Source organism: Variovorax sp. 278MFTsu5.1, assembly GCF_048305045.1.
GTDB classification, from domain to species: Bacteria; Pseudomonadota; Gammaproteobacteria; order Burkholderiales; family Burkholderiaceae_C; genus Variovorax; species Variovorax guangxiensis.
Genome location: NZ_CP157622.1, coordinates 845,074 through 902,744, shown reverse-complemented (window position 1 = coordinate 902,744; position 57,671 = coordinate 845,074). Strand labels below are relative to the sequence as shown.

The 57,671-nt window shown below is 68.6% G+C and carries 30 protein-coding genes and 1 tRNA gene (2 of these 31 only partly in view); 10 read left to right on the top strand and 21 right to left on the bottom strand.

What is annotated here, in order from left to right; genetic code table 11:
- Positions 1 to 78, bottom strand: the 5' end (the start) of a protein-coding gene (locus ABL844_RS03870) for an AEC family transporter (protein ID WP_369659749.1). 957 nt of this gene lie to the left of the window's left edge; 78 of the gene's 1,035 nt are visible here — the first part of the coding sequence; it begins with the start codon at positions 76 to 78; the stop codon falls past the left edge of the window.
- A gap of 155 nt (positions 79 to 233) precedes the next feature.
- Between ABL844_RS03870 and ABL844_RS03865 the strand changes: the two genes are divergently transcribed.
- Genes ABL844_RS03865 through nadE form a run of 4 tightly spaced genes read left to right on the top strand, consistent with a single transcriptional unit; the run spans position 234 to position 4,889 of the window.
- Complete coding sequence (locus ABL844_RS03865; RefSeq protein ID WP_126021612.1) at positions 234 to 2,342, top strand: ATP-dependent helicase; 2,109 nt, start codon at positions 234 to 236, stop codon at positions 2,340 to 2,342.
- A 14-nt stretch (positions 2,343 to 2,356) separates the two neighbouring features.
- Positions 2,357 to 2,842, top strand: a complete 486-nt coding sequence (locus ABL844_RS03860) for a hypothetical protein (protein ID WP_418124202.1) — start codon at positions 2,357 to 2,359, stop codon at positions 2,840 to 2,842.
- On the top strand, positions 2,839 to 4,026 hold the full coding sequence (locus ABL844_RS03855) for a phospholipase A (protein WP_126021613.1): 1,188 nt from the start codon (positions 2,839 to 2,841) through the stop codon (positions 4,024 to 4,026). The genes ABL844_RS03860 and ABL844_RS03855 overlap by 4 nt, the downstream gene beginning before the upstream one ends.
- Before the next feature lie 23 nt (positions 4,027 to 4,049).
- The gene (nadE, locus tag ABL844_RS03850; RefSeq protein WP_126021614.1) at positions 4,050 to 4,889 is read left to right on the top strand and encodes an ammonia-dependent NAD(+) synthetase; all 840 of its coding nucleotides are present in this window, start codon (positions 4,050 to 4,052) and stop codon (positions 4,887 to 4,889) included.
- Positions 4,890 to 4,916: 27 nt separating this feature from the next.
- Here nadE and ABL844_RS03845 read toward each other — a convergent pair whose 3' ends face one another.
- The 8 genes from ABL844_RS03845 to ABL844_RS03810 all read right to left on the bottom strand — a co-directional run bounded on the left by ABL844_RS03845 (position 4,917) and on the right by ABL844_RS03810 (position 36,999).
- Entirely contained in the window at positions 4,917 to 6,185 is a 1,269-nt protein-coding gene (locus tag ABL844_RS03845) for a tetratricopeptide repeat protein (protein WP_418130525.1), read from the bottom strand.
- Positions 6,186 to 6,211: 26 nt separating this feature from the next.
- On the bottom strand, positions 6,212 to 7,609 hold the full coding sequence (locus ABL844_RS03840; protein ID WP_418130524.1) for an HlyD family efflux transporter periplasmic adaptor subunit: 1,398 nt from the start codon (positions 7,607 to 7,609) through the stop codon (positions 6,212 to 6,214).
- Positions 7,590 to 9,713 (bottom strand): type I secretion system permease/ATPase, encoded by a 2,124-nt coding sequence (locus tag ABL844_RS03835; protein ID WP_418130523.1) that lies wholly within the window; start codon positions 9,711 to 9,713, stop codon positions 7,590 to 7,592. The genes ABL844_RS03840 and ABL844_RS03835 overlap by 20 nt, the downstream gene beginning before the upstream one ends.
- The gene (locus ABL844_RS03830) at positions 9,710 to 11,161 is read right to left on the bottom strand and encodes a TolC family outer membrane protein (RefSeq protein WP_418130522.1); all 1,452 of its coding nucleotides are present in this window, start codon (positions 11,159 to 11,161) and stop codon (positions 9,710 to 9,712) included. The genes ABL844_RS03835 and ABL844_RS03830 overlap by 4 nt, the downstream gene beginning before the upstream one ends.
- Positions 11,158 to 12,693, bottom strand: a complete 1,536-nt coding sequence (locus ABL844_RS03825; RefSeq protein WP_418130521.1) for a tryptophan 7-halogenase — start codon at positions 12,691 to 12,693, stop codon at positions 11,158 to 11,160. Before ABL844_RS03825 ends, ABL844_RS03830 begins: the two co-directional genes overlap by 4 nt.
- 77 nt (positions 12,694 to 12,770) lie before the next feature.
- Positions 12,771 to 33,791 (bottom strand): Ig-like domain-containing protein, encoded by a 21,021-nt coding sequence (locus tag ABL844_RS03820; protein ID WP_418130520.1) that lies wholly within the window; start codon positions 33,789 to 33,791, stop codon positions 12,771 to 12,773.
- 156 nt (positions 33,792 to 33,947) lie between these two features.
- Complete coding sequence (locus tag ABL844_RS03815; protein WP_184634374.1) at positions 33,948 to 34,673, bottom strand: winged helix-turn-helix domain-containing protein; 726 nt, start codon at positions 34,671 to 34,673, stop codon at positions 33,948 to 33,950.
- A 376-nt stretch (positions 34,674 to 35,049) separates the two neighbouring features.
- Positions 35,050 to 36,999 (bottom strand): ATP-binding protein, encoded by a 1,950-nt coding sequence (locus tag ABL844_RS03810; RefSeq protein WP_418130519.1) that lies wholly within the window; start codon positions 36,997 to 36,999, stop codon positions 35,050 to 35,052.
- Between the two features lie 71 nt (positions 37,000 to 37,070).
- On the opposite strand from ABL844_RS03810, the gene ABL844_RS03805 reads away from it, so the two are divergent.
- Positions 37,071 to 37,811 (top strand): response regulator transcription factor, encoded by a 741-nt coding sequence (locus ABL844_RS03805; RefSeq protein ID WP_260319163.1) that lies wholly within the window; start codon positions 37,071 to 37,073, stop codon positions 37,809 to 37,811.
- A gap of 38 nt (positions 37,812 to 37,849) precedes the next feature.
- Here ABL844_RS03805 and ABL844_RS03800 read toward each other — a convergent pair whose 3' ends face one another.
- The 3 genes from ABL844_RS03800 to ABL844_RS03790 form a co-directional block, all read right to left on the bottom strand.
- Positions 37,850 to 39,211: a sigma-54-dependent transcriptional regulator gene (locus ABL844_RS03800; protein ID WP_418130518.1), complete on the bottom strand. Its 1,362-nt coding sequence runs from the start codon at positions 39,209 to 39,211 to the stop codon at positions 37,850 to 37,852.
- A 7-nt stretch (positions 39,212 to 39,218) separates the two neighbouring features.
- Positions 39,219 to 41,081 carry a sensor histidine kinase gene (locus tag ABL844_RS03795; RefSeq protein ID WP_418130517.1) on the bottom strand — a complete coding sequence of 621 codons (1,863 nt, stop codon included), beginning with the start codon at positions 41,079 to 41,081 and terminating at the stop codon, positions 39,219 to 39,221.
- Positions 41,082 to 41,167: 86 nt separating this feature from the next.
- Positions 41,168 to 42,520, bottom strand: a complete 1,353-nt coding sequence (locus tag ABL844_RS03790; RefSeq protein ID WP_126021728.1) for a dicarboxylate/amino acid:cation symporter — start codon at positions 42,518 to 42,520, stop codon at positions 41,168 to 41,170.
- 261 nt (positions 42,521 to 42,781) lie between these two features.
- Between ABL844_RS03790 and ABL844_RS03785 the strand changes: the two genes are divergently transcribed.
- From ABL844_RS03785 to ABL844_RS03775, 3 genes are read left to right on the top strand one after another with little or no spacing between them, the layout of a single operon-like run.
- The gene (locus tag ABL844_RS03785; RefSeq protein ID WP_418130516.1) at positions 42,782 to 44,200 is read left to right on the top strand and encodes an MFS transporter; all 1,419 of its coding nucleotides are present in this window, start codon (positions 42,782 to 42,784) and stop codon (positions 44,198 to 44,200) included.
- Positions 44,201 to 44,239: 39 nt separating this feature from the next.
- A complete protein-coding gene (locus tag ABL844_RS03780; RefSeq protein ID WP_418130515.1) occupies positions 44,240 to 44,938 on the top strand; it encodes an aspartate/glutamate racemase family protein in 699 nt (232 codons plus the stop codon).
- A 34-nt stretch (positions 44,939 to 44,972) separates the two neighbouring features.
- Positions 44,973 to 45,374, top strand: coding sequence for a PaaI family thioesterase (locus tag ABL844_RS03775; protein WP_126021625.1), 402 nt, complete (start codon positions 44,973 to 44,975; stop codon positions 45,372 to 45,374).
- A gap of 39 nt (positions 45,375 to 45,413) precedes the next feature.
- On the opposite strand, the gene ABL844_RS03770 is transcribed toward ABL844_RS03775, so the two are convergent.
- Positions 45,414 to 45,770: a hypothetical protein gene (locus tag ABL844_RS03770; protein ID WP_418130514.1), complete on the bottom strand. Its 357-nt coding sequence runs from the start codon at positions 45,768 to 45,770 to the stop codon at positions 45,414 to 45,416.
- 398 nt (positions 45,771 to 46,168) lie between these two features.
- On the opposite strand from ABL844_RS03770, the gene ABL844_RS03765 reads away from it, so the two are divergent.
- Both ABL844_RS03765 and ABL844_RS03760 read left to right on the top strand, forming a co-directional pair.
- Complete coding sequence (locus tag ABL844_RS03765) at positions 46,169 to 46,522, top strand: hypothetical protein (protein WP_418130513.1); 354 nt, start codon at positions 46,169 to 46,171, stop codon at positions 46,520 to 46,522.
- 95 nt (positions 46,523 to 46,617) lie between these two features.
- The gene (locus tag ABL844_RS03760; protein WP_184634362.1) at positions 46,618 to 46,998 is read left to right on the top strand and encodes a hypothetical protein; all 381 of its coding nucleotides are present in this window, start codon (positions 46,618 to 46,620) and stop codon (positions 46,996 to 46,998) included.
- Between the two features lie 104 nt (positions 46,999 to 47,102).
- On the opposite strand, the gene ABL844_RS03755 is transcribed toward ABL844_RS03760, so the two are convergent.
- The 8 genes from ABL844_RS03755 to rpoB all read right to left on the bottom strand — a co-directional run.
- A tRNA-Phe gene (locus ABL844_RS03755) sits at positions 47,103 to 47,178 on the bottom strand.
- Positions 47,179 to 47,199: 21 nt separating this feature from the next.
- Positions 47,200 to 47,901, bottom strand: a complete 702-nt coding sequence (locus ABL844_RS03750; protein WP_126021684.1) for a response regulator — start codon at positions 47,899 to 47,901, stop codon at positions 47,200 to 47,202.
- A 90-nt stretch (positions 47,902 to 47,991) separates the two neighbouring features.
- Positions 47,992 to 50,325, bottom strand: coding sequence for an ATP-binding protein (locus tag ABL844_RS03745; RefSeq protein ID WP_418130512.1), 2,334 nt, complete (start codon positions 50,323 to 50,325; stop codon positions 47,992 to 47,994).
- Complete coding sequence (locus tag ABL844_RS03740; protein WP_418130511.1) at positions 50,322 to 50,888, bottom strand: DUF4390 domain-containing protein; 567 nt, start codon at positions 50,886 to 50,888, stop codon at positions 50,322 to 50,324. Before ABL844_RS03740 ends, ABL844_RS03745 begins: the two co-directional genes overlap by 4 nt.
- Positions 50,889 to 50,946: 58 nt before the next feature.
- Complete coding sequence (gene rsmB / locus ABL844_RS03735; protein WP_418130510.1) at positions 50,947 to 52,329, bottom strand: 16S rRNA (cytosine(967)-C(5))-methyltransferase RsmB; 1,383 nt, start codon at positions 52,327 to 52,329, stop codon at positions 50,947 to 50,949.
- Between the two features lie 110 nt (positions 52,330 to 52,439).
- Positions 52,440 to 53,048, bottom strand: coding sequence for a lema family protein (locus ABL844_RS03730; RefSeq protein ID WP_184642749.1), 609 nt, complete (start codon positions 53,046 to 53,048; stop codon positions 52,440 to 52,442).
- Between the two features lie 112 nt (positions 53,049 to 53,160).
- Complete coding sequence (gene rpoC, locus ABL844_RS03725) at positions 53,161 to 57,396, bottom strand: DNA-directed RNA polymerase subunit beta' (RefSeq protein ID WP_184642748.1); 4,236 nt, start codon at positions 57,394 to 57,396, stop codon at positions 53,161 to 53,163.
- A gap of 21 nt (positions 57,397 to 57,417) precedes the next feature.
- Positions 57,418 to 57,671, bottom strand: partial view of a DNA-directed RNA polymerase subunit beta gene (rpoB, locus tag ABL844_RS03720; protein ID WP_126021689.1) — the end only. Its footprint extends 3,871 nt past the window's final position; only the last 254 of its 4,125 coding nucleotides appear in the window; its start codon lies beyond the right edge, outside the window; the stop codon is at positions 57,418 to 57,420.

The following is a 57,671-nucleotide window of genomic DNA, read 5'->3' as shown; positions in this document are numbered from 1 at the left end:
GATGCGGGCGCGCGCAGCGCCGTAGCCGGCCGCGATCAGCGCGAAGAAAGGGAAAGTAACAAGGAATACAGGCAGCACGCCCCATTGTCGTTGCCACCGCCGGTTGGCCGGATCGGCGCCGCCGGCCTACAACCCCGGTGGGGCCGGCCCCGTATCATTGGCCGCTTTGCGCCAGCCGTTCCCCACGGCGTTTTTCTCGGCTCTCCCGGTTCCCTCGGTTCTCTTTTTCTCCCATGTCTCACGGACTCAATCCCGCGCAGCTCGAAGCGGTCAACTACATGAGCGGTCCCTGCCTGGTGCTCGCGGGCGCGGGCTCGGGCAAGACGCGGGTCATCACCCACAAGATCGGCCGGCTGATCCAGTCGGGCATCGAGCCGCAGCGCATCGCGGCCATCACCTTCACCAACAAGGCCGCGGCCGAAATGCGCGAGCGCGCGAAAGACCTCATCGGCAAGGACGCGCGCAAGGTGGTGGTGTGCACCTTCCACGCACTGGGCGTGCGCATGATGCGCGAGGACGGCGGCGTGCTGGGCCTGAAGAACGCGTTCAGCATCCTCGACGCCGACGACGTGACGAAGATCCTGAAGGACGCCGGCGGCACCACCGACGCGGCCACCGCCCGCATCTGGCAGTGGACCATCAGCAAGTGGAAGAACATGGGCCTGACCTCGGCGCAGGCCGAGGCGCAGGCCGCCGACGACAACGAGCGCATCACCGCGAAGATCATGGCCCGCTACGAGGAGCGCCTGCTGGCCTACCAGAGCGTGGACTTCGACGACCTCATCGGCATGCCGCTGAAGCTGCTCTACGAATTCCCGGAAGTGCGCGCCAAGTGGCAGGCGATGATGGGCCACATCCTGGTCGACGAATACCAGGACACCAACGCCACGCAGTACGACGTGCTCAGGGCCCTGGCCGGCGAGCGCGGCCACTTCACCGCGGTGGGCGACGACGACCAGTCCATCTACGGCTGGCGCGGCGCCACGCTGGACAACCTGCGCAAGCTGCCGGTCGACTACCCGGCGCTCAAGGTCATCAAGCTGGAGCAGAACTACCGCTCCACCAGCGCCATCCTGCGCGCGGCCAACAACGTGATCGGGCCCAACCCCAAGCTCTTTCCGAAGACGCTGTTCTCCGAGCTCGGCGAAGGCGAGCCGGTGCGCATCGTCGACGCCGACAGCGAGGTGCACGAGGCCGAGCGCGCAGTGGCGCGCATCGTGAGCATCCGCGCGGGCGAGGCCACCACGCAGGGCAAGCAGTACAAGGAGTACCGCGACTTCGCCATCCTCTACCGCGCAAACCACCAGGCGCGCGTGTTCGAGCAGGCGCTGCGCAAGGCGCAGATCCCGTACAAGGTCTCCGGCGGCCAGAGCTTCTTCGACCGTGCCGAGATCAAGGACCTGTGCGGCTGGTTCCGCCTGTGGGTCAACAACGACGACGACCCTGCGTTCCTGCGCGCCATCACCACGCCCAAGCGCGGCATCGGCCACACCACGCTCGCCAGCCTCGGCACCTTCGCGAGCCAGTACAAGCTGAGCCTGTTCGAGGCGCTCTTCAGCCCCTCGCTGCCCAGCGTGATGCCCAAGCGCACGCTGGAGGGCATCCATGAGTTCGGCCGCTACATCAACGACCTCGAATACCGCGCGCGCCGCACCATGGGCGCGGAAGACTCGCGCACCTTCATGCTCGACTGGCTCAAGGAGATCGACTACGAGAAGCACCTGTACGACGGCGAGGACAGCGAAGCCGCCGCGGCCTCGCGCTGGACCAACGTGCTGGAGTTCGTCGACTGGATGTCGCAGCGCGCCGGCGGCACGCTCGACGACGCCTCGGGCGCCGACAGCGGCGGCATCGAGAGCGAGCGCAAGAGCCTGCTCGAGGTGGCGCAGACCATCTCGCTGCTGTCCACCATCAGCGAGCGCGAGCAAGACCAGGACGTGGTCACGCTCTCCACGCTGCACGCCTCCAAGGGCCTCGAATGGCCGCACGTGATGCTCATCGGCGTGAGCGAGGGCCTGCTGCCCTTCAAGCTCGACGACGACAACGGCCGCCAGCAGCAGGTGAGCGAGGACACGCTGCAGCGCCTGCAGGAAGAGCGCCGCCTGATGTACGTGGGCATCACCCGCGCGCAGCGCAGCCTGGCCGTGAGCTGGACCAAGAAGCGCAAGCAGGGCCGCGAGATGGTGCCCTGCGTGCCCAGCCGCTTCATTGCCGAGATGGGCCTGGACAAGACCACCACCAAGGAAGACCCGCGCGAGAAGCTCAAGGCGCTGCGCGCCGAGTTCGCGCGCAAGGCGCAGGACAGCGCAGCCAAGGCCGCCGCCGCCGCGGCGGGGTCATGACGACGATGAAGACGATGACGACGAAGAAGACCACCGCAACCGCCGCGCTGCTGGCCGGCGCGCTCATCGCGCTGGCCGGCTGCGCCTCGATGCGCGGCGGCAGCGCCGACTGCCCCGCGGACGCTCGCGACCTGCCGCTGGAATCGCTCTACGGCAAATGGGAAGCGCGCTTCGACAACCTGCCCGCCGTGGCCGTCGTGCAGCTGGGCAAGCACCCCGACTACGACGGCGTGCGCGGCACCATCACGCGCAACGGCGCCAACCCGGCGAAGGCCACGGTCGCGCAGCTCGCGGGCGACGTGGACGACGAAGGCGCGCTTTCCATCGACGAGTCGCAGGACGGCCGCGCCATCAGCGGCGTGTGGTCGGGCAAGCTGCAGACCGGATCGTGCGGTCGCGAATTCAGGGGCACGTGGCGCAATGCGGCCGACGAGAGCACGCACCCGTTCGTGCTCAGCAAGACGGCGCCGCCGGCGTCACAGGAAGGAAAGAAGCAATGACGAAGACGACCACCATCTCGCCGCGATCTCGCTTCAGGTTCAACACGCTCGCGGCCGTGGCCGCATGCCTCGGCGGCGCGGCGGGCATGGCCCATGCGCAGGCGGTGGACAAGCCCGCGAGCCCGCTGGCGGATTCGCAGCTCACCTGGCAACAGTGCGCCGCGCTGGGCGCCAACAACGAGGCGCGACTGGCCTGCTTCGACCGATGGGCGCAGCAGCAGACGCTGCCCGCCGCGGCGGTGCCGGCCGCCCCGCCGGTGCTCGCGAGCACGCAGCCGCCGGTCGATGGAACGGTTCCCGCCACGCGCGTGGTCTCGGTGGCCACCACCGAGGGCTGCCGCGACCGCCAGTACTCGGCGCTCTCGCGCTTCTGGGAACTGGAGAACGCCACCGACTGCGGCACCTTCGGCTTCCGCGGCTATCGCCCGCTCAACGTGTCGGCATCGGCCGCCACCAGGAAGCCCGACACGCCCACCTCGCCTTCGGCCGGCCACACCGCCGACCCAGTGGCCTATCAGGCCAACGAGATGCGCATCGGCCTGTCGGTGCGCACCAAGCTCGCGCAGGGCATGCTCACGCAGAACGACCCGGTGAAAAAAGACTCGCTGTGGTTCGCCTACAGCCAGCAGTCGACCTGGCAACTCTTCAACGGCTCCATCTCGCGCCCCTTCCGCACCACCGACCACGAGCCCGAGCTGATGTACGTCTACCCGACCGACTTCAAGCTGCCGGGCGGCTGGCGCTGGCGCTATTCGGGGCTGGGCATCGTGCACCAGTCGAACGGCCAGAGCCTGCCGCTGTCGCGCAGCTGGAACCGCGTGTACCTGATGGGCGGCGCCGAGCTGGACGACCGCTTCACCATCACCGGCCGCATCTGGAAGCGCATCTCCGAGAGCGCCGCGAAGGACGACAACCCCGACATCGCCGACTACTACGGCCGCGCCGAAATCACCGGCCGCTGGAACCTCAACCGCGACAACCAGCTCGCCGTGACCGTGCGCAACAACCTGCGCGACAGCGGCCGAGGCTCGATCCGCCTCGAGTGGCTCAAGGCCATCGGCGATCCGACCAAGAGCAACCTGCGCTTCCACACGCAGCTGTTCTCGGGCTACGGCGACACGCTGGTGGACTACAACCGCAAGCGCACCGTGCTGAGCATCGGCCTCAGCCTTGTGGACTTCTGATCCCCTTCACACGAGCAAACCCCATGAGTGCAGATCTGTCTCCCGTCGACGACACGCAGCGCGAAATCATCGCGGCGCTGCATGTCGCGCCCGTCTTCGACGCAGCCCGCGAACTGGAGCGGCGCGTCGACTTTCTCGCGGACTACCTGAAGCAGACCGGCCTGAAGACGCTGGTGCTGGGCATCAGCGGCGGCGTCGATTCGCTGACCGCCGGCTGCCTCGCGCAGCGCGCGGTCGAGAAGCTGCGCGCCACCGGCTACGACGCGAGCTTCATCGCGATGCGGCTGCCCTACGGCGTGCAGAAGGACGAGGCCGAGGCGCAGGCCTCGCTCGTGGTGATGAAGCCCGACCGCACGGTCACGGTAGACATCCGCCCCGCCGCCGATGCCATGCTCGCGGCGCTGAAGGCAGGCGACCTGAAGTTCCGCGACGCGGCGCACGAAGACTTCGTGCTGGGCAACATCAAGGCGCGCCAGCGCATGATCGCGCAGTTCGCGGTGGCGGGCGCGCACGACGGCATCGTCATCGGCACCGACCATGCGGCCGAGGCGCTGATGGGCTTCTTCACCAAGTTCGGCGACGGCGCGGCCGACATCACGCCGCTGACCGGCCTCAACAAGCGCCGCGTGCGCGCCGTGGCCCAGCTGCTGGGCGCGCCCGACGCGCTGGTCTACAAGGTGCCCACGGCCGACCTCGAATCGCTGGTGCCTGGCAAGCCCGACGAGGACGCCTTCGGCGTGACCTACGAGCAGATCGACGACTTCCTCGAAGGCAAGCCGGTGTCGGCCGAGGCGCGGCGCATCATCCTCGCCACGCATCGCAAGAGCGCGCACAAGCGCGCGCTGCCGGTCGAGCCTTTCTGACCGCGGCGCCCTCCTCGCCGCGCCGCATCAGCGCGTGACAACCTTCCAGCGCCCGGCCGAGATCTCGGCGGCGTAGGGTGCCGGAATGCTGGCCTCGTAGCCGTTGCCGCGCACGACGGCGTCGTAGCTGCAGACGGCCTGGCCCGCGGAGTCGTACAGGGTCCAGCGCACCTGCGTGCCGTCGGGTGCATCGTGCAGCACATGCATCGAGGGCGCGCCGATATTGGCGCCCACGTGGGCGTAGCGCGCGTCCACCGTCATCGGCACGTGGGGCGGAAAAGGCTGGCTGCCCGGCAGGTCGAACCACTCGTCGTGCATGAGCAGGCTGCGCTGGGCGACCTTCCACACCCGGTGGCGCAGGAAATGCTGGTCTGCATAACGCGACGAAAAAGGCCGGCTGCGCAGGTACGCGCGCATGTCGCCCGCCATGTCCCAGAGCACGCCCGCGCACGCGCCCCACATGCCGGCGAGCATCAGCTCGGTGTGCGAGTGATAGTCGCGCATCACGTGGAACCAGCGGTCGGACGCGCACCACGCGCGCACCGCCGCCTGGTCGCGCGTGGACAGCAGCGAATCGGCATCGCGGAACTGCACCCGGTCGACCGCGGGATCGTCGAGCGCGAGGAAGCGCCACATGGTCCCCGGCAGGTCCTGGCCGCCGATGGAGCGCACGTCGATCACCGCGGCGCCCTCTCGCATCAGCCGGCCGCAGACGTCGGCCGGCACCGAGTCGTCGACGTAGAAGCGGCACAGCCACGCCGGGAAGAACTCGCGCGCGGCCCGCACGTTGAGCACCGCCATCTCGCAGTAGCGCGGGTCGCCGCCGAAGAGACTGAAGGCGATGAGGTTGCGATGGCGGTTGCGCTCGTCGAAGCAGCGCGGCGCAGGCAGGCCCACCGTGGCGGCGGCCTGCTCCTTGTCGGCCTCCAGCATCTTCAGGCGCAGCGACTCGGAGCCGAACCTGCGCACCTCGTCGCGCTTGCCGAGCTGTCCGGCCGCCTCGGCCAGGCCGTCGAAGGTATTGGCGGTCCCGAGTTCGCCGACGATGCGCAGGTAGAGGTGGTAGGCCTGCTGCGGCTGGCCGAGCCGCAGCAGGCACAGCGCCACGTCGGCCAGCGGCTGCGGGCTGTGCGTGGCCTCCCACGCCTGCGCCGCGAAGCCCCGCGCCTTCTCGTAGTCTCCTTGCGCAAAGGCCGCGCGGAACCGCGTGCCCAGCGCATCGAGCGCCTGCTGCGTGATCGCCGGCCTGCGCGCCGGAACCGGTGCCTTCGTCTTGGTCGTGCCCTTCCTGGCCATTGTCGCCCTCCTGTTGTCGCTTGGCTTCAGCGCTCGCGAAGCGCTTCGCGCGCCTTGTTGAGCGGCTTGATCAGGTAGTCGAGCACCGACTTGCTGCCGGTGTGGATGTCCACCGAGGCGATCATCCCGGGCACGATCGGGAAGCTCCTGCCGCTCCTGTTCATCAGGTGGTCGGCATCGGTGCGGATGTACACGCGGTAGTAGTACACGTCGCGCTTCACGTCGTCCTGGATGGTGTCGGGCGAGATCGTCGTCACCTTGCCCGGCAGGCCGCCGAAGATGGCGTAGTCGTAGGCCGTGACCTTCACCGTCGCCTCCTGCCCCGGATGGATGAAGGCCACGTCGCGCGGCGAGATGCGCGCCTCCACCAGCAGCTTCTCGTCGAGCGGCACGATCTCCATGAGCTTGCCGCCCGGCGGCAGCACGCCGCCCACCGTTGTCAACGCGGTGTCCTTGACGATGCCGCGCACCGGCGAGACGAAGGTCAGGCGCGTGAGCGAATCGGAGCGCCCGCGCGTCACCGAGCGCTGCGCCTCGATCTCGGCGTTGGCCCTGGCGAGCTCCTCGCGCGCCTTCACGTAGTACTGGCTGCGGATGTCGACCGCCTTGCTCTCGGCCTCGTTGATCTGGCGCTTCAGCCGCAGCACCTCCACGTCGCTCGCGGCGCCGCGCGACACCAGCGGCTCGGTCAGCGCGAGCTCGCTGCGCATCAGGGCCAGCGCCTGCGTCACGCCGGCGAGGCTGCTGGAGAGCTGCTCGCGGCGCGAACGGTAGAGCGCGGTCTCGGTGCGCACGAGGTCGGGGTCGGCCCGCACCTCGGGCGGGAACTCCAGCGGCGTGCCGCCCACCTCCGCCGTCAGCCGCGCCGACATGGCCAGCGCCGCGCGCACGCGGGACGCGCTCTCCTGCACGGTCGACTCGGTCTTGGTCCTGTCGAGCTGCGCGAGCACCTGGCCCTCCTCGACGATGTCGCCCTCGCGCACCTTCAGCTCGACCAGGATGCCGCCTTCGAGCGACTGCACCATCTGCTCCTTCGACGAAGGCACCACCTTTCCGATGCCGGTGGACACCTCGTCCAGCTCGAAGCACCAGGCCCACGCCAGCAGCGCGAGCAGCGCCGCGCCGACGATCCAGACGACCAGCGACGAACGCGGCAGCGGCGGCTCCGGCGGCGAGTAGCGCGCGGCGGTGGACGCCACCGGATACCGGGCTGGCGGCTTGTTCGGCGCAGCCGTGCCTGCCGGTGCGGCGGGCGCGGCCGGGGCCGGCCGCGCGGGCAGCTCGGCGACCGTCTTCTGCGCAGCCTGTGCCGCTTGCACCGCCTGTGCCGTCTGCGCCGCCTGTGCCGTCTGCGCGGCGTCGGCCACCACCACCGCACCGCCGCCCGCATGGGGGCGGCCTGCCTCAGGCGTTGCTGTTGCCATGGGAAAGCTCTCCAATCACGCGGTCCCTCGGACCATCCATCACCACGCGTCCGCCATCGACCACGATGATCCGGTCCACCCAGTGCAGCACCGGCATGCGGTGCGTCGCCACCACCAGCGTGCGAGGCGCCAGCCAGTCGCCCAGCGAATCGATGACCTGGCGTTCGGTCACTTCGTCGAAGTGCGCGGTGGGCTCGTCCAGCAGCACGACCGAAGGCTGGCGTATCAGCGTGCGCGCGAGCAGCAGCGCCTGCCGCTGGCCACCCGAGAGGCCGAGGCCACCTTCGTGGACCATCTCGGCCAGCCCTTCGGAGCGCGACTGCACGAAGGGCAAGGCGCCGGCCATGGCGAGGGCCTCCAGCACCTGCTCGTCGGTCGCCAGTGGCATGCCCATGGTGATGTTCTCGCGGATCGAGCCGTGGAAGAGCCGCGCGTTCTGCGTCAGCAGCCCCACGTCGCGCCGCAGGTCGGACGGATCGATCAGCGAGATGTCGAGCGCATCGAGCGACACATGGCCGCGCTGCGGCGCATGCAGGCCTGCCAGCAGCTGCAGCAGCGTGGACTTGCCCGCCCCCATGCGCCCGAGCAGCGCGACCTTCTCGCCGGGCTGTATCTGCAGTTGGGCGGCCGTGAACGCGGGGCTCCTGTCGTCCTTGCCGTAGCGGAACTCCACGCCCGTGACGTTGTAGCGCCCCTGCAATGCCGGCACGTGCACCAGGCGCGCGCGCTCGGGCTGGTCCACAGGCCGCTGCATGAGCTGATCGAGCCCGGCGCGCGCCACCTTGGCCTGCTGCCAGCGCGCAAACACGCCCGAGAGCTGCGCGAGCGGCGCGATCATGCGCGAGGCAAGAATCGATGAACCGACCAGCGCGCCGGTCGTCATGTCGCCGCTCATCACGAGAAAGCAGCCGGCCAGCAGCATCACCGCGTAGACAATGGTCTGCACCTCCTGCGTCCAGGTCATGAGCAGGCCCGTGAGAAAACGCTGGCGCATGCTGACGCCGGCCGCGACGTCGTTCGCGTGGTTCCACTGGCTCTGGAAGCGCGGCTCGGCGCGCATGAGCTTGATGTCCTCCAGGCCTTCGACGGCCTCCACCAGCAGCGCGTTGCGCAGCGCCGATTCGCGCATGCCTTCGCCGGCCAGCCGCGCCAGCGGCTTCTGGATGAGCAGCCCCGGAATCACCAGCAGCGGCACCGCCGCCAGCGCCACCAGCGCGAGCGGCCCGGCCACCAGCCACAGCACGACGAGGAAGAGCACGAAGAACGGCAGGTCGGCCACCGCGCCGATGGTGGTGGAGGTGAGCAGCTCCCGCACCTGCTCGACCTCGCGCACCTGCGCGATGAAGGAGCCGGTGGACTTGGAGCGCGCGTCGGTGCGCACCCGCAGCGCATGGCCGAAGACGAGGTCGGATACCTTGAGGTCCGCGCGCTTGCCGATCACGTCGGAGATGTGCGTGCGCGACATGCGCAGCAGGAACTCGAAGGCGACGGCCAGCATGACGCCGCCGAACAACACCCACAGCGTGGGTTCCGACTGCGCGGGCACCACTCGGTCGTAGATCTGCATGGAGAAGATCGTCGAGGCCAGCGCCAGCACGTTGGCGAAAACCGAGGCCAGAATGATGTCGCCATAGCGACGCCAGTCGCGCAGGGCGATGGCCCAGAACCAGTCGGAGCGGTAGGGCCGGATGTAGTCGTCCACGCGCGCATCGGGCACCGCCGTGTTGGGCCGCAGGATGGCGGCCCGCTTCGCGCGCCGGCTCAGCTCGTCGGCAGACAGCGAGGTCTCGAGCCCGTGGTCGCCGCCGAGCAGCACGCCCAGCCTCCCGCCGCCGTCGGCCGTGCGCACCACGCCGACTTCGCCGTTGTCGAACTCCACCACCAGCGGCAGCCGCCACGGATCGAGCTGCGCGCTGGAGAAGGCGTCGAGCCGCAGCGCGAGCCCCAGGTGCCGCGCCATGTGGTCGAGCAGCGTGTCCAGCGGCGCGCCGCGCTCCCAGGCCAGCGAGACGCGCACGCTCTCCTGCGAGGCGCCGATGCCGTAATGGCGGGCGACGTAGAGCATGGCGTCGAGCCAGCTGGTGTACTGCGGGGGCAGATTCATGGAAGCAGTTCCATTCCCTGGACAGTGGTGTTGTCGAGGCCGTAGAAGGCGCGGCCCTGTCCGGTCGCGCCGATGTAGCCGATGCGGCTTTCCCAGAGGTCGTGCAGCACGGCCTCCTGGTCGGCCGCGGCCTGGTGGATTTCCTGCTCGGCATTGAGCAGGTCGAGGATGGAGCGCGTGCCGAGCGTGTACTGCTCGCGGTAGAGGTCGCGCGCCTCGCCGATGCTGCGGCGGCGTTCGGCCAGCACGCCCAGCCGCGCCTGCGCGCCTGCGACCTGCTCGCGGAAGCTGCGCATCTGGTCGCCCGCATTCAGGCGGGCGGTATCGATGCGCATGCGCGCGGCCTCCTCGGCGGCGGTGGCCGAGCGCACCTGCGCATCCATGGCGCCGCCCTGGAAGATCGCGCTGGAGAGGTTGAACATCACCGTGTGGTGCATGCCGTTGCGCTCCATCGTGGCGGGGTTGACGCCGCCCATGGCCTTGTTGGCGGAGACGTCGAGGCTGAGCGTCGGATAGCGCTGCGCCTTCGCGATCTCGAGCTGGGCGGCGGCCACGCGCCGGTCGGCCTCGGCGGTCAGCACGTCGGGAAGCAGGCCGGCGTCCGGCACCTGGTCGATGCGCAGCTCGCTGGCCAGCTGTTGCGGAAGCGGCGCGACCAGCGCCGGGGCCGCACCACCCAGCAGCGTCGCCAGGCGCTCGCGCGACTGCGCGAGCAGCGACTTCACCTGCAGCAGGTTGGCGCGCGCACTCTCGACGCGCGACTCCGCCTGCAGCGGGTCGGCCTTGGTGCTCAGGCCCGACTTCGCCCGCAGCCGCGCGGTTCCGAGCACCTTCTCGACGGCCTTGACCTGCTCCTGCGCGATCGCGGCGAGCGACTGATAGCGGTGCGCCCTGACCACGGCCTCGGCGGTCTGCTGCGCGACGGCGTCGATCTGCCGCAGCACCATGGCCTGCTGGCGCCGCACCTGCGCCTCGGACTGGTCCACCGCCCCCGAGACCTTGCCGAAGTCGTAGAGCATCTGCGACAGCGAGGCACTCGCCAGAACACCGTTGCCGCGGCCCCGGCCCGCGCCTGAACTGCCGCTGTTGTTGAGGCCGGCGCCCATGCCCAGCTTCACCTGCGGGTAGTAGCCGGCGCGCGCCACCTCGACGCCGCCCGACTGCTGCGCCAGCGTGGCGACGGCATCGGCGATCGAGGGATGGCGCGCCACCGCGCGGCGCACGGCATCGGCCAGCTCCAGGGGTTTCGAGTCCTGCCCGGCCTGCAGAGCCTGCGGGGCCTGCAGCGTGGAGGGCAGCGCAGCGCCGGACCGCGCCCCCAGCTCCCGTGCCAGCGCGCTCGGCGCGAGCCGCCGCGACGCCTTCAGTTCGACGGATTCCTGCGCCGCCGCGGGCAGGCCTGCAAGGGCCAGCCATGCGGCTGCGCAGAGGTGTGTGCCTGGTTTCACGCGGATCGGTCCCCCTTCGAAGAAAAGTCGCCGGCTGCGCCGAGTTCGCGCATCCGGGTGATGTAGGCCGCCACGCGCGCACGGCTGGCGGACGGCAGGCCCTGCAGTTCGGCTGCGGCCGCTTCGCGCGGCACCACGCCCAGCGGCGCGGCCACGAAGAGCCAGTTGAGGGCGTGGAAGATTCCCTGCCATCCGTGGATGGCGTAGTTCTGCAGGTCGATGGGGCGAGGCGTGCGGCGCCGGAAGCACTGCCTGAGCTCGGCATAGCCTGGCGGCGGGGGCAGGTCCGCAAAGTCGCGCCAGAAGGCGGTATCGCGCCGGGGGCCGTCGTAGTGCATGCGCAGGAAGTCGCGGATACCCGACCAGCACCGTGCGTTGGCTTCGTTGAAACCCTCGATCACTCGCCCGGGCACCACGCCGCCCCCGGCTGTGACGATGCGCTCGAAGTTGCGCAGCTGCTCCAGCATCTGCCCGAGGAGACTCGACTCCAGGGGGTCCACGAAGCCCGAGGCCAGGCCGAGCGCCATGACGTTGCCGACCCACACCTGCTCGAAGTGGCCGGGCTCGAACTTCAGGGCGCGCATCGGCTCGACGCCAGGGCCCACGCGGCGATGGATCTCGTAGATGGCCTGCGCCTCGTCGGCATGGGCGCTGCTGAAGACATAGCCCCCGCCGACGCGCTCGACCAGCGGCATCTGCCACATCCAGCCAGACGGCATTGCGATCGCTCGCGTTACCAGCGACGGGTTGGGTTGCGGATGCGGCATGCGGAAAGGCACGACGCCGTCGAGCAGCAGGTGTTCCGAGAAAGAGCGCCAGCGCACGCCGAGCTTCCCTCCGATGCCCAGCCGCGCAAACCCGGAGGCGTCGATCAGCAGGCCGAGCGCGAGGGGTTCCTCCACGCCCTCGAGCCGCACCGCGCGCGCCATGCCCTGCTCGTCGCACAACAGTTCGTCCACGCGAGCCTGCTGGTGCACCACGCCGCGCGAGACTGCCACGCGACGCAGGTAGTCGCCCAGCCTGTGGCTGTCGAAATGGAAGGAGGCCGACAGGCCCGAACTTGCGCCGAGGCGAAGCATCGCAAGCGCGTCGCGCTGCGAGGCATTCCCGGCGATGGCGGCGAAGCCCGGCACGTAGCGATGAAGCTCGATGCCCTCGTGCACCATGCCCGAGATCAGCGGATGGAAGCCCGCTTCCATCCAGTCGGTCTCCTGCAGGCCGGGCCGGCCGAAGAGGTGGTAGTAGTGGTCGTCCTCGGCGCCGGTGCGCCAGCCTTCGTAGGAAACGCCCAGCTTGAAGGCCGCGCCTGTCTCCTGCACGAATTCGGTGAGGTCGATGCCGTTGCGGCGCAGCGCATCGAGCAGGTTGAGCAGCCCACCCTCGCCCAGGCCCGCGATGCCGATGGCGGGCGATTCGATCACCCGCACCTCGGTCGAGGGCGCGAACATGCGTCGCAGCGCCAGCGCGGCGAACCAGCCCGAGGTTCCGCCGCCGACGACGACGGCGCGAGAGATGTTGCGAAGATTCAGCATATGGTTGTTTCATGAGCCGCACGCGGCGAAGGGGAGCGCCCTGGAGCGCTCCTCCCGCTGCTCGCGCCGGCGTCGCTTCAGATGACAGTGATCCCCTGCTGGATCCAGATGTCTCCCAGCGTGTTCGCCGCCGACAGGTTGCTGTTGTGGTAGATGCTGTAGTTCACCCCGCCGGCGCTCGTGCTTCCGGTCACGCTCCAGCTGTCGGTGCCATGGAGCAGCTGCACGGTGTCGCCGGAATCGCCGGTCACGCGCAGGTGCCCTTGGCCCGTGCCGTTGCCGTTGCCGACGCTGCTCTGCTGGCTCAGGACATCGGTAAGCCGCAGCTTCAGCGTGTTGCCCGTGTTGGCGGCGCCGGTACCCAGGTCGAAGTTCTCGAAGCCCTGCACCTTCAGGCCCAACTGCGACAGGTCGAGCGTGAGGTTCGAAGCATCGGCCACCAGGGTGTCGACGCCCAGCCCGCCGTCCACGCGCACCACTCCCGCGATCTCGGTGATATGGATGGTGTCGTTCCCCGCGCCGCCATAGGCGCTGTCTCCCGCGCCGACGCCCGTGATGACGTCGTTGCCCGCACCGCCGGAAAGCCTGTCCTTGCCCGCCGTCGCCGCGATGACGTCGTCGCCCACGGTCAGCGAGTTCGTGAAGTTGAACGCGCTGGCATAGACCACGTCGAGATAGCCGTTGGCAGTCGACCAAGGCTGGCCCTTGTACGGGGATCCGAGCGCCAGATCGGCCTGCCCATCACCGTTCAGGTCGGACAGCGCCACGTTCACGCCTAGCATCGAGCCGGAGTTGGCGTTGCCGTTCTGCTCATAGGTGACATTCGTGCTGTTCGCGGATCTGTCACCCCAATAGGCTGCTGCAACGCTCACCGTGCCGGAGTAGCCACCCTGCTGGCCATACACGATGTAGACGGCACCGTTGTTGATCATTCCCTTCACGTCGGCCAGCGGTGCACCGATGGCAATGTCGTCGATGCCGTCGCCGTTGAAGTCGCCCACCGAGGTGCCGTTGCCGAACATCGCGTCCGCCGAGCTGTCCGACGCTGTGATGACGAAGCCGTCGGACGGCGAGAGGCTCGCAAGGTTGATGTCCGACTTCGCGCCTGCGGCCTTGCCGTAGACCACGTAGACGCGACCCGGTCCCTTCTGATCACCCGCATTCGGCCCGTATTGCGGCGAGCCGATGATCAGGTCCGCGATGCCGTCGCCGTTGACGTCACCCGAGGAAGTGGGCATGCCGGTGTTCGACAGGTATCCGTAGGGTTCCGGATCGATGTAGGTGCCGAGGTACTGGTCGGCCTGCTCCCCATAGACGCGGAAGCCATTGGCGGTGTTCGTGTAGTCGGTCTGCAGGCTGTAGTCCTGCGGCAAGCCGCCCGCCTTGCCGTAGATCACCTGGATCGCTCCGGCGTTGCTGTAGCTGGTCACCGGGTTCCTTGCGTTGTACAGGCTGTACGCGAAGTCCGCATAGCCGTCGCCGTTGATGTCGCCGATGTTCATCACATTGACGGGGTAGCCGTTCGTGCTGTCGTTGTAGATCACGCTGTGCGGCCGATAGCTTTCCGTGGACGAGGAACTGCTGTCCGACACGTAGCTCGACGGGTACGTGGAACCGAAGCCGACGTAGTAGTTGGCCCACTCGGCGGAGCCCGCCGCCCCGGCGTGCCCGTAGATGATGGCCGTACCCGCCCTGCCGGTGCCCTGGTTCCAGTCCTGCATGACGATGTCGGCGTAGCCGTCGCCATTGACGTCCACCAGTGCGCCGCCGGCTCCGAACCAGGTCGAACCCGCGCGCTGGACGATGGCGACGCCGTCGCTGTTGCCGCCGGAGGAGATGATGGTCTTGACGTCGACGCTCACCGGCGAGGAACCGGCGTTCGCGGAGGATCTGCCGAAGATGACCCAGTCGCTGTTCAGGTTGTCGTCGTAGACGATGACGTCGGAATAGCCGTCGCCATTGACGTCGCCGTAGCCTTGCACCGCGGTCAGGATGTTCGAGTCGGAAATGCTCCCCGAGGTATAGATCTTCAGGCCATCCGTGCCGGGCAGGTTCGCAACGCTGCTCAAGTCCGGCAGCCCTTGCTTGCTGCCATAGAGGATGCTGACGCTCCACGCATTCGCAGCGCGAGCGGCGGAAGATCCATGTGGCGACACGACCGCGAAGTCGTTGTAGCCGTCTGCGTTGAAGTCGCCGATGGCCTGTACGTCGTAGCCGAAGTTGTCGTTGCTCGTGCTGCCGTACATCTTGCTGGTGCCGCCGCCCACTGTCACCGCTGCAGGCGTCGAACGGTTGCCCGCGTAGTCCTGGGCCACGGCCGTCACGATCGCACCGACGTTCACGGGAGCCGCCGAGGCGTCGATGCTCCATGCGCCGTCCGCCGTGACCGTGGCTGTGAACGGGAGCACGTAGTCGATCGTGCCGTCGGCGTTCTTGTCGACGCTGAGCGTCACGGTGATCGGCCTGGACGCCGTGGGGGAAGCCACCGGCGTATCGGCGTCGGAGGTCGTTCCCGAGAAGCGCTTGCCGTCCGACTTCTGGATCGTGATGACGGGCGGCGTCGCATCCACGGCCTGCATTCCCTTGCTCGACGCGTTCCCGGCCAGGTCGTAGGCGACTGCGGCAACAACCGTGTTGGCCGACAGCGAGGCGGACGGCGTCCATGCCCAGTTGCCGCCGGCATCCGCGACGACGCTGCCTTCGATGGAGCCGTTGTTGCCGACGTCGATCGTGACGAGCGCACCCGCCTCCGCGGTGCCTGCGATCACTGCGCTGTTCAGTCGTTGCAGATCGAGCGCGGGGCCGGTCCGGTCCACGTTCACTTCGATGCTGTTGGCTGCAGCGGTGGTGTTGCCGGCAGCGTCGGTCAGGCTCGCTCGGAAAAGGTACTTGCCGTCAGACAAGCCGCTCTGCGCCGCGGTCGTCGACTTCCAGTTCTGCCCGCCGTCGGTCGAGACCTCATAGCGAGCGATCGATGCATCGGCCCCGGTCAGAACGAGGTCGAAGGTGTTGTCGGTGCTGTTGCGATCGGAGGACTGGTTGGCAGCCAGAGTGCCCGCCGAAGGGAAGCTGTCCGAGTAGTTCGCGAGGCTCAGCGTCGCGACCGGGGGCGGCAAGGTGTCGACCGTGAAGACGAGCGCTGCCGACTTCGGCCCTTCGTTGCCAGCCGCGTCCACATTGCTCGCGACGAAGCTGTGGGCGCCGTCGACCAGTTCCTTGCCGGCTTCGGGCGTGAAGCTCCACTTGCCGGAACTGTCCGCCGTGGTGGATCCGATCAGCTTGCCGTTGTCGTAGATGTTCACCATGCCGTTGGGCTCGGTTCCCGCCCCCCGCAGTTCGGGGCGGGCATCGTTGGTCATGCCCCCGGACGCGATGGTGCCGGTGACCGGTGCGACGTCGTCGACGGCGCGGTCGATGGAAGGCGCGCCCGTCGGCGCGATCGTGTCGACCGTGAAGACCACCGCCGTCGATTGCGAGCCCTCGTTGCCCGCCGCATCGACGTTCCTCGCCGTGAGCCTGTGCAGGCCATCGGCGAGCTCCTTGCCCGCCGCGGGCGTGAAGCTCCAGTTGCCCGATGCATCCGCCGTCGCGGTACCGATCAGCGTACCGTTGTCGTAGATATGGACGGTGCCGTTCGGCTCCGCGCCCGAGCCCTTCAGCTCGGGACGTGCATCGTTGGTCGTGCCGCGCGATGCGATGGCGCCAGTGACCGGCGCGACGTCGTCCATGGCACTGTCGATGGAAGGCGTCGTCGCGGGCGCGGTCCTGTCGACGGTGAGCGTGAACTCCGCCGAAGCGCTGCCCTGGTTGCCCGCCGCGTCCTCCACGCGGGCGGTGTAGCGGTAGGTGTTGCCGTCGTCGAGGCCCTTGTCCTCGAAGCTCCAGGCGTTGCCGCTCACAGCGGCGACGCCGATGCGCGTGCCGTTGCGGTAGACCGCCACCACCTCGTTGGCCGCGAGCGGCGCCGAGAGCGTGCCGTTGAGCTGGGGCGTCGCATCGTTGGTCGTGGTGCCGGATGCGAAGTTGCCCGTCTGCGGATCGCGGTCGTCGGTGAAGTCGGTGATGGCCACCTTCTGGACTGGTGCCGTCAGGTCGACCGTGATGGAATGGGCCAGGCTCTCCGCCCCCTGGTTGCCGCCGGCACTCACGACGCGGGCGGTGTACTTGTAGGTCGCGCCGTCCGTGAGGCCCTTGTCGAAGAAACGCCAGCTGGTGTTTGTCACCGTCGCGGTACCGATCACGGCGCCGTTGCGCAGCACCTCGACCACCTCGCCCGTGTTCAGGGCGGCGGAGATCGAACCGATGAGCACCGGGTCGGCGTCGTTGGTCGTCCCGCCGTCGGCCACGGCACCGCGGCCCGGTTCGACGTTGTCCTGCACACGCACGATCTGCACCGCCTGCGTGACCGTGGAAGTGATGACGGTGAAGCGCAGGCTGTTCGAGGCGGCGCCGGCGTTGCCGGCCATGTCCATGACCCTGGCCTCGTAGGTATAGGTGGTGCCGTTCGCAAGGCCGATGTCGTTGAAGACCCAGTCGGTACCGCTCACGGTCGCGTTGCCCACGTGCACACCGTTGCGGAACACGCGCAGCTGCTCCGACCTGCCCAGCGCGGCGGAGAGGGTGCCCTCCAGCCTGGGCGAGTCGTCGTTGGTGCTTCCGTTGGCCGGAATGCTGCCCGAGACCGGGTCGACGTTGTCGATGGCGCGCGAGAGCGTCACGGTCTGCGAAGGTGCAACCGTGTCGATGCTGAAGACCAGCGGCGCCGACTTCGGCCCTTCGTTGCCCGCCGCGTCGACGCTGCTCACCCTGAGGCTGTGCACGCCGTCGGCCAGTTCCTTGCCGGAAGCAGGCTCGAAGCTCCACTTTCCGGAGGCGTCGGCCTTGGTGCTGCCGATCAGCACGCCGTTGTCGTAGACGTTCACCGTGCCGTTGGGTTCGGCGCCCGAGCCCTTGAGTTCCGGGCGCGCGTCGTTGCTCGTGTCGCCCTGGGCGATCGGGCCTTGGACCGGGTCGACGTTGTCGATGACGCTGTCGACGACCGGTGCGTCCGTCGGCGCGGTGGCATCGACCGTCAGCGTGAAGTTCGCCGAGGTGGAGCCCCGGGTGCCGGCAGCGCTCGCGATGGCCGCGGTGTAGGTGTGCGTGCTTGCGTCGGCCAGCGTCGGCAGCTTGAACTCCCACGCGGTGCCGTTCACGGCAGCGGTGCCAAGCAGCACGCCCCCTTCGAGGATCTGCACGACCTCGCCGGTCTTCAGGCCCGAGACGGTGCCCTTGAGCACCGGCGTGGTGTCGTTGGTGCTCGTGCCGCTGGCGTAGTCGCCGGCATTCGGCTCGACGTCGTCGGCGTAGGCGGTGATGGCCACCGCATTGCCGGCGGTCGGCGTCGTGGTGTCGATGACCACGGTGCGGGCATCGAACGCCGCAAGATTGCCGGCGGTGTCCACCACGCGCACCCTGTACTCATGGCTGCCGTCGGTGAGCACCCGGCCGTCGACGTAGCTCCAGCTTCCGCCGCTGACGATCAGGTTGGCCCAGGTGGCGCCGCCGTCGAGGCTGATCTGCGCGGTTTCGTCGGAAGCCAGCGTGCCGGTCAGCCTGCCGTTGAGGGTCAGGCTGGTGTCGCTGGTGATGAAGTCGCCCGCGACGCCGGTGTCGGTGCTGATCGACGCGATGTCGATGGCGATGCCCGCCGAGTGCTGGGTGTCGATCACCACGCGCTGGCTGGTCGACTTGCCGGCATTGCCGGCGGCGTCGACGACGCGCGCCTGGAAGACGTGGTCGCCCGCCGCGAGCGGCACGGCGGTGTTGTCCAGCCGGTAGGTGTTGCCCGAGACCAGCGTCGCATCGCGCCAGCTCGTGCCGTTGTCGAGCGAGAGCTGCACCTTCTCGCCGGTGCCGGCCGCGGCGTCCAGCGTCACCGTCACGACGAGGGTGGTGTCGCTGGTGATGAAGTCGTTCGCGCTGGCGCCGGTGTCGTCGCTGATGGCGGTGATCGTTGCCGCCTGCGTCGGCGCGGTGGTGCCGACCGTGAAGGCCAGCGGCGCCGACCTCGGTCCCTCGTTGCCGGCCGCATCGACGCTGCTCGCGCTCAGGCTGTGCGCGCCGTTGGCCAGCGGCTTGCCGGCTTCCGGCGTGAAGCTCCACTTGCCCGAGCCATCGGCGACCGCGGTGCCGATGAGCATGTCGTTGTCGTAGACCTTCACCGTGCCGTTGGGCTCGGCCCCTGCCCCCTTCATCTGGGGACGGGTTTCGTTGGTCGTGCTGCCGGAGGTGATCGGGCCGACGACCGGCGCCGTCGCGTCCATGACGCTGTCGATCGAAGGCGCCGCGGCGGGCGCGGTCCGGTCGATGGTCAGCGTGAAGGTGGCCGAGGCCTGGCCTTCGTTGCCTGCCGCATCCTCGACCTTGGCGGTGTAGCCGTAGGTGGCGCCGTCGGCCAGCCCGGAATCCTGGAAGCTCCAGGCCGTGGCGCCGGACATGGTGGCGGTGCCGATGCGCTTGCCGTCCCTGTAGATCACCACGGCCTCGCCGGTCGCGAGCGCAGCGCTCAAGGTGCCGTTGAGTTGCGGCGTGGTGTCGTTGGTGACGCTGCCGGAGCCGAAGCTGCCCTGCTGCGGGGCCTGGTCGTCGGCATAGCCGGTGATCGCCGCCGTCTGGCCCGGTGCGACGAGGTCCAGCGTGATCACATAGGCCGCGCTCTTCGCACCCTCGTTGCCGCCGGAATTGACCACCCGCGCGGCGTAGCTGTAGGTCGTGCCGTCAGAGAGGCCGCTGTCGCGGAAGCTCCAGGTCGTGCCCGTGACGGTGGCGTTGCCGACCACCTTGCCGTCGCGCAGCACCTGGACCACGTCGCCCGCGTTCAGCGCGGTGGAGATCGAGCCGCCGAGCGTCGGCGCGGTGTCGTTGGTCGTTCCACCGTCGGGCACGTTGCCCTTCACCGGGGCGGCCTGGTCGTCCACCCGGAGGATCTGAACGGTCTGCGTGACGCCCGAGGTGTTGACCGTGAAGCGCAGGCTGTTAGAGGCGGCTCCGGCATTGCCGGCCGCGTCCATGACCCTCGCCTCGTAGGTGTAGGTGGTGCTGCTGGCGAGGCCCGCGTCCTCGAAGGTCCAGCTCGTGCCGGTGACCTTCGCGACGCCGGCGAGCAGGCCGTTGCGGAACACGTGCAGCCGCTCGGTGCCGCTCAGCGCCGCCGAGAGGGTGCCCTCCAGCGTCGGCGTGTCGTCGTTGGTGGTGCCGCCGGCGGGGATGTCGCCCGAGACCGGGTCGACGTTGTCGATGGCACGCACCAGCTTCACCGTCGCCGCGGGCGCGGCAGTGTCGATGCGGATCGCATGCGCGTTCGATTCGGCGCCGGGGTTGGAAGCCGCGTCCTGCACGCGGGCCGTGTAGACGTAGGTGCTCCCGTCGGAAAGGCCGCTGTCGGCGTAGCTCCAGTGCGTGGCGTCCGTCATGGTCGCGAAGCCGATCTCCTTGCCGTCGCGCAGCACGACGACCTTCTCGCCGGCCTGTAGCGCGGCCGAGATGGTGCCGGTGACCTGGGGCGCGGTGTCGTTGGTGTAGCCGTCGTTCGGCACCGAGCCCTGCTGCGGATCGACGTCGTCGTTCACGGCCGTGATGCTGGCCTTGGTGGACGGACCCGAAAGCTTCAGCGTGATGACGTAGGGCGAGGAGGCGGTGCCGCCGCCGCCCGCGGCGTCCTCGACGCGCACGGTGTAGCTGTAGCTCGAGGCGTTGGCGAGGCCGCTGGTGTCGGTGTAGGACCAGCTCGTGCCCGAGATCGAGGCGGTGCCGATCCTGACGCCGTCGCGATACACGGCGACGAACTCATTGCCGGCCAGGCTGCCCGACACGGTGCCTCTGAGTTCCGGCTGGGAGTCGTTGGTGGTGCCGCCGTTGGCGACGTCGCCTTGCACCGGGTCCGCGTTGTCGAACACGGTCGAGATCGTGGCCGCCTGCGTCGGCACCGACGTGTCGACGGTGATGGCGTAGCTGCCCGAGACGGCGCCCCGGTTGCCGGCCGCGTCCTCGACGCGGGCGGTGTAGGTGTAGGTGCGGCCGTCGCTCAGGCCGGTGTCGTCGAAGCTCCAGTGGGTGGCGTCGGTCATCTTCGCGGTGCCGATGACGGCACCGTCGCGCAGCACGACGACCTTCTCGCCGGCCTGCAGCGATGCCGAAACGGTGCCCGCCACCTGCGGCGCGGCGTCGTCGGTGAAGCCGCCGTCGGCCACGGCGCCCTGCAGCGCGCCGCGGTCGTCGTTGATGGAGACGATCGCCGTCGATTGCGAAGGCGCGAGGGTGTCGACCGTGAACGCCAGCGCCGCGGACTGCGGGCCTTCGTTGCCGGCCGCGTCGACGCTGCTCGTCGTGAGGCTGTGGGCGCCGTTGGCGAGCTCCTTGCCGGCCTCGGGCGTGAAGCTCCACTTGCCGGCGGCGTCCACCGCCGCGGTGCCGATCAGCGCGCCGTTGTCGTAGATCCTGACGGTGCCGTCGGGCTCGGCGCCGGATCCCTTGAGTTCGGGGCGCGCGTCGTTGGTGGTGCCGCCCTGGGCGATGGACCCGGTGACTGGTGCCACGTCGTCCACGAAGCTCTCGACGACCGGCGCCGTGGTGGGTGCGCGCTGGTCGATCGTGAGCGCGAAGGCCGCCGACGCTCCGCTCTGGTTGCCTGCGGCATCCTCGATGCGGGCCGTGTAGCTGTAGCTCTTGCCGTCGACGAGGCCGGCGTCCTGGAAGGTCCAGGCAGTGCCGCCACCCAAGGTGGCGGTGCCCAGGCGCACGCCGTCGCGGTAGATCACCACGGTGTCGCCGGCATTGAGCGTTCCGCCGATCGTGCCGTTCAGCAGCGGCGAGGTGTCGTTGATGGTGCTGCCCGACGCGAAGGTGCCAGTCTGGGGTGCCTGGTCGTCGGTGCAGCTGACGATCGCGACCGACTGCGAGGGCGCGGCAGTGTTCACGGCCAGCGAGAAGTCGGCCGAGCTCGTGCCCTTGTTGCCCGCCGCATCGGCGATCACGGCGACGTAGGTGTGCCTGCTGCCGTTGGCCAGCGTCGGCAATGCGAAGGTCCAGGCGGTGCCGTTCACGGCGGCCGTGCCCAGCAGCGCCGAGCCTTCGAAGATCTGCACGACGTCGCCCGCCTTCAGGCCCGAGACGGTGCCCTTGAGCACCGGCGTGGTGTCGTTCGTGCTGGTGCCGCTGCCGTAGTCGCCCAGGTTGGGCGCGACATCGTCGGTGTAGACCGTGATGTCGACGGCGTTGCCGGTGGTTGGGCCGCTTGTGTCGATCACCACGAGCTGCGAGCTCGGCTGGGTCGTGTTGCCGGCCGCATCCACCACGCGCGTCAGCACGGTGTAGCTGCCGTCGGCCAGCGAGACGGCCGTGTTGTCGAACTGGTAGCTGTCGCCGCCTGCCGGCGTGGCGTCGTTCCAGGTCTTGCCGTTGTCGAGCGAGACCTGCACCTTGGCGCCGGCCTCCACGGCCGAGTCGACCTTGATGGTGAGCACCAGGGTGCGGTCGCTGGTGACGAAGTCGCTGCCGCTCGAGCCGGTGTCGTCGCCGATGGCGGCGAGCGTGGCCTTGGTGGTGGGCGCAGTGGTGTCCACGTTGACGGTGAAGGAGCCCGATTGCGGGCTCTCGTTGCCCACGGGGTCGACGGCCGTGGCACCGAGGCGGTGCGTGCCCTCGGTCAGCGGCGTGGTCGGCGTGAAGCTCCAGCTGCCGTCGGCCTTGACGGTCGTGCTGCCGAGGACGCTGCCGTTGTCGTAGACCTTGATCGCGTCGCCCGGCGTGGCGCCGCTGCCGGTGAGCGTGGGCGTGGCGTCGTCGGTGGGGCCGCCGTTGGCGATCGGACCCTGCACCAGGCCGACGTCGTCGGCGGCGCCGGCGATGGACGGCACCTCGGGCGCGGTGGTGTCGATGGTCAGCGCGATGGTGGCGTCGCCCTGCTTGCCCGCGGCGTTCACCGCGGTGGCGGTGTAGCTGTGCGTGCCTTCCTTCTGCAGGGGCAGCGTGAAGCGCCAGTTGCCGCCCGCGTCCGCCGTGGTGGAGCCGAGGACGGTCGAGCCTTCCTTGACGGTCACGATCGCGTCGGCGGTGGCCTTGCCCACGAGCGAGGGCGTGGTGTCGTCGGTGCGCGCCCCGGGCGCGAGGTTGCCCTTGATGCTGCCTTGGTCGTCGGCGATCTGCTCGATGCTGACGACGACGTCGCTCGGGTCGACGGTGAAGTCGAGGACCGCGCTGGCGGCGCTGGTGTTGCCCGCGGCGTCGGTGACGGTGTGCGTGATGCGGTGCGTGCCGCGCCCCAGCGGCGTGCTGGGCGTGATGCTCCAGGCGCCGTCGGTGGCGGCGGTGAAGCTGCCGATGAGCGCGCCGCCGTCGTACAGGCGCACGGTGTCGCCGGCCTTCAGGCCGCTGCCGCTGAAGGTGGGCGTGGTGTCGTCGGTGGTGGCGCCGGCCGCGATCGCGCCCTGCACCGGGCCCTGGTCGTCGGAGGCGACGGCCGTGTCGGGCGTGGCGGGAGCCGTGGTGTCGAGCACGACCGGATAGAGGCCCGTGCGCGGGCTCGCCTGGCCTGCGCCATCGACCGCCTGGGCGCTCAGGTTCTTGACGCCGTCGCCGCTCAGCGGACTGGTGGTGACGCTCCAGGTGCCGTTGGAAGCCACGCTGGTGGAGCCCACGGCCACGCCGTCGGCATACACGGTGACCACGGTGCCGGCCGTGCCGGTGCCGTTGAGCGTGAGCGTGGTGTCGTCGGTGCTGGCGTCGCGGGCGACGTTGCCCGTGACGCTGCCCCTGTCGTCGATCACGCCGATGATGGCCGGCGCCGCGGGCGGATCGCCCACCAGCGTGAAGGTCGATGCGGGCGTGGCGGCGCCGATGTTGCCCGCCGCGTCCACGGCGCGCGCCGTGAGGCTGTGCGCGCCCAGGGCCAGCGGCAGGTCGGGCGTGAAGCGCCAGCTGCCGTCGGCGTTCACCGCCGTGCTGCCGATGAGCGTGCCGTTGTCGTAGACGTTGATGACCGACACCTGCGCCGGGTCGGTCTTGCCGGTGTACTCGGGCTTGCTGTCGTCGGTCTTCGCGCCGGCGGCCAGGGTGCCCTGTACCGGGCCGACGTCGTCCAGCACCTGGATGAGGGACGAATCGAGCGCGGGCGGCGGCGTTAGGTCGACGGTGAGCCTGAAGTCGTTGGAGCGCGGGCTCTCGTTGCCTGCCGCGTCGGTCAGCGTGTAGCCGATGCTGTGCGCGCCCTCGGCGAGCGGGGACACGGGCGTGAGCGTGCCGGCGGCCGGGTCGTAGGTGGCTGCGACCTTGTTGCCGTCGACGTACAGCGACGGCGTCAGGCCGGCTGCGATGGAGGCGATCTTGAACCCCGGCGTGGTGTCGTCGGTGAAGGTCGCGGTGCTGGCCGCGTTCTGGACCGCGCCTGCGTTGTCGACGTAGCCGGCCACGGCGTCCGGACGCACCGGCGCCGTGGTGTCGACGTTGACAACGAAGGCGGCCGAGTGCTGGCTCTGGTTGCCCACCGGATCTGTGGCCGTGACGGTGAGCTTGTGCTCGCCCTCGCCCAGCGGCGAGGTCGGGCTGGCCGTGGTGAAGCTCCAGCGTCCGTCGGATTGCACCGTGGTGCTGCCGATGGCGCTGCCGTTGTCGAAGACGGTGATGAGGTCGCCCGGCGTCGCGCCGCTTCCGCTGAGCGTGGGTCGGGTGTCGTCACTAGCGGCACCGCTGGCAAGCGAGCCCTGCACCGAACCGGTGTCGTCGACGACCGAGGCGATCACCGGAACGGCCGGCGGCGTGGTGTCGATGGTCAGCGAGAACGAGGTCTCGCTGCTCGTGCCTGCGGCGTTCACCGCCGTGGCCTTGTAGCTGTGCGCGCCTTCCGTTTGCGTGGGCAGCACGAGGTTCCAGTTGCCGGACCCATCCGCCGTGGTGGAGGCGATGGCCTTGGAGCCTTCCTTGATGGTCACGACGGCGCCGGCCGTGGCGGTGCCGACGATCGTGGGCGTGACATCGTCGGTGAAGCCGGCGGGACGCGTCTTGATCTGCTGCCCCTGCCGGGTCTCGCCCGCCTTGGTGACGGTCACCGACACCGCCGCGGTGTCGACGATGAAGCCCAGCGGCGCGCTGGCTGCGCTGGTGTTGCCGGCCGCGTCGCTGATGGTGTGCGTGATGCTGTGCGCGCCCTGCCCCAGCCCCGTCGGCGTGAATGCCCAGCTGCCATCGGCCTTGACCGTGGCGCTGCCGATCAGCGCGGCGCCGTCGTACACCCTGACGATGTCGCCAGGCGTCGCGCCGCTGCCTGCGAAAGTGGGCGTCGCGTCGTCGGTGGAACCGCCGTTGCCGATCGCGCCCTGCACCGGGCCGGCGTCGTCGGTGGCCGAGACGCTGGCCGGGGTGGCCGGTACCGTGGTGTCGAGAATTGCGCTGTCGGTCGCCGCCGGCCTCGAGGTGTTGCCGGCGAGGTCCTGGCTGGTCGCGCTGACGCGGATCGCCGCACCCTCGGTGGGGTTCGGGAACGAGACGTTGACGAAACCGTTGGAGACGTCCGCGGCGCTCAGCTTGACGCTGAACGTGTGGGTGCCGTCGGTGAGGCTGATTTCATCGCCCACCGCGGCGCCGGACACGAGGGCGACCTTCGCCGTCACGTCGGCCTTCTTCTCGCTGGCGTTGATGAAGCCGTCGTTGTTGACGTCCTCGACGATCGAGATGGAAATGACGGGCGCCACGCTGTCGACCGTGGCCGCGGCGGCCTGGCTGGTGTTGCCGGTGGCGTCGGTGGCGACCACGCGCAGCTGCGTGCCGTGCGGCAGCAGGGTCGTGGGCGAGATGCTGTATTCGCCGTTGCTGCCGGCGGTCGCGCTGCCGATGAGGTTGCCGGTGTCGTCCCTCACGGTGACGACCGAGCCCGCTTCCGCCGTGCCGGCGATCGTGCCGCCCGAGGTGGGCTTGACGGTCGGCGCGTCGGGGGCCTTGCTGTCGACCTTGGCCGTGGCGGGCGTGCTGGTGTTGCCGGCCGCGTCGGTGGCGGTCACGCTCAGCGCGGTGTCGTGCGCCAGCGGCATCGCGGGCTTGACGACGTAGTTGCCGTTGCCGTCGGCCGTTGCGCTGCCGACGCTGTTACCGGCGCCGTCCTTGACGAGGACGAGCGAGCCCGCCTCCGCCGTGCCGGTGATGGTGCTGCCGCTCGTGGGCTTCACGGTGGGCGCGTTCGGGGCGGCGCTGTCGACCGTGGCCGTGGCCGCAGGGCCGGTGTTGCCCGCCGCGTCGGTGGCCGAGACGCCGAGCATCGTTCCGTGCGGCACGGGGGTCGCGGGCTTCACGGTGTAGTTGCCATTGGCGTCCGCTGTCGCGCTGCCGATCGGCTTGCCGGCACTGTCCTTGACGGTGACCACCGAGCCGGATTCGGCCGTGCCGGTGATCGACGCGCCGTTGGTCGGGGCGACGGTCGGCCTCGCCGGGGGCACGGCATCCACGGTGGCGGTGGCCGCAGCGCTGGCGTTGCCTGCTGCATCGGTGGCCACCGCGGTGATCTTCGCGCCGTCCTCCAGCGGCTTGGCCGGGGTGACGGCGTAGGTGCCGTCGGTGGCGGCGGTCGCGCTTCCGACCACCTTGCCCGCGCCGTCCTTGACGGTGACCACCGAGCCGGCCTCGGCGCGGCCGGTGATCGGGTCGCCGTGGGTGGGGTCGATCGTCGGCGCGTCGGGCGCCTTGGCGTCGACCTTGGCCGTTGCAGGCGAGCTGATGTTGCCGGCCGCATCGGTCGCGGTGACCTGCAGCACGGTGTCGTGCGCGGGAGCGGTCGCGGGCTTGACGCTGTAGTTGCCGCTGCCGTCGGCCGTCGCGCTGCCGATGGTGTTGCCGGCACCGTCCTTCACGGTGACGAGCGAGCCGGCCTGGGCCGTGCCGGTGATCGTGGTGCCGTTCGTCGGGTTGACGGCCGGCGCCGACGGAGACACGGCATTGACGGTCGTCCTGGCTTCAGGGCTGCTGTTGCCGGCGGCGTCCGTCGCGGCCACGTGCAGGACCGTGCCGTGGGCGGGAGGCGTCGTCGGCTTGAAGCTGTACGCACCACCGGTCGTGGCGGTCGTGCTGCCGATGAGCTTGCCCGCGTCGTCCGTGATGGTGACCACTGAGCCGGCCTCGGCCTTGCCGGTGACGAGGCTCCCGTTGGTCGGATCGACGGTGGGCCTGGCCGGCGGATCGTTGTCGACCGTGGCCGTGGCGGGCTGGCTGGCGTTGCCGGCCGCGTCGGTCGCGACCACGCTGATCTTCACGCCGTCCTGCAGCGAGCGGGCCGGCGTGACGGCGTATTCGCCGTTGCTGCCTGCGGTCGCACTGCCGATGAGGTTGCCTGCGCTGTCCTTGACGGTGACCAGCGAGCCTGCCTCCGCCGTGCCGGCGATGGTGCTGCCCGAGGTCGGCTTGACCGTGGGTGCATCGGGAGCCTTGCTGTCGACCTTGGCCGTGGCAGGTACGCTGGTGTTGCCTGCCGCGTCGGTGGCGGTCACGCTCAGCGCGGTGTCGTGCGCCGGCGGCGTTGCGGGCTTGACGGCGTAGTTGCCGTTGCCGTCCGCCGTCGCGCTGCCGATGAGATTGCCCGCGGCGTCCTTGACGGTCACGACGGAGCCTGCTTCGGCCGTACCGGTGATGGTGTCGCCGCTCGTGGGCTTCACGGTGGGCGCGTTCGGGGCTGCGCTGTCGACCGTGGCCGTGGCCGCAGGGCCGGTGTTGCCCGCCGCGTCGGTGGCGTAGACGCCGAGGGTCGTGCCATGCGCCAGAGGGGTCGCGGGCTTGATGGCGTAGTTGCCGTTGCCATCGGCCGTGGCGCTGCCGATCGGCTTGCCGGCCTGGTCCTGCACCGTGACGACGGAGCCTGCTTCGGCCTTGCCGCTGATGGTGCTGCCGTTGGTCGGCTCGACGGTGGGCCTGCCCGGGGCAACGGCATCCACGGTGGCGGTGGCCGCAGCGCTGGCGTTGCCTGCAGCGTCGGTAGCCACCGCGGTGATCTTCGCGCCGTCCTCCAGCGGCTTGGAGGGCGTGACGGTGTAGGTGCCGTCGTTGCCGGCGGTCGCGCTGCCGACCACCTTGCCCGCGCCGTCCTTGACGGTGACCACAGAGCCGGCCTCGGCGCGGCCGGTGATCGGGTCGCCGTGGGTCGGATTGATCGTCGGCGCGTCGGGCGCCTTCGCGTCGACCTTGGCGGTTGCAGGCGCGCTGGCGTTGCCGGCCGCATCGGTCGCGGTGACCTGCAGCACGGTGTCGTGCGCGGGGGCGGTCGCGGGCTTGACGCTGTAGTTGCCGCTGCCGTCGGCCGTCGCGCTGCCGATGGTGTTGCCGGCACCGTCCTTCACGGTGACGAGCGAACCCGCCTCGGCCGTGCCGGTGACGGTGTTGCCGTTGGTGGGCTTCACGGTCGGTGCGGCAGGAGCGACGCTGTCGACCGCCGCTCGTGTTTCGGGACTGACGTTGCCCGCGGCATCGGTCGCGGTCACGCGTATCACCGCGCCATTCGGCAAAGTGGCCGACGGCTTGATGCTGTAGGTGCCGTCGTTGCCGGCGGTCGCGCTGCCGATGAGATTGCCCGCGTCGTCGGTGATCCGGACGACGGAGCCGACTTCCGCGGTACCCGTGACGACGCCGCCTTGCGAAGGATCGACCTTCGGTGCCGCAGGCAGCACGCGGTCGACGGTCGTCCTGGCTTCGGGGCTGGCATTGCCGGCAGCGTCGGTGGCGACAGCGCGCAGCACTGTGCCGTGCGCCGGAACGGCGGCGGGCTTGATGCTGTAGGCGCCGTTGGGCGCGGCGATCGCGCTGCCGATGAGCTTGTCGGTGTCATCGGTGACGCGAACCACCGAGCCGGCCTCGGCCGTGCCGGTGATCATGTTGCCGTTGCTCGGCTCGATGATCGGTGCGGGGGGTGGGACGCTGTCGACCGTCGCGGTGGCTTCCGGGCTCGCGTTGCCTGCTGCATTGGTGGTCACGACGTGCAGCACCGTGCCATTCGGCGGAGTGACGGCCGGCGTGATGCTGTAGGCACCGAGGGAATCGGCCGTCGTGCTGCCGATCAGCTTGCCTGCGTCGTCCCTGACGGTGACCACCGAACCGGGTTCCGCCGTGCCGGTGATGGGGCTGCCATCGGTCGGGTTGATGGTGGCCGCCGGCAGCGCCGTGCGGTCGACCGTGGCCCGTGCCTCGGGGCTGGTGTTGCCAGCGGCATCGGTGGAGGCAACGTGCAGCACGGTGCCGTGCGCCGGCGGCGTCGCCGGCGTCACGGTGTAGGTGCCGTTGGATTCGGCGGTGGCGCTGCCGATGAGGTTGCCCGCGTCGTCCTTCACCGTGACGATCGAGCCGGCCTCGGCCTTGCCCGAGATGCGGTTTCCGTTGGTCGGGCTGATGGTCGGCGTGACGGGCACGACGCCGTCCACCGTGCCGCGTGCTTCGGAACTCGCGTTGCCGGCCGCGTCGGTGGCGAAGGCGCGCAGCACGGTGCCGTCGGCCAGGACGAGCGCGGGCTTGATGCTGTAGGCACCGTTCGCGGCCGCCGTCGTGCTGCCGATGACATTGCCGGCGCCGTCGCGGACCGTGACGACGGAAAGGGCCTCGGCGAAGCCCGAGATCAGCTTGCCGTTGGTCGGATCGATCGAGGGCTGCCCGGGCGGCACGGCATCGACCGTGGCGTTCGCGCTCGGGCCGGTGTTGCCGGCTGCGTCGGTGGCGCTGACCTGAAGCACCGTGCCGTCGGAGGGCGGCACGGCAGGCCGGATGGCGTAGGCACCGCCGCCGTCTGCGGTCGCGCTGCCGATGAGCTTGCCGGTACCGTCCTTGACGGTGACCACCGATCCGGCCTCGGCCGTGCCGGCGATCAGGCTGCCGTTCGTCGGCTTGACCGTGGGCGCGCCGGGCGCCTGGCCGTCGACCGTGGCGCGCGCGGGCTGGCTGGTGTTGCCTGCGGCGTCGGTGGCCGTCACGTTCAGTGCGGTGTCGTGCGCCAGCGGCGTTGCCAGCTTGATGCTGTAGTTGCCGTTGCCATCGGCCGTCGCGCTGCCGATCAGCTTGCCGGCGCCGTCCTTGACGATGACCACCGTGCCGGCCTCGGCCGTGCCCGTGATCGAGCCGCCGTTCGTCGGGTCGACCTTCGGCGCGGCTGGCAGTTCGCTGTCGACCGTGGCGCGCGTCTCGGGGCTGGTGTTGCCGGCCGCGTCGGTGGCGGTTGCGCGCAGCACGGTGTTGTGCGGCGGAACGGTCGCAGGCTTGATGCTGTAGCGGCCGTTCGAATCGACAGCCGCGCTGCCGACGAGGTTCCCGGCGCCATCACGGACGGTGACGATCGAGCCCTGCTCGGCCGAGCCGGTGATCAGGCTGCCGTTGGTCGCATCGACGGTGGGCCTGGAAGGCGGCGTGCTGTCCACCGTGGCGGTGGCGGGCTGGCTGGCGTTGCCTGCCCGGTCGGTTGCGACAGCGGTGATGGTCGTGCCATCCGCCGCAGGCGTCGCGGGGGTGATGCTGAACTTGCCGTTCGAATCTGCCGTCGCGCTGCCGATCAGCTTGCCGCCGCCATCCTTCACGGTGATCACCGAGCCCGCTTCGGCCGTACCGGTGATCGCACCGCCGTTGCTCGGATTGACCTTGGGCGCGTCGGGCGCCTTGCCGTCGACGGTGCTGCGCGCAGGCTGGCTGGTGTTGCCGGCCGCATCGGTGGCGGTGACGTTCAGTTCCGTGTCGTGCGGCAGCTGTGTCGTCGGCTTGATGCTGTAGCTGCCGTTGCCATCGGCCGTCGCGCTTCCGATCAACTTGCCGGTGCCGTCCTTGACGGTGATCAACGAGTTGGGTTCAGCCGTGCCCGTGATCGAGCCGCCGTTCGTCGGGCCGACCTTGGGAGCAGCGGGCAGTTCGCTGTCGACCGTGGCGCGCGTCTCGGGGCTGGCGTTGCCGGCCGCGTCGGTGGCGACGGCGCGCAGCACGGTGTTGTGCGAGGGGACGGTCGCGGGCTTGATGCTGTAGCGGCCGTTCGAATCGGCGGCGGCGCTGCCGACGAGATTGCCGGCGCCATCACGGACGGTGACGATCGAGCCCTGCTCGGCCGAGCCGGTGATCAGGCTGCCGTTGGTCGCATCGACAGAGGGCTTGGAAGGTGGCGTACCGTCCACCGTGGTGGTGGCGGGCTGGCTGGCGTTGCCTGCCCGGTCGGTCGCGACAGCGGTGATGGTGGTGCCATCCGCCACGGGCGTTGCGGGAGTGATGCTGAACTTGCCGTTCGCATCGGCCGTCGCGCTGCCGATTAGCTTGCCGGCCCCGTCCTTGGCGGTGACGACCGAGCCGGATTCGGCCGTGCCGGTGATTCGGCTGCCGTCCGTGGGATTGACGACCGGTGCGAGCGGGGCGGCGCCGTCGACCACCATCGTGGCGGGCGAGCTCGCATTGCCGGCGGCGTCTGTTGCGACGACGCTGACCTGGGCGCCATCGGCCAGCGGCGTGGCGGGAACGAGGCTGAACTTGCCGTTCGCATCGGCCGTCGCGCTGCCGACCAGCTTGCCCGCGCCATCCTTGACGGTGACGACGGAGCCGGACTCGGCCGTGCCGCTGATCGTGCGGCCGGAACTCGGATCGACGGTGGGAGCGGAAGGCGGCAGGCTGTCGACGGTGGCCCTGGCTTCGGGGCTGTCGTTGCCTGCAGGGTCGGTCGCGACGACGCGCAGCACGGTGTTGTGCGAGGGCACGGCCACGGGCTTGATGCTGTAGCGGCCGTTCGAATCGGCGGTCGCGCTGCCGAGCAAAGTGCCGGCACCGTCCCTGGCGGTGACGACGGAGCCGGGCTCGGCGCTGCCGGTGATCAGGCTGCCGGCGGTCGGATCGACCGTGGGCCTTGCCGGAGGAACGCCGTCGACCGTGGTCCTGGTTTCGGGGCCGGTATTGCCGGCGGCGTCGGTCGCGGTAACGCGCAGCACCGCGCCGTCGGCAGGCGGCGTCTTCGGCACCACGCTGTAGAAGCCGTTGGAGCCGACGGTCGCGCTGCCGATGACATTGCCGGAAACATCCCGTACGTTGACGACCGAGCCAGGCTCCGCACGGCCCGTGATCGCACTGCCGTGCGTCGGATCGACCGAGGGAGCGGCCGGTGGCACACGGTCCACGGTGGCCAGGCCTTCGGCACTCACGTTGCCGACGGCGTCCGCGGCGGTGACGTGCAACACCGTGCCGTCCGCCAGTTGTGCCGCGGGCGCAACGCTGAACTTGCCGGCGGCGTCGGCGGTGGTGCTGCCGATGAGCTTGCCCGTTGCGTCCTTGACCGTGACGACGGAGTTGGCCTCGGCCGTGCCTGCGACCACGCTGCCGTTCGTCGCGTTGACCAGTGGCGCGTCCGGCGGCCTGCTGTCGACCGTGGTGGTCGCGGGCCGGCCCACGTTGCCGGCGAGGTCCTTCGCGACGACGTAGATCACGGTGCCGTCCGACGGCGGGTTCGCGGGAACGAGGGAGTAGGTGCCGTCCGGCGCGGTGGTCGTGCTGCCGATGAGGTTGCCCTTGCTGTCCGTGACGGTGACCACGGAATCGGGCTCGGAGGTGCCCGTGATAGGGCTGCCGTTCGTCAGGTTGACCGTGGGCGTCGGCGGCGTGCCGTCGACGACGGCCGTGGCGGGCTTGCTGGTGTTGCCGGCGGCATCGGAGGCGACGACCTTGATCACCACGCCGTTGGCCGGCGGCCTGGTCGGCGTGAAGCTGTACACACCATTGGACGCGGCGGTCGTGCTGCCGATGAGGACGCCCTTGTCGTCGGTGATCGTGACCACCGCGCCGGCCTCCGCTGTGCCGGTGATGGGGCTGCCGTCGGTCGGATTCACCTTGGGCGTGGCGGGCGGCGTCGCATCGATGGTGGCGGTTGCCGGCTGGCTGGCGTTGCCGGCCGGGTCGGTCGCAACGACGCTGATCGTCGCGCCGTCCGCGGGAGGCGTCGTGGGGGTGACGCTGAACGCGCCGTTGGAAGCGGCGGTCGCGCTGCCGATGACCTTGCCCGAGCCGTCCTTGACGGTGACGACCGCGCCGGCCTCGGCGGTACCCGTGATCGTGCTGCCGTTGGACGGATTGACCGTGGGTGATGACGGCGCGGTGCTGTCGGCGGCGGTAGTGGCGGGTGCGCTGGCGTTGCCGGCGGCGTCGGTGGCCACGACGTTGATGGGGGTGCCGTCGGCCAGCGGCGTCGGCGGCTTGATGCTGTAGCTGCCGTCCTGGGCCGCCGTGGTGCGGCCGATCACATTGCCGCGTCCGTCGGTGGCGGTGACCACGGCGCCGGGCTCGGCGCTCCCGGCGATGGTCGTGCCGTTGGTGGGAACGATGGTGGGGACCGGGGGCGCCACGCTGTCGACGGTCGTGCGCGCCTCGGGGCTGGTGTTTCCTGCCGAGTCCACCGCGACGACGCGGATCTCCGTGCCATGCGGCGGAGGGGAGGACGGCTGGACCACGTAGCGGCCGTCGGCCTCGACGGTCGCGCTGCCGATTTCCTTGCCCGTGTTGTCGGTGACGCGAACGGTGGTGCCTGGCTGGGCCGTGCCGGTGATCAGCCTGGCATTGGTCGGGTTGACGGTGGGCCGGCCCGGCGGCGATGCGTCGGAGGGGGACGTGAGCGACGTGGAAGGCGAAGGTATGAGCGCCATCGCCGAACCGGCGCCCGCCCCACCACCTCCTCCGCCTCCGCCTCCGCCTCCTGCAGCACCGGCGGCTGCCAGTCCGCCGCCCAGCAGCCAGGGCAGCACGCCGAAGTTGAAGTCCTGCTCCAGCAGCAGCGGCTCGATCGCGTCGATGCCCGAATAACTGAGCGCCAGTTCGCCCTGCCCTTCGCCGAAGCCGGTCAGCCACAGGCCACCCTTCTCGTCGTCGAGCACGAGGTCGCTCTTGTGGCCATCGAAGGACGAGAAGAACTCGCGGATGGTGACGACCTCGCCCGAGATGGAGGTGATGACCAGGTCGTTGCCGACGCGGCGCATTCCCTTGACCTGTTCCCTGGACAGCCCTACCCGGACGACCGCCGCTTCCTTCAGGAACACCTCGTTCACCGAGACGGGCGTACCGTCTCCACTGCGTTTGCTGACAACCTTCAACGAAATCATTTACTGCTCCCTGATTTTTCGATCTAAAAGTGAATTCCCGGGAGCTCCGGCTATGTTGCTCGGATGCATCCCGAAAAGTAAAAAACAAAAGGATGGCCGGCGCCCGAATTACAAGCGCTGGCCCAACAATTGCCCGCGATGCAGGCAACCCTCAATTCATCTGAGGAACATCGGCGAGACGGTGTGCAGCTTGTATCCCTGGCCGAATACGGCGCGCAGCATCAATCCATTGGCCGGTTCTATATTGAGCTTCCTGCGAATCTTGAAAACGCAGACATCCAATGCGCGAGAGCGCAGGCTGACGGTGTCCCGCCAGAAAAGGCCATAGAGCTGCTCGCGGCTCAAAAGGCAATCCCTGTTCCTGAACAATTCGAGGGCGAGGTCGAATTCACGAGGCTGCAGGTACATTTCCCGCTCTTCGTGGAACACACGGCGTTCGCTGATCTGGAAACGGTAGCCCCGGTAGATCAGGAGCTCGTTTCTTCCCGCGCCATATGCAGCGAGAGTGGTGCGGTGAAGCAGGCCCTGGGCTTTCGATCTGACCTCGTCCAGATCGAAGGGATGAAGCACGAAATCGAAATTCCTCTCGCCCGAAAACTCACGTTCGATGCCCTGTTGTGCAGCGACGCTGTCGCTGTTGACGGCGAACAGCAGCGGCGCGTCGATCAGGGCGCGGACCGAGTCCAGCCACTGCACGGTGGCGTCCACGGGCAACGGCAGCAGGACCAGCCCCGAGCGCTGCCCTGCCTGAAGCGAGCCGATGAAATCGCCCAGCAGATCGAAGCCGTCGGCGTGGGACTGCTCGCGCTGGCGCGGCGGCAGATAAATCAGCTGGGATTTGTCCAGGCTCAGGGCCTGGGCGCGAGACTCCGGCGAAACCATTCCAAACTCTCCGTTCAACGTTGGATTTCATGGAGAGCGCGTTCACCGCATCCCCATGATCCCTTTCGGGCTGGGGAATGTATCTATTTACAATCGGATCAGACAATGTCGGTCATTGACTTCAAATGACCTACATTGACCAATTCATGCATGCATAAAGTGAAAACTTTTGTGTAGCGAATGGAAGAAAATCACAAAGTTGGGGGAGGAGCCAGAAAACTTCTTGTCCTGGCCTAAAGTCAATGCGCATTAATGACGATGAATGTCATCAAATGCTGCCAAAGACGCTGAAAACGTTTTCTTTCTGGCATCGAAAAATTCACGCTTCGCCACGGCGTGCCGAAGGCCTCCACGCTGTCGGGGAAGCCCGCCGATTTCAGCGCGGCAGCCCGATGGGAGTCGGTTGCAGCGGAATCGTCAGACGGAACACCGTGCCCTCGGCATCGCTGGAGAGCAGCACCACGTCTCCGCCGTGCTGGCGGGCGATGGTCCGCGAGATGTGGAGCCCCAGCCCCGAGCCGGGCACCTGGGTCGACGTGACGCCCCTGAAGTAGCGCTCGAAGAGGCTGCCTCGCTCGCCGTCGGGGATCGGTTCTCCCTGATTGCAGACCGTCACACTGAAAAGCCCCGCCCCGGATTCGCATCGCACCGTGACCGCCGAATCGGCAGGCGAGTACTTCAGGGCGTTGTGGACCAGGTTGCGGATCGCCATTTCGATTCTTGCCGGGTCGCCCTCGCACATCGTCCGCTGCGCTGGCGCCTCGACGCCGAGGCGGGCGTTTTCTTCAGGCAGCCCGACGCCCCGGACGCTTTCGATCACCTCGCGCAAATCGAAGCTGCGTGCGGCAGGCCTCGGGGAACCGGTCTCCAGCGCGTCGTCCTGCAGGATGTTCTCGATGAGCACGGCGAGGCGGCGGGTCGCCTTGCGGATCTTGCCGACGGCGCGCTTGACCGCCTCGTCCCGGCCTGAGGGCGACAGTTCCAGGGCATGCGCCACAGCGTCGACAACGGCGAGCGGCGTGCGGAACTCGTGCGAGACGACAGCGACGAATTCGCGCTGGCGCACCCGTTCCTCCAGCGCCGTCTTGGCGACTTTCATCGAATCGAAGGCGCGCTTGCGCTCCGCGCGCAGCGCAAGTTCCGCCCGCCGTGAACGGCTGGCCACCGCGAAGTTGAGCATTGCCAGGTTCGCGAGCTGAAGCATGGGAATCCAGAACTCGAGGATGAACGGCTTCTTCATGGTCACGAACCCCAGCAGCACCAGCAGGTAGAAGGTCCAGGACAGGTTCACGCAGGTGAAGACGACGGCCGCCAGCAGGTAGTGGAACGCCCGGTGGCGGACCATCAGCCAGACGACGAACCCGAGGTTGAAGAAGCCGACCGTGATCTGCAGGTAGGCCGCCGCATGGATGGCGGCGTCCACCCCGCCCGCCGAAAGTACCGCCATGGCCGCGAAGGCCAGCGCCGCGGCCTTCATGAACCAGGCGGCCCGCGGCGAGTAGCTGTCGTAGTCGAAGAACCGCCACGCGAACACGGCGGCGATCGACATCAGCGCACCCGAGCTCGCATCGACGAAGCGGTCGGCCACCAGCGGCGCATCGGGAAACATCAGCGAGCTCGCGTAGCCGAGCATGGAGGCGACGGCCACCAGCATGGAAAACAGGAAGAGCGCGTAGACCGGGTAGATGCCGTTGCGCAGCCAGACCCAGAAGATCAGGTTCATCAGCACCATCACGCCAATGGCACCGGCGAACGCCGAGAGGAAAGCCATCCGGCTCGCCTCCGCCCGCTCCAGCCCGGCCCGTTGCCAGACGTGCAGGCACAGGGGAGCCAGGCCATGCGTCTTCACCCGCACGTAGTAGGTTTCGGGCGATGAGCCCACCACGACGGGGAAGGCCATCATGCTGCTGCGGATGGCCCGGTCGACGAAGGGCTGCTGGTCGCCCAGCCGCTCGACCGAAATCCTGCCGGAGGCATCGCGCCGGTAGACCTCCACGTCGTCGACCCAGTTGGGGAATATCTGGATGGCCCATTGCGAAAGCGCGCCGGGCTCCTGCTGCAAGGAAAACCTGATCCAGTAAATCTCGCCTGCCCGAAGTCGGCCGAGGCGGGTATCTCCGGCTATAAACTCCACGCCGCCGCGGGCTGAAATAATGTCCTCGATGGAAGTATTTCCGGATGTATCAATGAATATTTCCTCTTGGCCGAGCAACGAGACGGGTTCTTTCAGCCCTTGATCGCTGCGAAGCACAAGAGCATGTGAACAAAGCGAAATCAGCCACAGCGCCATCCCCGCGATCAAAACAAGACATCTATTTCTTTTCATGTTGTTGATATTGTCCGGCGAATCTTCGGCGCCAGCAGCGCGTCGCAGCCGAGACCGAGGAGAGGTGCATCATGAATATTCCGAACTCCAATACCGATAAAAAGATAACCGTCTACCTGATCGAGGACGAAGACGACCTTCAGGAAGCACTGGTCTACAGCCTCGAGCAACTGGGTTTCAAGGCCTCCGGCTTCTCGACGGCGGCGGAGTTCTACAGGGCCTACGCGGTCAATCGATGCGACGTGGTGGTGATCGACATCGAACTGCCGGACGAGAACGGTTTTTCGATCGCCCAGCACCTGCGTTCCGCCAGCAATGTCGGGATCGTCTTCGCAACCGCGCGCGGCGACCTCAGCGACCGGGTGCGCGGCCTGCGCGGCGGCGCCGATGCCTATTTCGTGAAGCCGGTGCATGCCGAGGAGCTCGCGGCCTCGATCGAAGCCATCTACCGACGCATCAAGGCGGCCGAAGCGAGCGCCGGCCGGGCGCTGCAGCCGCATCAACCCGAGGCGCCGCGCGGCACGGGGCGCTGGGTGCTCAAGGAAGGCGACTGGATCCTGTACGCCCCCGATGGCCGGGCGCTGCGCCTCACGATGTCGGAGCGCGCCATCGTCACCAGCCTGTTCAAGCAGCGCAACAAGCCCGTCGACCGGACGCAGCTCGCAGCCGCGCTGGGCGGCGGCGATCTCGAGAACTTCGACCTGCAGCGCGTCGATGCCGTGGTCAGCCGGCTGCGGCGCAAGGCGACGGCGGCGGGCATTTCACTGCCACTGCATGCCGTGAGAGGCACCGGCTACCAATTCCAGACCTGAGCTCAAGAGCGGGCCGCCCGCAGGATGCGGCTGCAGCCCTACTTGAACTCGTCGACCGTCAGCCCGAGCTTGCGCACCTTGTCGTGCAACGTCTGCCGCGCGATGCCCAGGGCGGCGGCCGTGGCGGGCTGGTCGCCGCGCTGGCGCCTCAGTTCCTCGACGATCACCGCGCGCTCGAACGATTCCACCTGCTGGGGCAGACCCCGCGGCAAAGCCGGCACACCCTGCGCGCTGCCATGCGTCTGCGTCAGGCGCTCCCCCAGGAGCCCCAGCACGAAACGGTCGGCCACGTTGCGCAGCTCGCGCACATTGCCGGGCCAGGCGTAGGCCATCAGGTCGGCCAGCTGCGCGTTGCTCAGCAGCGGCGCGGGCCGGTCGTAGCGGGTCGCGGCCTGGAGCGTGAAATGCTCGAACAGCAGCGGGATATCTTCCCGGCGCTCGCGCAGCGGCGGCAGCTCGATGAAGGCCACGCCCAGGCGGTAGTACAGGTCGGCCCTGAACTTCTGCTGGTCGCTCATGGCCTTGAGGTCGTCCTTGCTCGCGGCCACCACGCGGCAGTCGAAGGGAATGGTCTTGTTGGAGCCGATGCGCTCGATGCTGCGCTCCTGCAGCGCGCGCAGCAGCTTGATCTGCACCGCCATAGGCATGCTCTCGATCTCGTCGAGGAAGAGCGTGCCGCCGCTGGCGTATTCGAACTTGCCCACGCGCATGCGGCTCGCGCCGGTGAAGGCGCCGGCCTCGTGGCCGAAGAGCTCGCTCTCGGCCAGCGACTCGGGCAGGCCACCGCAATTGAGCGGCACGAAATGCTGGCGCCGGCGCGCGCTGTGGTCGTGCAGGCAGCGCGCGACCAGTTCCTTGCCGGTGCCGGTCTCGCCGTAGACCAGCACGTCGGCCGACGTCTCGGCCAGCGTCTTCACCGTCTGGCGCACCTGCTGCATCTGCGCCGAACGGCCTATCAGCACCGACTGGATGCCCTGCCAGTTCTCCAGCGCGTCGCGCAATGCGCGCACCTGCAGGCTGAGCTGCCGCCGCTCGATGGCGTGGCGAACGATGGCCACCAGCCGCTCGGAACTGAAGGGTTTCTCGATGAAGTCGTAGGCGCCCTCGCGCATGGCCTGCACGGCCATCGCGATGTGGCCGTGGCCGGTGACCAGGATCACCGGCAGCTCGGGGTCGACGCCGCGCAGCTCGGGCAGCCACTCGGTGCCGCTCAGGCCCGGCAGGCGCACGTCGCTGATGACGACGGCCGGCACGCCGACCGAGATGTGCGCCCGGGCGCGCTCGGCGCTCGGGAAGGACTCGACTTCGAAACCGGCCAGGGTCAGCACCTGGGTGGTGCTGACGCGGACGTCTTCGTCGTCCTCGATCAGCATCACCCGGATCGCAGGGGCTTCGCTCACTTGGGGATCACTCCTGTTGTGCAATGGAAAGGGCGTCGGCAACCGGCGGGTTGCTGCTGCTGTCGTGGATCACGGCAATGGCCGCCGGCAGGTCGACGACGAAGCATGCCCCGCCGCCGTCCAGGTTGGCCGCGCGCAGCGTGCCGTCCATGGACCGCACCAATTGTGCCGAGATCACGAGCCCCAGTCCCAGCCCCGACCCCGCCGCCTTGCCGGTGACGAAGGGTTCGAACAGCCGCTGCAGGATGTCCGGGCGGATGCCCGGGCCGGTGTCGGTCACCGACAGCAGCACGCGGCCCTCCTTCGGCCGTGCTTCCAGGCGCAGCTTGCGTACCGGCGCGTCCTGCATCGCGTCGATGGCGTTGCGCATCAGGTTGGCGAGCACGCTGCCGAGCGCGGCCTCCTCCGCCATCACGCTCAGCGCGGGCGGCTGCACGTCGACCTCGATGGCGACGCGCTGCTTGCGCGCAGCCTCGGCCACGATCACCTGCGCGTCGGCGATCGCATGCGACAACAGCACCGGCGCCAGCGGCAGCTCGCTCTTGTAGGCGAAGGTGCGCAGCTGCGAGGTCAGCCGCGCGAGCCGGTCGACCATGCCGCGGATGCGCTCGAGGTTGCCGCGCACGTCCTCAAGGCGGTTCTTGTCGAGCAGGATGGACGCGCTTTCCGAGAGCGTGCGCATCGCGGTGAGCGGCTGGTTGAGCTCGTGCACCACGCCGGCCGACATCTGCCCCAGCGCCGCCATCTTGCCGGCATGCACCAGCTCGCCCTGCGCCGCGCGAAGCTGCGCGGTGCGCGCGGCCACGGTCGATTCGAGCGTGTCGTGCGCCGCCTGCAGCGCAGCCTGGTTCGCAAGCTTCTGGCGCACGGCGCGGCGCCGCTGCCACAGCGCCACGGCCACCAGCAGCAGCACCGTCATCGCGAGGCCGGCGGTGATGGCCGCGTTGCGCGCCGCCACATGCAGCGGCGCGAGGTTGTCGAGCACCACCAGCTGCCACGGCGCGCCGCGCAGGGTGCGGGCAGAGGCGAGCTGATCGACGCCGTCGAGCGAGATCACCTGCACGTCGCGGTCCAGCGCTTCCTTCTGCGTCCACTGCAGCGGCTGCAGCGCGGCCTCGCCGTAGGGCCGCGAGCGCAGCACCTCGGCGCGCTGCAGTGCGTCCAGCGGCAGCAGCGGCCTGAACTTGATGTCCTCGCGCGTCGAGAGAATAACCACGCCGCGCTGGTCGATCAGCGCCACGTCGCCCGGCAGCTTGCGCCAGGCGCGCTCGGCTTCTTCGAGGTTGATCTTCACCGCCACCACGCCGCGCGAGGCCTGCCCGCGTCGCAGCGCATACGACAGGTAGTAGCCCGGCTTCTTGCTGGTGATGCCCACGCCGTAGAAGCGGCCCCTGCCCTGCCCCAGCGCGTCGATCACGTAGGGCCGGAACGACAGGTCCTGGCCCACGGTGGTGCCGGGCTTGTCCCAGTCGGAAGCCGCCAGCGAGGTGCCGGAGGCGTCGAGCACGTAGAGCATTTCCGCTCCGGCCGCGGCGTTGACGCCGTCGAGGTAGCGGTTGACCGAATCGCGCAGCCGCATGTCCGACGGCGTGCCGAGCAGGGCCGGCACCAGGGGCGTCATCTCCAGCAGCGCGGGCAGGTAGTCGAAGCGGGCGAGGTCGGCGTCCAGGCCGGTGGCGAGCATGTCGAGCCGGTGGTCGGCCGCTTCGCGCAGCCGGGCCAGGCCGGTCTGCATCGCGACCTGGTAGCCCGCGAAGGCGGCCACGGCCACCAGGGCCAGCGCGCCGCCCCATCGGGGCAGGCCGCGCCATCCTCTCGTCGCCTGGTCGGAGTGTGGGTCTAGACGCCGGGCCGGCTCCCTTGGATTCATGGGCCCGTTATTGCACAAGGCCGGGCCGCCCGCATTAGTGGCAGCCCGATGGCCCCAGGGCGGGGCCGGAGGGAGCGGAAAAAAGATCAGGAAGCCTGGCGCGCGCCGCTGGCAGGCATGTGCGTCTCGGTGGCGTCGAGCACGCGCTCGGGCTCGTCGGCCTCGGCCGTGCTTTCCTGGTTCAGGTGCTGGTTCATGCGCACGGTGTCGAGGTCGCCGGTCCACTTGGCGACCACGAGGGTGGCCACGCCATTGCCGATCAGGTTGGTGAGCGCGCGGGCTTCCGACATGAAGCGGTCGATGCCCAGGATGAGCGCCAGCCCCGCCACCGGCACGTGCCCCACCGCCGACAGCGTGGCCGCCAGCACGATGAAGCCGCTGCCGGTGACTCCGGCCGCGCCCTTCGAGGTCAGCAGCAGCACCGCCAGCAGCGTGAGCTGCTGCGTCAGCGTCATGTCGGTGTTGGTGGCCTGCGCGATGAACACCGCCGCCATCGTCAGGTAGATGGAGGTGCCGTCGAGGTTGAACGAGTAGCCGGTCGGAATCACGAGGCCGACCACCGACTTCTTCGCGCCCAGGTTCTCCATCTTGGCCATCATGCGCGGCAGCACCGATTCGCTGGACGAGGTGCCCAGCACGATCAGCAGCTCTTCCTTGATGTACTTGATGAACTTCCAGATGCTGAAGCCGTGGAAGCGCGCAATGAGCCCCAGCACCACGAAGATGAAGAGCAGGCAGGTGGCGTAGAAGGTGGCCATCAGCTGGCCGAGCTGCAGCAGCGAGCTCACACCGTACTTGCCGATGGTGAAGGCCATGGCACCGAAAGCGCCGATGGGCGCGACCTTCATGATGTAGCCGACGATCACGAAGAGCACGTGCGAGCCCTTCTCGATCACGTCGAACACCAGCGTGCCGCGGCCGCCGAAGCGGTGCAGCGCGAAGCCGAACATCACGGCGATCAGCAGCACCTGCAGGATCTCGCCCTTGGCGAAGGCGTCGACCACGGTGTTGGGAATGATGTTGAGCAGGAAGTCGGTGGTGCTCTGCATCTTGCCCGGGCCGGTGTAGGCCGCGATGCTCTTGGTGTCGAGCAGGCTCACGTCGACATTCATGCCCGCGCCGGGCTTGAGCACGTTCACCAGCACCAGGCCCACGATGAGCGCGATGCTGCTGACGATCTCGAAATACAGCAGCGCCATGCCGCCGGTCTTGCCGACCTTCTTCATGTCCTCCATGCCGGCGATGCCGACCACCACCGTGCAGAAGATGATCGGCGCGATGATCATCTTGATCAGCTTGATGAAGCCGTCGCCCAGCGGCTTCATCGAAGCGCCGGTGTCGGGATAGAAATGCCCCAGGAGCACCCCGAGCACGATGGCCGTGATGACCTGGAAGTACAGGGATTTGTAGAAGGGTTTGGGGGCGGTCTGGTGTTCCATGGGGGTGCTCATTGGTTTGTCTCCAGGTTCGTGACCGAGCCCCGCATCAGGGGTGCACGGCCGGCCGGTGGTTCAGCAATCGACATGCCACGGCCGGCAAGGGCTGGGGCGCGCCCTAAGTCCTTGATTTCACGGGGCTTTTCTTCATGCGGCGCGAGGCGCCCCGCCGACGATCCGGATGCCGCCGACCGGCCCCGTCCGACCTTCCGGATCGTTAACTCCGGGTAAACCCTAAACACCCGGCGGTGTCAGACTCGGCGGATGAACGACAACGCCCAGCCTGCCGCGGCCACGGAAAGCGCCTCCAGGCGCATCGCGCTCACCGTGGCGGCCGCCTTCTTCATGGAGACGCTGGACGCCACCGTCATCGTCACGGCGCTGCCGGCCATCGGGGCGGCCTTCAGCATCGGCGCGCTGGACGCGAGCCTGGGCGTGACGGTCTACCTGATCGCGATGGCGGCGCTGGTGCCTGCCGCCGGCTGGTGCGCGGGGCGCTTCGGCGCGCGGCGGGTGTTCGCGCTGGCGGTCGGCACCTTCACCCTCGCCTCGCTCGCCTGCGGGCTTGCGCCGACTTTCGAGTTCTTCGTCGCGGCGCGCGTGCTGCAGGGCGCGGCGGCCGCCTTCATGTCGCCGGTGGGCCGGCTGGTGGTGCTGCGCGAGACGCCGAAGCACCGGCTGATCGAGGCCATCGGCACCATCACCTGGCCGGGGCTCATCGCGCCGGTGATCGGGCCGCCGCTGGGCGGGCTGATCGCCACGCATGCCTCGTGGCACTGGATCTTCCTGCTGAACGTGCCGCTGGGCCTCGCCGGCCTGTGGCTGATCATGCGGCTCTTTCCGCGCCGGGCCGACACGGCACCGGTGCGCTTCGACGCCGCCGGCTTCGTGCTCACCGCCATCGCGCTGGCCGCGCTGGTCGAGGGCCTCACGCGGCTGGGCGGGCCGCAGCCGGGCTCGGCCGCCACGCTCGGCCTGCTGGCCGCCGGCGTGGTGGCCACCATGGCCGCCGTGCACCATGCGCGCCGCGTGGCGACGCCCCTGCTCGACCTGCGCGCGCTGGCGGTGCCGACCTATGCGCTGGCCACCGCGACGGCCGGCTTCATCTCGCGCGTCGCGATCAACGCATCGCCCTTCCTGCTGCCGCTGATGTTCCAGATCGGCTTCGGCATGAGCGCCTTCCAGGCCGGCTCGATGCTGCTGGTCTACATGGCCGGCAACCTCGTGATGAAGAGCGCCACCACCGCGGTGCTGCGGCGCTTCGGCTTTCGCCGCGTGCTGACGGTGAACGGCGCGATCTGCGCCGCCACGCTGTTCGGCTGCGCGCTGCTGTCGCCCGGCGATCCGCTGCCGTGGATGTGCGTGCTGCTCTTCGTGGCGGGCATGGCGCGTTCGATGAACTTCACCGCCATCAACACGCTGGCCTTTGCCGACGTGCCCGACGAGACCCGCGCGGGCGCCAGCACGCTCGGCACCATGCTGCAGCAGGTGTCGCTCGCGCTCGGCGTGGCGCTGGGCGCGATGGTGCTCGGCGCATCGCAGGCGCTGCGCGGCGCGGCGGCCGTGGAGCTGGTCGATTTCCACCACGCCTGGTACGTGGTCGGCCTTCTGATGGCCATCGCGACGCTGATGATGCTGCGGCTCGACCGCCATGCGGGCGTGGCGGTGTCGCGCAGGGCGTGAGAACATCGTCTGCTGATTTCCCAGACGGAGACTTGCTTCATGCCACTTCACATCGGCATCGTCGGCTGCTCGGCCGAAGGCGCTGCGCTCTGCTATCGCACGCTGTGCGTCGAAGGCGCCAGCCACATGGGCCACGCGCATGCCCACCCGGAGGTTTCGATGCACACGCATTCGCTCGCGGCGTACGTGGACTGCCTGGACCGCGGCGACCTGGACGGCGTCGCGCAGCTGATGCTGTCGTCGGCGGGCAAGCTCGCCGCAGCCGGCGCCGACTTTCTTATCTGCCCCGACAACACCATCCACCAGGCGATGCACCTGGTGCTTCCGAAGTCGCCACGGCCTTGGCTGCACATCGCCCAAGTCGTTGCGGCCGAGGCCGTGTCGCGCGGCTTCCGCAGCGTGGGCGTGCTGGGCACGCACTGGCTGGTGAACAGCGAGGTCTATCCGCAGGCGCTGTCGGCAGCCGGACTCGAGGCCGTGCGGCCAAGCGCCGAGGAGCGTTCGGAGATGGGCCGCATCATCATGGACGAGCTGGTGCGCGGCGTGATGAAGCCGGAGTCCACCGACGTGCTGCGGCGGATGATCGACGGGCTGAAGGCACGCGGCTGCGATGCCGTCGTGCTGGGCTGCACCGAGTTGCCACTGGTGCTGAACGACGGCAACTCATCACTGCCCACGCTGGACTCGACACGTCTGCTGGCCCGCGCGGCGCTGCGGCGCGCTACTACCACCGGCTGAGCCTTCGGTCCTAGATACAAGCAAGGAGACATTCATGCCAGACATCGCCGCGATGCAGAAGCTGCTGGACACCATCTTCCCCGGCCTCATGGGCGTGCGGCTCACCGAGCTGGCGCCCGAGCGCGTGGTCGCGCTAATGGAAGTGCGGCCCGACCTGTGCACCGCCGGCGGCATCCTCCACGGCGGCGCCTACATGGCCTTCGCGGACACGCTGGGCGCGGTCGGCACCATCGTCAACCTGCCCGAAGGCAAGCGAACGACGACGACCGATTCGAGCACCAAGTTCATCGCCGGAGCGCGCGTGGGCACCACGGTCACCGGCACCAGCGTGGCACTGCATCGCGGGCGCACGACTCAGGTGTGGCAGACCTCGGTGACCAACGCGGACGGCAAGCTGTGCGCTGTCGTCACGCAGACGCAGCTGGTGCTCGACTAAGGCGCACTGCCGCGTCAGCGGCTGCGCATTCGCTCGATCTCAATAGCGGTCTTCGTAGTAGCGGCGATACTGCTCGCGCTCCCACTGGCGGCGGCGCCACTCGCGGCGCTCTTCCCAGCGCTGCGCACGACGCTCTTCCCAGCTGGGTCCGGACTCGTAATAGACAGGCGCCGGAGCGGAATACACCGGGGCCGGCTGGTAGTAGGTCGGTGCCGGCCGCGAGTACACGGGTGCCGGCTCGTAGTAAACCGGCGCGGGCTCGGTCACGACCACGCCGGGTACGTTGATGCCAACAGACCAGCTCGTGCCCGCGTTGGCGGATGCGGCGGCGAACAAGGCGCCGGCGGCGAGGAAACCTGCGGCGACCAGCTTGAGCGTGGATTTGGGGAAAGCCATTTCTTTCATCTCCTGAAGGGCAAGAAGCTGCCCTGATGCGCTTCCAACGCCTGGCTGCGCGGTGTGGCGCACATCGGGACGGTGAAGAACGTTCCTAAATGTCACGCTGGGCTGTGATCTGCAGGGACGAAAGGCCTGCTGGCTATACTGCGCCCGTCATGCCGCAAGAAGGTGTGACCGGGATTGGTCTCCCGTTGAAGCTCTGCGACGAAAGCCGCAGTTTCCCCGCAGGGTCTGCGGCTTTGTCGTTCGTGCCTCCAGTTTTGGCGGCTCGATGGGCGGGCGCAAGCCCGGCCGGTTCTCGCAAGAGCTTCCCGGTAGACCAACCCGTCGAGTCGCCGCCCTCGATTGGTCTCGGGAGCGGCGGTTTTAGCAAACCGAAGCTCTTGGAGGCCGTCATGGCTAAATCCGCTCGCGCATTCACGCGCACGCCCCCTCACTCCGCCGAAGAACCCGTTGCGGCGCCCGACGCAGCGTCAAAGTCGCCCCCTCTTCAGCACAGTCCCGAATCATTCGCGCTCCAAGTAAGCGACGACGTCACCAGCATCCGTGACGTGCACAGCGCATACGCGTGCCTCGAAAAGCTCATCGCGCCGTTGCAGGTGACCGACTGCGAAGAGCTCTGCCCGACGCGCTCCGAACTCGGCGCGCTGGTCCGGCTGATCAACGAAGCGCTGCATTGGCGCATCGAGGTTGCGGACGGCACGATCAGCTCTCTGCGTGAGGTTCTGCGGGAGAGTTGTTCGACCTAGATATGGATCGGCTCCGGCGAGAGCTCCAGCCCTTGGATATGCTCCCGCATCCACCGCTCCGTCAGCGGTTTCATGAACGAACCCTGCAACCGCCGATGGACTATCTCGCCGAACTGCGACTTCAAGGCTTCCACCAGGCGGACGACCATCGAGACGATGAAGGCCGCGTGCAGTTCGATTGCGATCTGTACCGCGGTACAGCGGACGAGCTCACGATCCAGGTGTACGCCGTCGATCAGGAGGCGCTTGAACGCGAGGTCATGCCAATACTGGAGGCTGTGCTGCCGCAGATCGACGAGATGGTCGCCCGGCTCGGTGAGATCGATGCCGATCTGGCACAGATCATCTTGTATCGCGGGCGACTCGGGCTCCACTTCTGGTCGCGCGGGGTCAACAACGAATTCACCGGGATCTGTACGCAAAGCGGAGATCGCTGGGTCTTCCAGGGGTATGGGGACATCTTCGCCAACAGTTAGTTGAAGAAAAGCCCGCGCGGGCGAACATCTGGCGATCTGGCAGCGCTGCCGAAGCATCACAAACTGAAAAGCCCCTGATTCCGTGAAGAATCAGGGGCTTGGATTGGTGGCCTGGGGCGGAATCGAACCACCGACACGCGGATTTTCAATCCGCTGCTCTACCAACTGAGCTACCGGGCCATTGCTGTGTGCAGCCTCAGATTATACAGCGCTTCTGCGCCCTCTTGAAAGATCAACGCCAAGTTGTTTGAGCTTTCTGTAAAGATGGGTGCGTTCGAGGCCGGTTTTCTCGGCGACGCGGGTCATGGAGCCGTTCTCCATCGCCAGGTGGAACTCGAAGTACGCCTTCTCGAAGCCGTCGCGCGCGTCGCGCAGCGGGCGGTCGAGGTCGAAGCTCTGGGTCGACTGCGGGCCTGTGTCGGCCACGGGCACGGAAGCCAGCGAGGCCATCAGCAGGCTGTCGCCGGTGGTTGTGATGGCGGTGGCCTGGCTGCCGGTGATCGGCGCGGGCACCACGCCTGCTGCCGCGCGGCGCGCGCTCTCGCGGGCCAGCCCCTGCTCCACCGCCTTGAGCAGCTTCTGCATGGTGATGGGCTTTTCGAGAAAGGCGAATGCGCCGATGCGCGTGGCGTCGACTGCCGTGTCGATGGTGGCGTGCCCGCTCATCATGATGACGGGCATGCTCAGGAGGCCGGCGGTGGACCACTCCTTGAGCAGCGTGACGCCGTCGGTATCGGGCATCCAGATGTCGAGCAGCACGAGATCGGGTCGTGCGCGCTGGCGCGCAGCGCGCGCTTCGGCCGCGTTCTCCGCGAGTTCCACGTTGTGGCCCTCGTCATTGAGAATTTCGAAGAGCAGGTCCCGGATGCCCAGCTCGTCATCGACCACGAGAATGTTTGCCATGAGTGCTGCTTTTTGTGTGCGCTGGTGTCCGCAATGGTATGTTGAGTCCTCTGGCCCATCCATCGCCTGTGCGACGGACATTCGTGCGGCTCAGGCGGCGGAAGACTTCGACGAATCTTCGGTGTGAGCGGCCGCTGCCCGCGGCTCGCTTGCCAGCGCGAATGATAGCGAGACTTGTGCCCCTGCTACAGCCCCATCGACGACGCGGTTCGAAAGCTCGATGCGCGCGCCGTGCTCGTCGGCGATCTTCTTGACGACGGCAAGTCCCAAACCTGTACCTTTTGTTTTCGTGGTGACGTAGGGCTCGAACGCGCGCTTGAGGATGTTCTCGGCGAAACCCGGGCCACTGTCCTGCACGGTCAGGCGCACGCGCTGCCCCGAGTCGCCCAGCCGCGTCCGGATGGTGACCTCGCCAGCCTTGCCCGTTCCGCTCGCAGCGGCCTCCGCAGCGTCCTGCGCGTTTTGCAACAGGTTGTGTATGACCTGGCGGATCTGCTGCGCGTCGCCCCTGATGGGCGGGCAGCGCTCGTCGAGCTCGGAGCGCAGCGTGATCGGCAGGTTCTCCGCGCTGTAGAGCTGCAGCACGTCGGTCAGCAGGGCGTTCAGGTCGACCGGCTTGAGGTCGGCCGCAGGCAGGCGCGCGTAGTCGCGGAATTCGTTCACCAGCCGCTTCATCGCGTCGACCTGGTCGACGATGGTCTTCACCGACTTCACGAGCACGGCCTGCTCGGGCGGCTGGACCTTGCCCGAGAGCTTCATCTCGAGCCGTTCGGCCGAGAGCTGGATCGGCGTGAGCGGGTTCTTGATCTCGTGCGCGAGCCGCCGCGCGACCTCGCCCCAGGCCTGCGCGCGCTGGGCCGAGACGATCTCGGAGATGTCGTCGAACACCAGCAGCCGCGCGGCGCCTGGCAGCTCCGCGCCGCGCGCGACGATGTTGATGGCGCCGTCCTGCTGCGGCAGATCGGCGCCGGAGGCATGCAGCTCGAAAGCGTGCTGCCAGTGGTCGAGGCCGTGCTGCATGCGCTCGACGAGAAAGTCCTCGAACTGCTGCTGCACCTTGGCGCCGAATTCGCCCAGCCCCGGAACCTCGATGAGCGGCCGGCCCTCGTAGGCCGCGAGCGGCGCGCGCAGCACGCGGGTCGCGCCCGGGTTGGTGGACAGCACGGTGCCCTTGGCATCGAGCACGATCACACCCGAGGTCAGGTTGTCGAGGATGGTCTGCAGGTTGGCGCGCGCCGCGTCGAGCTGGCCCATGGTCTTCTCGACCGCGCCGCGGGCGTCGGCCAGCTGCTGCGTCATGACGGCGAAGGAGCGCGTGAGGCCGCCCAGCTCGTCCTTGCCCTGCAGCACAGCCGTGGGCCGCAGGTCGCCGGCCGCCACCTGCCGCACGCCTTCGGCCAGCACGAGCAGCGGCCGCGCAAGCTGGTTGCCGAAGAGCACGGCCAGCAGCACCGCGCCGAACACGGCGAGGAACAGGCTCAGCGTGAGCGTGCCGATGTACATGCGCCGCAGCCCTTCGCGCGCCAGCGCCCGTTCCTGGTATTCACGGTTGGCCTCCTGCACGGCCAGCGCGTTGGCGACCACGGCCGGCGGCAGCGGACGCGTGACCTGCAGGTAGCGCGGCGCGGTATCGAAGTCGAAGCCGGGCCGCTGCACCATCGCGAGCGCACGCACGCTCGCTGCCGGCGGGGTCGCGCCCGGCGCGGTGGTTTCGTCCAACCCCTCGACGTGCGCGACGGCACGCTCGGGACGCACCTGCCGAAACTGCTGCTGTGTCGGCCGGTCGGGGTTGAGCTGGAACCGCGAGGTGCCGGCGCTGGCCACGAGCTGCCCGGAGCCGGTCCAGAGGATCACGTCGCTGGCCTCGAGCTGGTCGCGGATGCGCTCGAGCACCAGGCCGGCGCTCGCGTCGGGCACCTGCGCCAGTTGCGCGCTGGCGCTGCGCGTCTTGACGGCAAGGTCATCGGACAGCGAATCGAGCGTGGCCCGTCCGAGGTTCAGGCCGGCATCGAGCGCGCCTTCCACCTTGACGTCGAACCAGCTCTCGATCGAGCGCGCGACGAACTGGTACGACACCACATAGACCAGCGCCCCCGGCACCACCCCCACCAGCGCGAAGATGGCCGCCAGCTTGATGAGCAGCCGGCTGCCGAACTTGCCCTGCCGCAGCCGCCGCAGCAGACGGAAGGCGACCCAGCCGATCACCAGCACCAACAGCACCGCCACCACGACGTTGATGCCGAAGAGGCGCACGTAGTAGCGCTCGTACAGCGCGCGGTTGTTGGTGGCCTGCGCCAGCAGGAACATCAGCACGAGGCCGATGGCGGTGACCAGCGCGGCACCGACGCCGATGGCCCAGCGCCGGGCCCGCGCGCGGCTCGCGGCCTGCGAGGCCACCGTGCCGCCGCGCGCCGGAGTGCTCACTTCTGCTTCTCCATCGGCAGCTTGGCCGTGCGCTCCACGGCGATGTTCCAGTCGGCCTGGCCGACCACGCCGATCTGGAACGGACGCGGCAGCTGCGAAGTGTCGAGCCTGAAGCGGAAGGTGACCTGGTGCTGCGGGTCGTCGCCGATCTCGGCGATGTCACCCATGCGCAGCCGTCCGACGCGCTTGATGGCGTCGAGCGCGTCGCCCAGTGTGTCGAAGTTCTGGTTCAGCGAGATGCCCAGGCCGGCCGCGCCGGTCATGGGCGCCGCCGATACGTTGAGCCGCCAGCGGCGCGTGAGCGGTTGGTAGGCCAGCCGCATGTGGCGCGTGACCTGCGCGACCTTGCGGTCGGTCCAGTACCAGCGCTCCTGGAAGAGCTCGGCCTCGGCCACGAAATAGATGGCGATGCCCTTGTCGAGCACCTCCTCGACCAGCGAGGGCAGCTCGAACTGCACGGCGGCGCTGAAGTAGACGCCATCGTCAGCCTGCTCCAGCCGCATCTGGGTGATGGTGGCGCCGCTGCGCCCCTGGGCGAAGGCCGCAGCCGGCAGGAGGGACATGCAGATCGCCCAGATCCAGAGCAGGACGGGCAGCGACAGGAACAGCCAGCGCCGTCGCTCAACGAGGACGCTTTTCAAGCAGGGCGTAGAAAAAGCCGTCGTGGTCACCAGAGGCATTGTCCGGGACGCCACGAGCATTCGACCCGCTTTGGGGCAGCAAATGGCCCGGCGACGGCAGCAATCGTGCGTTGGTGTTGTGTACAAGAAACGCATCAATTTGTTGCGAGCCCTCTTCGCGAAACACGGAGCAAGTGCAGTAAAGAAGTCGCCCGCCGGGCCGCACCAGCGGCCACAGGGCGGCCAGGAGCGTGGCCTGCTGGGCGGCGAGCTGGGCCGTGTCGCTCTCGCGGCGCAGCCAGCGCACGTCGGGATGGCGCCTCACGATGCCGGACGCCGTGCACGGCGCGTCGAGCAGGATGGCGTCGAAAGGCGTGCCGTCCCACCACTGGTCGGTCCGGGCGGCGTCGGCGACGAGCACCTTGGCCTGAAGCCCGAGGCGGGCCAGGGTGTCGTCGATGCGGCGGCTGCGGGCGGCATCGACTTCCAGGGCGGTGACCTCGATGGCGCCGGTGCCCGCCATTTCGAGCAGATGCGCGGTCTTGCCTCCGGGGGCGGCGCAGGCGTCGAGCACGCGCAGGGGCTGCGCTTTCTCCGGCAGCAGGCCCTCGAGCAGCAGTGGTGCGGCCATCTGCGCGGCCGCGTCCTGCACCGAGCAGGCACCGTCGGCAAAACCGGGCAGCTGCTGCACGGGCCGGGCGCGCGCCAGTTGCAGGCCGCTCGGGCCCACGCGCGTCGCGGTCAGGCCGGCGGTTTCGAGTTCGGTCAGGTAGGAGGCCGCTGTCGTCCTGAGGACATTGACCCGCAACGTCATCGGCGCCTGCGCGTTGTCGGCGGCCAGCACCCGCTGCCAATCGCGCGGATGGTCGCGCTTGAGGCGCTCGATCCACCAGCGCGGGTGGTTCCACTGCGCGACGGGTTCCGAGTCGGTGGCGGCCACGAGCTCGTCGCGTTCGCGCAGGAAGCGCCGCAGGCAGGCGTTGATGAAGCTGGCCTGCGCCCGCGTGGCGGGATTGCGCTTGGCGGCCTCGACGGCCTGGTCGACCAGGGTGAACGGCTCGTAGGGAGCGTGCTCCGCATTCCAGGCGAGTGCCAACGCGGTGCACAGCAGCGCATCGGGCAGGGGCGGCGGCGTGCGCTTGGCCAGGTGGCGGCGCAGCGCCTCGGCGCGGCCGAGCCAGCGCAGCACCTGGAAGCCGAGCGATTGCACGCCGGGCCGCAGCGCGGGCTCGACGGCCTCGAAGGCCACGGAGCCCGACGTGCCGGCGCGGATCGACGCCAGCGCCGCCGCCGTCAGTTGCAGCTGGCGCCAGAGCGGGGGTTGTTGCAGGGGCGGCGTGTCGCCAGGGCCTCTGCGAGAGGGGTCGGAGGGTAGTTCTGACAAGTTGGAGGCGATGGTAACGGGCCGGCCAAAAGCCGGACTTCGTACATGGAAAGAGAGCGACAGGAAATACCACTGCGGCCGTGGCGGCCCGGATCACAGGCCGGCGCCGCTCAAAGCAGCGGTGCCGCCGGACGCAGACGCACGGCCCATGCCACCAGCAAGGCCGGAAACTGGGCGATGGCGGCGTTGTATTGCGCCACCGCCTGGTTGAACTGGCTGCGCGCGATCTCCGCCGCGGCGGAGGGTTCGGGCCAGCCGATGGGCTCCGCCGTGCCGGGCACCATGCTTGTCGCGCCGGGCAGCAGCTGCGCGGGCCGCGACAACGTGCCATCGGCGTCGAACACGGTCACCTGGTCGGGATGCTGCCGCTGCCAGGCGCCGATCCAGACCTGCAGCGCGGTCGCCAGCGCCGCCATGCCGCCGACGTCGAGCGGGCGCAGCCGGGTTGCGCCCAGCAAGGTCGCGAGCTGCGCCGTTGCGGCCTGCAGCGGCGCGATGGACGACAGCGATTCGCCGGTCGGCGCCGCCTCGGTCTGCGGGCCGGCCGCGATGCTGGCCTGCACGAAGTCGAGCTGCTTGCCCAGCGCCGCATCGAGCTGGCCATAGGCCTGCAGCACGGCCGCGCGAAGGCGTACCAGCCGGTTGTAGGCGCCGACAAACCAGAAGAGCAGGACCGCGACCGCGATCCAGCCGGCCAGCGATTCGGGCAATACGCTCATCGACGACAAGGCCTCATCAAGCAATCAATCACAGGGAACAAATGAAAACGCCCCCCGACCGGGGCCGGTCGGGGGGCGTGGTGTACCGGTCATGGCCGGTGATGCTAACCAGTTATTCGGTCGCAGCGCCTTCGCTGGCGTCCGCCGTGCTGGCGGCAGCATCGGCTTCACCGGAACCGGCCAGTTCGGCCGCTTCCGATTCGGCGATGGCGCGGCGCTCGGCCTCGTCCATGGCGTCCTTGACCTTGCGTGCCTGGTGGTACGCCATGCCGGTGCCCGCGGGGATCAGGCGGCCGACGATGACGTTTTCCTTCAGGCCGCGCAGCTCGTCGCGCTTGCCCATGATCGCGGCTTCGGTCAGCACGCGCGTCGTTTCCTGGAACGAAGCGGCCGAGATGAACGAGTCCGTCGACAGCGATGCCTTCGTGATACCCAGCAGCAGGTTGGTGAACGTCGCGGGGATCTTGCCTTCGGCGCGCAGGGCGTCGTTGGTGTTGAGCATCTCGCTGCGTTCGATCTGTTCGCCGGCGATGTAGCTGGTGTCGCCCGGGTTGTCGACCACGACGCGGCGCAGCATCTGGCGAACGATCACCTCGATGTGCTTGTCGTTGATCTTCACGCCCTGCAGGCGGTACACGTCCTGCACTTCGTCCACGATGTAGCGCGCCAGTTCTTCCGAACCCAGCAGGCGCAGGATGTCCTGCGGGTCAGCCGGGCCGTCGACCACCGATTCGCCCTTGTTCACCACCTGGCCTTCGTGCACCAGGATGTTCTTTTCCTTCGGCACGAGGTCTTCCCAGACCGTGCCTTCCGGATCGGTGATCTGCAGGCGGATCTTGCCCTTCGTTTCCTTGCCGAACGACACGGTGCCGGTCATTTCGGCCAGCATGCCCTTGTCCTTCGGCGAACGGGCTTCGAACAGCTCGGCAACGCGCGGCAGACCGCCGGTGATGTCGCGGGTCTTCTGGCCTTCGACCGGAATACGCGCCAGCACTTCGCCGGGGCCCACGTCCTGGCCGTCACGCACCTGCACCAGCGCGCCGATCGGGAAGCCGATCGTCACCGAGTGGTCGGTGCCCGGGATCTTCACTTCGGCGCCGGAGGCGTCGATGAGCTTCACCTGCGGACGCACGACCTTGGCGGCGCCGCGGCGCTTCGGGTCGATCACGACCAGGGTCGACAGACCGGTCACTTCGTCCACCTGCTTGGCGACCGTGAGGCCTTCCTCGACGTTCTCGAACTGCGTCTTGCCGGCGAATTCCGTGATGATCGGGCGGGTCAGCGGGTCCCAGTTGGCCAGGACGTGGCCAGCCTTGATCTGCTGGTCGGCCTTGACCGTCAGGGTCGCGCCGTACGGCACCTTGTGGCGCTCGCGCTCGCGGCCGTGCTCGTCGTGGATGATGATTTCACCCGAACGCGAGATCACGACCAGCTCGCCCTTGCTGTTGGTCACGTAGCGCATCGTGGCGTTGAAGCCGATCGAGCCGTTCGACTTGGCTTCCACGCTCGAGGCGATGGCGGCGCGCGAAGCGGCACCACCGATGTGGAAGGTACGCATCGTCAGCTGCGTGCCGGGTTCGCCGATGGACTGGGCGGCGATCACACCGACGGCTTCGCCGATGTTGATCAGGCCGCCGCGACCCAGGTCGCGGCCGTAGCAGGTCGAGCAGATGCCGAAGCGGGTCTCGCAGGTCAGCGCGGTGCGCACCTTGACCTCGTCGACGCCTTGCGCTTCCAGCGACTCGATGGTGTCCTCGTCGAACATCTCGCCGGCCTTCAGCAGCACGGCGCGGTTTTCCGGGTGCAGCACGTCGTCGGCAGCGGTACGGCCGAGGATACGGTCGCGCAGCGATTCGATGACTTCACCGCCTTCGACGATGGCGCGCATCAGGTAGCCGCCGTGCGTGCCGCAGTCCTGCTCGGTCACGACCAGGTCCTGCGTCACGTCGACCAGACGACGGGTCAGGTAGCCCGAGTTCGCCGTCTTCAGCGCCGTGTCGGCCAGACCCTTACGGGCACCGTGGGTGGAGATGAAGTACTCCAGCACGTTCAGGCCTTCGCGGAAGTTCGCGGTGATGGGCGTCTCGATGATCGAGCCGTCAGGCTTGGCCATCAGGCCGCGCATGCCGGCCACCTGGCGGATCTGGGCCGCGGAACCGCGGGCGCCCGAGTCGGCCATCATGTAGATCGAGTTGAAGGACTCCTGCTCGACTTCCTTGCCGTTGCGGTCGATGACCTTCTGCTTCGACAGCTTGGCCATCATCACCTTCGACACTTCGTCGCCGGCCTTGCCCCAGATGTCCACCACCTTGTTGTAGCGCTCGCCGGAGGTCACGAGACCGGAGACGTACTGCTGCTCGATCTCCTTCACTTCCTTGGCCGAGCGCTCGATGATGCCGTGCTTCTCCGAAGGCACCAGCATGTCGTCGATGGCGATCGAGATGCCGGCCTTGGTTGCCAGGCGGAAGCCGTTCTGCAGCAGCTTGTCTGCGAAGACGACGGTTTCCTTCAGGCCGCACTTGCGGAACGAGACGTTGATGAGCTTGGAGATTTCCTTCTTCTTCAGCGCCTTGTTGATGTTCGAGAACGGCAGGCCCTTCGGCAGGATCTCGGACAGCAGCGCGCGGCCCACGGTGGTGTCCACGAGCGAGGTCGACGGCACGAATTCGCCGGTTTCCTTGTTCTTGGTGTACTCCGTGATGCGCACTGCCACCTTGGCGGTGAGTTCGACTTCGTTGGCGTCGAGCGCGCGCTGGACTTCACCGATGTCGGAGAAGACCAGGCCTTCGCCCTTGCCGTTGATGCGGTCGCGGGTCGTGTAGTACAGACCCAGCACCACGTCCTGCGAGGGAACGATCGACGGTTCGCCCGAAGCCGGGAACAGCACGTTGTTGGACGCCAGCATCAGCGTGCGGGCTTCCATCTGCGCTTCCACCGACAGCGGCACGTGGACGGCCATCTGGTCGCCGTCGAAGTCGGCGTTGAAAGCCGCGCACACGAGCGGGTGCAGCTGGATCGCCTTGCCTTCGATCAGGATCGGCTCGAAGGCCTGGATGCCCAGGCGGTGCAGCGTCGGAGCGCGGTTCAGCATGACCGGGTGCTCCTTGATGACCTCTTCCAGGATGTCCCAGACCACCGGCGTACCCGATTCGACTTCCTTCTTGGCAGCCTTGATCGTGGTGGCGATGCCCATGGCTTCGAGGCGCGAGAAGATGAAGGGCTTGAACAGCTCGAGCGCCATCAGCTTCGGCAGGCCGCACTGGTGCAGCTTGAGCGTCGGGCCCACCACGATGACCGAACGGCCCGAGTAGTCGACGCGCTTGCCCAGCAGGTTCTGGCGGAAGCGGCCGCTCTTGCCCTTGATCATGTCGGCCAGCGACTTCAGCGCGCGCTTGTTGGCGCCCGTCATGGCCTTGCCGCGGCGGCCGTTGTCCAGCAGCGAGTCGACGGCTTCCTGCAGCATCCGCTTCTCGTTGCGCGCGATGATTTCCGGAGCCTTCAGCTCCAGCAGGCGGCGCAGGCGCGAGTTGCGGTTGATGACGCGGCGGTACAGGTCGTTCAGGTCGGAGGTCGCGAAGCGGCCGCCGTCCAGCGGCACCAGCGGACGCAGGTCCGGCGGCAGCACGGGCAGCACGTCGAGCACCATCCACTCGGGCTTGATGCCCGACTTGCGGAAGGCTTCCAGCACCTTCAGGCGCTTGGAGTTCTTCTTGACCTTGACTTCGGAGCCGGTCAGGTCGCCGCGCAGGCGTTCGATCTCGCTGTCGAGTTCGATGCCTTCCAGCAGGTCCTTGATGCCTTCGGCGCCCATCTTGGCGACGAACTCGTCACCGTATTCCTTGCGCTTCGCGTCGTAGTCGTCCTCGGACATGATGCCGAACTTCTTCAGCGGGGTCATGCCGGGGTCGGTGATCACGTAGGCTTCGAAGTACAGCACGCGCTCGATGTCGCGCAGCGTCATGTCGAGCACGAGGCCCAGGCGCGACGGCAGCGACTTCAGGAACCAGATGTGGGCGCAGGGCGCGGCCAGGTCGATGTGACCCATGCGCTCGCGACGCACCTTGGTCTGCGTGACTTCGACGCCGCACTTCTCGCAGATCACGCCGCGGTGCTTCAGGCGCTTGTACTTGCCGCACAGGCACTCGTAGTCCTTGATCGGGCCGAAGATCTTCGCGCAGAAGAGGCCGTCGCGCTCGGGCTTGAACGTGCGGTAGTTGATCGTCTCGGGCTTCTTCACCTCGCCGAAGGACCACGAACGGATCTTCTCGGGCGAAGCCATGCCGATCTTGATGGCATCGAAATGCTCATCAGGGGTGAATTGCTTGAACAGGTCGAGTAGCGATTTCATAAGACTCTTTCCCTTTTCAAATTAGGAACGCTCGAGCTCGATGTCGAGACCCAGCGAACGGATTTCCTTGACCAGCACGTTGAACGACTCCGGCATGCCGGCTTCGATCGAGTGCTCGCCCTTGACGATGCTCTCGTACACCTTGGTACGGCCTTGCACGTCGTCGGACTTCACGGTCAGCATTTCCTGCAGGACGTAGGAAGCGCCGTAGGCTTCGAGCGCCCACACTTCCATTTCCCCGAAACGCTGGCCGCCGAACTGCGCCTTGCCGCCCA

Bases quoted from the DNA above. Each gene is read 5' to 3' on its own strand.
- ABL844_RS03865 (WP_126021612.1), top strand. From the start codon at position 234: ATGTCTCACGGACTCAATCCCGCGCAGCTCGAAGCGGTCAACTACATG.
- ABL844_RS03860 (WP_418124202.1), top strand. From the start codon at position 2,357: ATGACGACGAAGAAGACCACCGCAACCGCCGCGCTGCTGGCCGGCGCG.
- ABL844_RS03855 (WP_126021613.1), top strand. From the start codon at position 2,839: ATGACGAAGACGACCACCATCTCGCCGCGATCTCGCTTCAGGTTCAAC.
- nadE (WP_126021614.1), top strand. From the start codon at position 4,050: ATGAGTGCAGATCTGTCTCCCGTCGACGACACGCAGCGCGAAATCATC.
- ABL844_RS03845 (WP_418130525.1), bottom strand. From the start codon at position 6,185: ATGGCCAGGAAGGGCACGACCAAGACGAAGGCACCGGTTCCGGCGCGC.
- ABL844_RS03840 (WP_418130524.1), bottom strand. From the start codon at position 7,609: ATGGCAACAGCAACGCCTGAGGCAGGCCGCCCCCATGCGGGCGGCGGT.
- ABL844_RS03835 (WP_418130523.1), bottom strand. From the start codon at position 9,713: ATGAATCTGCCCCCGCAGTACACCAGCTGGCTCGACGCCATGCTCTAC.
- ABL844_RS03825 (WP_418130521.1), bottom strand. From the start codon at position 12,693: ATGCTGAATCTTCGCAACATCTCTCGCGCCGTCGTCGTCGGCGGCGGA.
- ABL844_RS03820 (WP_418130520.1), bottom strand. From the start codon at position 33,791: ATGATTTCGTTGAAGGTTGTCAGCAAACGCAGTGGAGACGGTACGCCC.
- ABL844_RS03815 (WP_184634374.1), bottom strand. From the start codon at position 34,673: ATGGTTTCGCCGGAGTCTCGCGCCCAGGCCCTGAGCCTGGACAAATCC.
- ABL844_RS03810 (WP_418130519.1), bottom strand. From the start codon at position 36,999: ATGAAAAGAAATAGATGTCTTGTTTTGATCGCGGGGATGGCGCTGTGG.
- ABL844_RS03805 (WP_260319163.1), top strand. From the start codon at position 37,071: ATGAATATTCCGAACTCCAATACCGATAAAAAGATAACCGTCTACCTG.
- ABL844_RS03795 (WP_418130517.1), bottom strand. From the start codon at position 41,081: ATGAATCCAAGGGAGCCGGCCCGGCGTCTAGACCCACACTCCGACCAG.
- ABL844_RS03790 (WP_126021728.1), bottom strand. From the start codon at position 42,520: ATGGAACACCAGACCGCCCCCAAACCCTTCTACAAATCCCTGTACTTC.
- ABL844_RS03785 (WP_418130516.1), top strand. From the start codon at position 42,782: ATGAACGACAACGCCCAGCCTGCCGCGGCCACGGAAAGCGCCTCCAGG.
- ABL844_RS03780 (WP_418130515.1), top strand. From the start codon at position 44,240: ATGCCACTTCACATCGGCATCGTCGGCTGCTCGGCCGAAGGCGCTGCG.
- ABL844_RS03775 (WP_126021625.1), top strand. From the start codon at position 44,973: ATGCCAGACATCGCCGCGATGCAGAAGCTGCTGGACACCATCTTCCCC.
- ABL844_RS03770 (WP_418130514.1), bottom strand. From the start codon at position 45,770: ATGGCTTTCCCCAAATCCACGCTCAAGCTGGTCGCCGCAGGTTTCCTC.
- ABL844_RS03765 (WP_418130513.1), top strand. From the start codon at position 46,169: ATGGCTAAATCCGCTCGCGCATTCACGCGCACGCCCCCTCACTCCGCC.
- ABL844_RS03760 (WP_184634362.1), top strand. From the start codon at position 46,618: ATGGACTATCTCGCCGAACTGCGACTTCAAGGCTTCCACCAGGCGGAC.
- ABL844_RS03750 (WP_126021684.1), bottom strand. From the start codon at position 47,901: ATGGCAAACATTCTCGTGGTCGATGACGAGCTGGGCATCCGGGACCTG.
- ABL844_RS03740 (WP_418130511.1), bottom strand. From the start codon at position 50,888: ATGTCCCTCCTGCCGGCTGCGGCCTTCGCCCAGGGGCGCAGCGGCGCC.
- ABL844_RS03730 (WP_184642749.1), bottom strand. From the start codon at position 53,048: ATGAGCGTATTGCCCGAATCGCTGGCCGGCTGGATCGCGGTCGCGGTC.
- rpoC (WP_184642748.1), bottom strand. From the start codon at position 57,396: ATGAAATCGCTACTCGACCTGTTCAAGCAATTCACCCCTGATGAGCAT.